Origin of the sequence: Flavitalea plasmicola (genome assembly GCF_030546645.1) — a bacterium.
Lineage (GTDB): Bacteria > Bacteroidota > Bacteroidia > Chitinophagales > Chitinophagaceae > Puia.
The window spans coordinates 576,715-634,385 of the sequence record NZ_JAUOTO010000002.1; the positions used below are offsets into that span (position 1 = coordinate 576,715).

The 57,671-nt window shown below is 53.1% G+C and carries 39 protein-coding genes (2 of these 39 only partly in view); 13 read left to right on the forward strand and 26 right to left on the reverse strand.

The window, feature by feature from the left end:
- The 6 genes from Q4E93_RS07565 to Q4E93_RS07590 all read right to left on the reverse strand — a co-directional run.
- Positions 1-602 carry the start of a RagB/SusD family nutrient uptake outer membrane protein gene (locus Q4E93_RS07565; protein WP_303583956.1) on the reverse strand. Its footprint begins 820 nt before the window's first position, so only the first 602 of its 1,422 coding nucleotides appear in the window; it begins with the start codon at positions 600-602; its stop codon lies beyond the left edge, outside the window.
- 17 nt (positions 603-619) lie between these two features.
- A complete protein-coding gene (locus Q4E93_RS07570; RefSeq protein ID WP_303583958.1) occupies positions 620-4,093 on the reverse strand; it encodes a TonB-dependent receptor in 3,474 nt (1,157 codons plus the stop codon).
- Positions 4,094-4,323: 230 nt separating this feature from the next.
- The gene (locus Q4E93_RS07575; RefSeq protein WP_303583961.1) at positions 4,324-5,496 is read right to left on the reverse strand and encodes a FecR family protein; all 1,173 of its coding nucleotides are present in this window, start codon (positions 5,494-5,496) and stop codon (positions 4,324-4,326) included.
- Positions 5,497-5,561: 65 nt separating this feature from the next.
- Positions 5,562-6,149: an RNA polymerase sigma factor gene (locus Q4E93_RS07580; RefSeq protein WP_303583963.1), complete on the reverse strand. Its 588-nt coding sequence runs from the start codon at positions 6,147-6,149 to the stop codon at positions 5,562-5,564.
- 50 nt (positions 6,150-6,199) lie between these two features.
- On the reverse strand, positions 6,200-6,994 hold the full coding sequence (locus tag Q4E93_RS07585; protein WP_303583965.1) for a DUF4350 domain-containing protein: 795 nt from the start codon (positions 6,992-6,994) through the stop codon (positions 6,200-6,202).
- Positions 6,995-7,148: 154 nt separating this feature from the next.
- Positions 7,149-7,823: a hypothetical protein gene (locus Q4E93_RS07590; protein WP_303583967.1), complete on the reverse strand. Its 675-nt coding sequence runs from the start codon at positions 7,821-7,823 to the stop codon at positions 7,149-7,151.
- Between the two features lie 240 nt (positions 7,824-8,063).
- On the opposite strand from Q4E93_RS07590, the gene uvrA reads away from it, so the two are divergent.
- The gene (gene uvrA, locus Q4E93_RS07595) at positions 8,064-10,559 is read left to right on the forward strand and encodes an excinuclease ABC subunit UvrA (protein WP_303583969.1); all 2,496 of its coding nucleotides are present in this window, start codon (positions 8,064-8,066) and stop codon (positions 10,557-10,559) included.
- Here the strand turns inward: uvrA and Q4E93_RS07600 are convergent.
- Positions 10,539-12,278 (reverse strand): thiamine pyrophosphate-dependent enzyme, encoded by a 1,740-nt coding sequence (locus Q4E93_RS07600; RefSeq protein ID WP_303583971.1) that lies wholly within the window; start codon positions 12,276-12,278, stop codon positions 10,539-10,541. The genes uvrA and Q4E93_RS07600 overlap by 21 nt on opposite strands.
- A 92-nt stretch (positions 12,279-12,370) precedes the next feature.
- Between Q4E93_RS07600 and Q4E93_RS07605 the strand changes: the two genes are divergently transcribed.
- On the forward strand, positions 12,371-12,862 hold the full coding sequence (locus Q4E93_RS07605; RefSeq protein WP_303583972.1) for an RNA polymerase sigma factor: 492 nt from the start codon (positions 12,371-12,373) through the stop codon (positions 12,860-12,862).
- 16 nt (positions 12,863-12,878) lie between these two features.
- Complete coding sequence (locus Q4E93_RS07610) at positions 12,879-13,499, forward strand: hypothetical protein (protein ID WP_303583973.1); 621 nt, start codon at positions 12,879-12,881, stop codon at positions 13,497-13,499.
- Here the strand turns inward: Q4E93_RS07610 and Q4E93_RS07615 are convergent.
- The 4 genes from Q4E93_RS07615 to Q4E93_RS07630 form a co-directional block, all read right to left on the reverse strand.
- The gene (locus Q4E93_RS07615; RefSeq protein WP_303583974.1) at positions 13,462-15,270 is read right to left on the reverse strand and encodes a cytochrome-c peroxidase; all 1,809 of its coding nucleotides are present in this window, start codon (positions 15,268-15,270) and stop codon (positions 13,462-13,464) included. The genes Q4E93_RS07610 and Q4E93_RS07615 overlap by 38 nt on opposite strands.
- Complete coding sequence (locus Q4E93_RS07620) at positions 15,236-16,606, reverse strand: alkaline phosphatase family protein (protein WP_303583975.1); 1,371 nt, start codon at positions 16,604-16,606, stop codon at positions 15,236-15,238. Before Q4E93_RS07620 ends, Q4E93_RS07615 begins: the two co-directional genes overlap by 35 nt.
- A gap of 66 nt (positions 16,607-16,672) precedes the next feature.
- Positions 16,673-17,533 (reverse strand): helix-turn-helix domain-containing protein, encoded by an 861-nt coding sequence (locus tag Q4E93_RS07625; protein ID WP_303583976.1) that lies wholly within the window; start codon positions 17,531-17,533, stop codon positions 16,673-16,675.
- A gap of 13 nt (positions 17,534-17,546) precedes the next feature.
- Positions 17,547-18,569 carry an acetamidase/formamidase family protein gene (locus tag Q4E93_RS07630; protein ID WP_303583977.1) on the reverse strand — a complete coding sequence of 341 codons (1,023 nt, stop codon included), beginning with the start codon at positions 18,567-18,569 and terminating at the stop codon, positions 17,547-17,549.
- 72 nt (positions 18,570-18,641) lie between these two features.
- Here Q4E93_RS07630 and Q4E93_RS07635 point away from each other — a divergent pair, with 72 nt between their 5' ends.
- Positions 18,642-20,375 (forward strand): GMC oxidoreductase, encoded by a 1,734-nt coding sequence (locus tag Q4E93_RS07635; protein WP_303583979.1) that lies wholly within the window; start codon positions 18,642-18,644, stop codon positions 20,373-20,375.
- Positions 20,376-20,402: 27 nt separating this feature from the next.
- Here Q4E93_RS07635 and Q4E93_RS07640 read toward each other — a convergent pair whose 3' ends face one another.
- Complete coding sequence (locus Q4E93_RS07640) at positions 20,403-21,824, reverse strand: hypothetical protein (protein ID WP_303583981.1); 1,422 nt, start codon at positions 21,822-21,824, stop codon at positions 20,403-20,405.
- A 173-nt stretch (positions 21,825-21,997) separates the two neighbouring features.
- Here Q4E93_RS07640 and Q4E93_RS07645 point away from each other — a divergent pair, with 173 nt between their 5' ends.
- From Q4E93_RS07645 to Q4E93_RS07665, 5 genes are all read left to right on the forward strand, one after another.
- The gene (locus Q4E93_RS07645) at positions 21,998-23,338 is read left to right on the forward strand and encodes a PQQ-dependent sugar dehydrogenase (protein ID WP_303583983.1); all 1,341 of its coding nucleotides are present in this window, start codon (positions 21,998-22,000) and stop codon (positions 23,336-23,338) included.
- Between the two features lie 127 nt (positions 23,339-23,465).
- Entirely contained in the window at positions 23,466-26,918 is a 3,453-nt protein-coding gene (locus Q4E93_RS07650; protein WP_303583984.1) for an ATP-binding protein, read from the forward strand.
- Between the two features lie 13 nt (positions 26,919-26,931).
- Complete coding sequence (locus tag Q4E93_RS07655) at positions 26,932-27,378, forward strand: response regulator (protein ID WP_303583985.1); 447 nt, start codon at positions 26,932-26,934, stop codon at positions 27,376-27,378.
- A gap of 18 nt (positions 27,379-27,396) precedes the next feature.
- Positions 27,397-28,305 carry a helix-turn-helix domain-containing protein gene (locus tag Q4E93_RS07660; protein ID WP_303583986.1) on the forward strand — a complete coding sequence of 303 codons (909 nt, stop codon included), beginning with the start codon at positions 27,397-27,399 and terminating at the stop codon, positions 28,303-28,305.
- A 79-nt stretch (positions 28,306-28,384) separates the two neighbouring features.
- Positions 28,385-29,386 carry an aldo/keto reductase gene (locus Q4E93_RS07665; protein ID WP_303583988.1) on the forward strand — a complete coding sequence of 334 codons (1,002 nt, stop codon included), beginning with the start codon at positions 28,385-28,387 and terminating at the stop codon, positions 29,384-29,386.
- A gap of 67 nt (positions 29,387-29,453) precedes the next feature.
- Here the strand turns inward: Q4E93_RS07665 and Q4E93_RS07670 are convergent, their stop codons facing one another.
- The 6 genes from Q4E93_RS07670 to Q4E93_RS07695 all read right to left on the reverse strand — a co-directional run bounded on the left by Q4E93_RS07670 (position 29,454) and on the right by Q4E93_RS07695 (position 45,203).
- Positions 29,454-38,579, reverse strand: a complete 9,126-nt coding sequence (locus Q4E93_RS07670; RefSeq protein ID WP_303583990.1) for a T9SS type A sorting domain-containing protein — start codon at positions 38,577-38,579, stop codon at positions 29,454-29,456.
- 260 nt (positions 38,580-38,839) lie between these two features.
- The gene (locus Q4E93_RS07675) at positions 38,840-40,192 is read right to left on the reverse strand and encodes an alkaline phosphatase family protein (RefSeq protein WP_303583993.1); all 1,353 of its coding nucleotides are present in this window, start codon (positions 40,190-40,192) and stop codon (positions 38,840-38,842) included.
- Positions 40,193-40,248: 56 nt separating this feature from the next.
- Positions 40,249-41,037, reverse strand: a complete 789-nt coding sequence (locus tag Q4E93_RS07680; RefSeq protein ID WP_303583995.1) for a DUF4249 domain-containing protein — start codon at positions 41,035-41,037, stop codon at positions 40,249-40,251.
- Between the two features lie 5 nt (positions 41,038-41,042).
- Entirely contained in the window at positions 41,043-43,625 is a 2,583-nt protein-coding gene (locus Q4E93_RS07685; protein ID WP_303583997.1) for a TonB-dependent receptor, read from the reverse strand.
- A 7-nt stretch (positions 43,626-43,632) separates the two neighbouring features.
- Positions 43,633-44,586, reverse strand: a complete 954-nt coding sequence (locus tag Q4E93_RS07690; protein WP_303583999.1) for a FecR family protein — start codon at positions 44,584-44,586, stop codon at positions 43,633-43,635.
- Between the two features lie 56 nt (positions 44,587-44,642).
- Positions 44,643-45,203, reverse strand: a complete 561-nt coding sequence (locus tag Q4E93_RS07695; protein WP_303584000.1) for an RNA polymerase sigma-70 factor — start codon at positions 45,201-45,203, stop codon at positions 44,643-44,645.
- A gap of 118 nt (positions 45,204-45,321) precedes the next feature.
- On the opposite strand from Q4E93_RS07695, the gene Q4E93_RS07700 reads away from it, so the two are divergent.
- The 3 genes from Q4E93_RS07700 (at position 45,322) to Q4E93_RS07710 (ending at position 47,718) form a co-directional block, all read left to right on the forward strand.
- Complete coding sequence (locus Q4E93_RS07700) at positions 45,322-45,927, forward strand: porin family protein (protein WP_303584001.1); 606 nt, start codon at positions 45,322-45,324, stop codon at positions 45,925-45,927.
- A 97-nt stretch (positions 45,928-46,024) separates the two neighbouring features.
- On the forward strand, positions 46,025-46,597 hold the full coding sequence (locus Q4E93_RS07705) for a hypothetical protein (protein ID WP_303584002.1): 573 nt from the start codon (positions 46,025-46,027) through the stop codon (positions 46,595-46,597).
- A 77-nt stretch (positions 46,598-46,674) separates the two neighbouring features.
- Positions 46,675-47,718: an NAD(P)-dependent alcohol dehydrogenase gene (locus tag Q4E93_RS07710; protein ID WP_303584003.1), complete on the forward strand. Its 1,044-nt coding sequence runs from the start codon at positions 46,675-46,677 to the stop codon at positions 47,716-47,718.
- Positions 47,719-47,722: 4 nt separating this feature from the next.
- Here Q4E93_RS07710 and Q4E93_RS07715 read toward each other — a convergent pair whose 3' ends face one another.
- From Q4E93_RS07715 to Q4E93_RS07745, 7 genes are all read right to left on the reverse strand, one after another.
- Positions 47,723-48,091, reverse strand: a complete 369-nt coding sequence (locus Q4E93_RS07715) for a winged helix-turn-helix domain-containing protein (protein ID WP_303584004.1) — start codon at positions 48,089-48,091, stop codon at positions 47,723-47,725.
- 13 nt (positions 48,092-48,104) lie between these two features.
- Positions 48,105-48,713: a hypothetical protein gene (locus Q4E93_RS07720; RefSeq protein ID WP_303584006.1), complete on the reverse strand. Its 609-nt coding sequence runs from the start codon at positions 48,711-48,713 to the stop codon at positions 48,105-48,107.
- 20 nt (positions 48,714-48,733) lie between these two features.
- The gene (locus tag Q4E93_RS07725) at positions 48,734-49,201 is read right to left on the reverse strand and encodes a (2Fe-2S)-binding protein (protein ID WP_303584008.1); all 468 of its coding nucleotides are present in this window, start codon (positions 49,199-49,201) and stop codon (positions 48,734-48,736) included.
- A 41-nt stretch (positions 49,202-49,242) separates the two neighbouring features.
- Positions 49,243-50,541 carry an amidohydrolase family protein gene (locus Q4E93_RS07730; RefSeq protein WP_303584010.1) on the reverse strand — a complete coding sequence of 433 codons (1,299 nt, stop codon included), beginning with the start codon at positions 50,539-50,541 and terminating at the stop codon, positions 49,243-49,245.
- A gap of 22 nt (positions 50,542-50,563) precedes the next feature.
- The gene (locus Q4E93_RS07735) at positions 50,564-52,735 is read right to left on the reverse strand and encodes a GH92 family glycosyl hydrolase (protein WP_303584011.1); all 2,172 of its coding nucleotides are present in this window, start codon (positions 52,733-52,735) and stop codon (positions 50,564-50,566) included.
- A 53-nt stretch (positions 52,736-52,788) separates the two neighbouring features.
- On the reverse strand, positions 52,789-53,112 hold the full coding sequence (trxA, locus tag Q4E93_RS07740) for a thioredoxin (protein ID WP_303584013.1): 324 nt from the start codon (positions 53,110-53,112) through the stop codon (positions 52,789-52,791).
- A gap of 595 nt (positions 53,113-53,707) precedes the next feature.
- Positions 53,708-55,891, reverse strand: coding sequence for an alpha-galactosidase (locus Q4E93_RS07745; protein WP_303584015.1), 2,184 nt, complete (start codon positions 55,889-55,891; stop codon positions 53,708-53,710).
- 82 nt (positions 55,892-55,973) lie between these two features.
- Here Q4E93_RS07745 and Q4E93_RS07750 point away from each other — a divergent pair, with 82 nt between their 5' ends.
- Positions 55,974-56,450: a DinB family protein gene (locus Q4E93_RS07750; RefSeq protein ID WP_303584016.1), complete on the forward strand. Its 477-nt coding sequence runs from the start codon at positions 55,974-55,976 to the stop codon at positions 56,448-56,450.
- Here the strand turns inward: Q4E93_RS07750 and Q4E93_RS07755 are convergent.
- Positions 56,447-57,671 carry the 3' portion of a beta-N-acetylhexosaminidase gene (locus Q4E93_RS07755; RefSeq protein ID WP_303584017.1) on the reverse strand. Its footprint extends 632 nt past the window's final position, so only the last 1,225 of its 1,857 coding nucleotides appear in the window; its start codon lies beyond the right edge, outside the window; it ends in the stop codon at positions 56,447-56,449. The genes Q4E93_RS07750 and Q4E93_RS07755 overlap by 4 nt on opposite strands.

A 57,671-nucleotide genomic window follows, 5' to 3' on the forward strand; every position in this document is an offset into this window, starting at 1 on the left:
CCGAGGATGGCATCATAGGCGGCGCCGACTGTGGACCTGGGAAGGAAAATATTGTCCGGCTGTATGAATTCGTTGTGCAGGATGATGCCATAGGGACTGGTGGTGTCGTCATACTGTCCATAATAGAGCAGCAGCTCGCTGTTGCCATATGCGCGGAGGAATTTTGCCTCGGCGATCATCCGGGTTTTTGCGGAGCTGGTGATCTTAGTCAGAGGTTCTATATTTTTCAGGAAGCCGTTGGCTGCGTTGACCAATGCATAGCCATAATTCCATTTAAAATCAATACCATAAGTTTTGGCGTCGTAGGTATGCGCGCTGAGGAGGGGGCCGCCGTTGCTGTAATCGAAGAGGCCGCTCAGCTGGGATGGCGTCTCTTCATTCCCGGAGTACCATTGGGTCACCGGCACACCATTATAATCCACACCGGCATCGGCAAATCGATAATAGACTCCATTGAGCGCTGTTGTCGCGCTTTTCTCGTCGGTGATGATATTGCCATCCACCTCTTTTGTGGTGGGGAAGACATTCAGCTGTTTTTTACAGCTGCCGGCGAACGATGCTGCCAGAACTAAAATGAACCATATTTTATGATTGATCTTCATGTTTCGTAGTTTTTAATTTAGAAAGCGATCTTCACGCCCGCGGAAAAGGTCCTGACGGCGGGATAGTTACTCACGTCGAAATAGCCGCCGGACACGCTGTAGCTGTCGTCGGAGGTTTCCGGGTCATTCCCGGGGTATTTGGTGATGGTGAACAGGTTGGTGGCTGAGAGATATATAGAAGCCGCCTGTATACCCGCCTTTGTCATCCAGCTGCTCTTGTCAAAACGGTAGTTGAGCGTAGCCGTTCTCAATTTGAGGTACGAGGAGTTATAGATGCTCAGGTTCGTGTTGTAGATAAGCTGATCGCCCAACAATAGACGTGGTCTGTCGGAACCCGGATTCTGCGGCGTATAGCGTTTCAGCATATTGGCGTTGGCATTGGAAATACCGTTGAAGGTCGTGCTGCTGACATCGTCTCCCCACATCAGCTTGCCGCCTTCCGAATACAGGAAGTAGAGGTTGAGGTCGAAATGCTTATAGCTGAAGGACTCGGTGAAGCCGCCAAAATATTTGGGCGCTCCGCTGCCGATGATCGTATGGAAATCGATGTAAGCGGCTCCCATGGAAGCATAGGTCACCGTGTCCAACTGGTACATCGGATCACCGATATCCAGGTATCTGAAATAGGCAGAGAAAAAGCCCAGCTTGCTTTTGTAATCATCCAGCTGTTTCTGGTCCCTGATGATGCCGGTGACCTTCATCCCTGTGATGAGACCCAGCGGCTGTCCTTCAATAAGGGTGGTGTTCTGGTATTCTATCAACGACGGAGAGGTCAGCTGTGTATTGAGATCGGCCGTTTTGCTCAGCTTTGTGATGATGGAGCGGTTCCAGGTGATATTCGCGGACATGTTCCAGCGGAAGTCCTTTGTTCGGACGATATCACCCTGGAGGGAAAGCTCGACACCCCGGTTGCGTATGCCCACGACATTGGCCAGCAAGGAAGCATAGGAGCTGCTGGGTGGAACGGGGAGGGACAACAGCGCGTCGTCGGTCTGCTTGTTGTAATAATCGAAAGTACCCTGCAGCCTGTTCTTAAAGAATGAGAAGTCCAGCCCCAGGTCCGTTTGTTTGGTCGTCTCCCATTTTACCGTGGGATTGCCCAGCTGATCCGGCACCAGGGCGTTGTTGCCCGCATAGGAATAGGGAGAATACAGTGTCCTGTATTTCTGGTCGCCTATGTTCTGATTGCCTGTCAGACCATAGCTGCCCCGCAGCTTGATGTCCTCGATCCAGGACACTTTGTCCAGGAATTTTTCTTTCGAGAGGCGCCAGGCGATGGCGCCGGAGGGGAAATAGCCGAACTTATTATCAGGTCCGAACTTCGAGCTGCCGTCCGTACGTCCTGTAAAAGTAAAGAGGTACCTGTCCTTAAAAGTATAGTTGGCGCGCAGGTAATAGGACACCAGGTAGCTCTGCGGTTTGGATGGCTCGTCCCCCGTCGTGTACAGCGGGGTGATGGCCGAGCTGAGGCTATTGAGGACATTGTCATTGGGATAACCGGTGGCTGTCGCGCTGAAGAAGCTGGTCCTGATCGTCTCATACGAGGTCCCTGCCAGGATGTTGACGGCATGTTTGTCGTTCCATTCTTTGGTATAGCCAAGTGTGTTCTCTATAAACCAGTCTGTAAAACGGCTGTTGCTGTTGCCTCCGATGCCGCCGTTGCTGGCGACATTTCCATAAAAGCTCCCGATCTGCAGGTAGCTGGGCGTATACAGGCGTTGGTTGTAGACCTGGCTATTCAGCGAGACGGTGCTTTTGAACTGAAGGCCGGGAGTGATGTCATATACGGCACTGAGCGAACCCTGCAGGCTCGTCGTCTTGGAATTATTGGTGGCTGTCAGGAGGGCTATGGGGTTCTGAAAGCCCAGGTAGCTGTAACCGACGGTTGAAAAATTGGCAAAATTACCGGTGGAATCGTAAGGGCTATAGGTGGGTGGTGCTTTCAGCGCCTGGTCGTAGGCCCCGTTGGTGATGTTCTGATTGGTGGCGCCGATATTGAAATTGGTGATGAACCGGAACTTTTTGCTGATGTCGTTCTCCATGTTGATCTTACCCACCACCCTCTTGTAGTCCGAGCCAATGATGATGCCGGGCGTGCTGGTGTAGGCGATGGATGAATAATAGCGGGAGGAGGCTCCCCCACCCTGTATGGACAGTTCCGCGGTGTGCGATACGGCTGAGCGTGTGACCTGGTCGATCCAGTCGGTGCTACCTGTTCCGAAAAAACCCTGCGGGTCGTTGACGATCTGGTCGGCCTGGGGGCGATGGGCCCTGCCCGCCTTGTCACGGGCTGCATTGTCATTCACGGCGGCTTCGGTCAGGAGCGTTTTATATTGATCAGCATTCAGCAGCTTGGGCCTTTTCATAATTTTGGTCAGCGTAGCGTAATAGTTGGCGGTGATCTGCGGCTTTGCATCCTTTTTGCCTTTTTTGGTCGTGATGATCACTACGCCGTTGGCCGCCTTGGAACCATAGATGGCTGATGCGCTGGCATCCTTGAGGACGGAAATGGACTCGATATCATCCGGGTTGAGGCCGCCCAGGCTGTTGAGGCCATTGACGAATGCCGTGGACATACCCTGGCTGGATCCCCCCACACCGGCGATGTCGTTTCCCACGGGGCTGCCCACGTCATAGCCCTGGTTGATATAGTTCGATTGGACCTGTACGGGAACACCGTCGATGACATAGAGGGGATCGTTCCCGCCGATGATGGAGGCAGTACCCCGGACGCGGATGCGTACGGCGCCGCCGGGCGTGCCGTCTGTCTTGGTGACCTGGACACCGGCGGCCTTTCCTGCGATGGCATTATCCACGGTGTTGAAAGGAATGTCCTGCACATCTTTCCCGGATATGGTGGAGACGGAGCCGGTGAGATCCCGGCGTTGGGAAGAGCCATAGCCGATCATCACCACTTCATTGAGGTTGGAGGCCTGCGGTGTGAGCGCAATGGAGATATCAGTCAGCGTGCCTGTGACCTTATAGTTCTGTGTGCCGTAGCCAACGATGGAAAATTCCAATATATCCTTTTCATTGGCGGCAATGTTGAAGGACCCATCGGCTCTCGTCTGCGTACCTTTCTTCTGCGTCTTGTTGACCACGGAGACGCCGGCCAGCGGCTTTCCATCAGGGTCAGCGACCTTCCCTACGATCTCTTTTGGCGGAAGATGCAAGGTTGGGCTGACGGACAAGGGGGCGGCACGCGGGCTGATGATGAGCATGCCTTCCATCAGCCGGAAATCAAAATTAGTGGAAGAAAGGGCCATTGAAAGCGCTTCGTCGACATCCGCATCCCGGACGACGACGGTGACACGACCGGCTTTCCGGATCAGGTCATTGTTGTAGAGGATCTCGATCCTGCCCTGGCGGCTGATCTCCGAGATCACTTTTTCGAGGGGTTCATCATGCATTGTCAGGGTTATTCGCTGTGAGAACCCGGTGGCGGAAACATGAAGCGCTGTAACGAGCAAGATAGCGGCGGTTAATCTCATACACCTGATCATTTGAGCATTGCTGCCTCTTATGAGGCGCAATAAGCAGTGGTCCAAAAAATTCATACCTTTGGTTAGTTTGGTTAAACAATAAGCAATACAATAGCGCTTTACATGTTTTACCGATCTTTCGACCGGGAACGCGGCATCGTTCCCGGTTTTTTACGGCAACACGTAATGGATCATCGATCATCATTGGATAAGATAAAGCAACAATGGCAAGACGGAGGTCAGATGGATCTTGGCAAGACCTTTACTTCTTTGTTCTGCACGGAGAATTCCACTCCTCCTGCAGCCTGGAGCATTTTTAAAACCTGAGATATATTTACCTGACGGCTTATCTTACCGGTGTAGTGGTCACTTACCGCACCATCAAAATGAACATCAATATCGTACCAGCGTGAGAGCTGTCGCATGATCGAGGTGAGCTCATCTCCGCGGAAAAGAAAATTGCCTTCTTTCCAGGCAATGACCTTTTGCAGGTCCACGGCAGGATTGAGCTCCAGCCTGCCGTCGCTTTTTGCGATCAGCTGCTGGCCGGGCGTAAGCAGCTTTGCAGCAGATCCGCTGACCACTTTGACCGATCCTTCCATGAGGGTGGTGCTGACGGCATCCTCATCGCTGTAGGCCGTGATATTAAAGCTGGTCCCCAGCACCTGTATCTCAAGTGGATCAGAATGTAATGTTCTGACGATAAATGGCTGGGATGGATGTTTTGCCACTTCGAACCAGGCTTCTCCGGAGATCTCCACCACCCGGGTGCCTGCAGTAAAAGCTGTAGGGAATTTTATGGAGGATGCCGCATTGAGCCATACGCGCGTACCGTCGGACAATACGACGCTGGTCCTTCTTCCCCGGGGTGTGGAGAGAGTGTTGTACATTACTTCAGCGGCGGCGGTCGTTTCGGCCTGGTAGGTCAGCTCGCCTGCGCCGAGCTTTGTTATGGCCGTATTGCCTTGCTTTGCGAGCGTCCCCTTGCTGCTGCTGTCGAGGACGATCTGCTTGCCATCGGCCAGCGTAAGGATGGCGCCCTCATGTCCCGGCGCAACGTCGTGCGCGGCTTGCTGTGCAACACCCGGCTGCGTACCGGGCCTGCCTGCGCGCCAAAGCCAGAAACCGCCGGCCAGCAAGAGAAGGATGGCCGCTGCCGCGGCATACCGGGGCAAGGATATACGCCTGGGAGGAGCTATCCTCCTGTCGAGATGGGACAAGATAGCTTCTTTTACGCGCGGTTCGCCCAGGCCCGCAAAATCATCGGATGTCATCACCTGCCGGACAAAGTCTTCCAGCGTCCCTTCATTTCCCGGCAGATCGATGAGCTCCGCCAGGCGGATCCTTTCGGAGGGAGAAAGCTCCCCTGTGGTGTACTTATCCAATAAAACTGCGAGCTCCTGGTTGTCCATACAATGCTTTAAGTATATACAGGACGCCTATACAGATGAGCAGGGATTAGTTGCCAGCGGATTTTTTACAAAAAAAAGAAAAAGGCCAGGGTCAGGTAGCCCAGATCGCGGAGCCAGCCCCGCAGGAAGTTCAATGCGATGACCATGTGGACCTTTACGGTATTTTTGGAAAGGCCCAGCTGTTGGGCGATCTCCTCATGGGAAAGTCCTTCCAGCCTGCTGAGCTTAAAAACGAGCTTTTGCTGGGGAGTGAGATGCTCTATGCCTTCCATGAGCATCTTATACGCATCCTTCCCTTCCAACCGGAGGTCCGGGGACAGCATGTCTTCGCGGAGCGCGGCGGCGTCGGCAGCGGCCGTTTCTATTATCTTTTTCCGCAGGGCAGCAATGACCTGGTTGCGCCCCACCACATAAATGTAATTTGAAAAATGCCGGACCTCCCTGAGCTTTTCCCTTTGCAGCCAGATCTTCAAAAAGATGTCCTGTGTGAGTTCCTGCGCGACAGGAGGAGATTTCACCAGGGCCAGCGTATTGAAATATACCCGGCTCCAATATGCTTCCACCAGCGTCCGGAAAGCCTTTTCGTCGCCCGCAGCGGCAGCCTCCAGGATCTGTCGTTCGTCCTCTATGTCGTTTTGGTGTATGTCGATCATTTTCCCAGGTGTGTCCCTTTCCCGGATAAAGATAAGGGAAACATCCCAAGCTATTTCACCTGCGCCTTCAGCCAGCCGACCCAGGCTGTTGCTCCTGCGGTGTTCTGGAAAGGGGCGGGAAGGATGTGGTTGTCGATGTATTCATTATAGATCCAGGGATCGCCTACCGCGAAGACGATGCCCTTCCCCAGCCGGGCAGTGGCCGCGAGCGTAGCGCCGTTGTTTATGATGGCCGGCTTTGCCGGGGCGCTTAGCCGGAGGCTGGCAACATCCTTCATGTAAAGTTGGAGAGGAGCTTTAAAGATCGGATCGTTTGCAGGAGTGTGGATGGTGCCCGGCTCCCTGTCCTGTCCAACCACATGGTTTACGCAATCCTCATTGAAATGGATACCGAATGCTTCAGCCAGCAGGTTGAAATGTTCGAATTCTGCGTTGCCTTTGTCATTGCCCATCAGCACGAGGACGCCCCCTGCCTTCACCCAGGCTACGATGACCTGTACATCCGCCGGAGCCAGGTAATGGGGATGCGGGTTCTCGTTTTCGATGTCGGGGTCTGCAATAATATATACGGACGCCTTGCCGAGGTTGTCCGCGGAGGGCGCGGTCTCCAGGCTTGCCAGGGAAAATCCCTGGCTTTTGAAAATATCACCGAGTTTTGAGAAGCCGCTGTTGGCGGGGTCTTCCCAGGTGTAATGGAATCGCACCGAGTCCCGGCCGGCGGGGTGCTGCCATTCGTTATTGAAGTAATAGTCCAGGAGGACCGTGGGGGCTTTTTTCTGAGAAATGGCGCTGATCGTTATCGTGCACATCGTGAGTGCCAGTGCTAATACCTTATTGGTTCGCATACGTTTGGAATGTATACGACAAATTTAACCCATAGAATGTATGCGCAGGATTTATTTACTACAACGTTTTCGGGCAATCGATGGGAGGCGAGCCCTTCAATTACATTTGTATTGGGTAATACGATCCATACTAATTTGTGCACGTTCAATTATTTCATTTACATTGATATTCGCAGCTATAGATCGTGCCGAGGGTGGGGACCTTGAGCGCTGCGATCTTACCATCGGACGTGAAGTCATAGATAAAGGTGGCGCCTACATAACCTTTGAAAAGATTCTTTGTCCTGTAGACCTCATAACCTGAAAGGAATTGCGACAGGTAGAGATAGTCGCCGTCCTGCCGGGGCTTGTCTGTGTAATATTCGAATCGGGTCGTATCACCGTCCCGTACCTGTCCTACCAAATTATGACCTGACCAGAGATAGGTGACTGTATCAGGGGGATTGGAAGGGAACGTAGTGATCGACCGGATGACCTCATCGCCCTCATATTCATGATAGGTATTGGACCAGTTCGCGCCGTCGGAACCAAATTCCACCCTCACATTCGCCGCAAGGCCCGCCGTGTTGTTCAGTACGATCGTCTTTCGGCTGATCAGCCCCGTATCATAAGTGGTGATGGTGACCGAGGCGCCCTCGTAGGTATAGGTGTTGATGGACCTGCCTGATTCCTCCAGAACGAGCTTTCCTTCGTTGTTGTAGGAGAGAAAGGTGGCGAGCCCTGAAGGGGCGTGCAGCGCTGTGAGCCGGCAGCTGAATTGTTTGTCGTGGTTCTTTTTGCATGCTGCAAGCGCGGCTGCCAGGAGTAAGATCAATAGTATTTTTTGCATAACTGATGAGATCAGGGGCAAAATTGAGCCGTTTTAAATTGCTATGGGGTTGAAACTACTCATGGGTCCTTGGGGAGATCTTGCCGGCGAGGATCGGTTTATTACCGGCATGGCACAATATTTTCTGCCTTTATGAAAATTAACCTCTATATGAAATCTATACTTAAACTGCTCCTTCTGAGTGCTGGCTGTGGTGGCCGTTGTTATTGTCATACTTTTGCTGGTGAACAGAAGTAGAAAATGAAACAACACTTTACCGGATTTGTCAAAGTACATGGCGCCCGCGAGCACAATCTAAAAAATATAGACCTGGAGATACCCCGTGATGCGCTGGTGGTATTTACGGGCATATCGGGCAGCGGGAAGTCTTCACTGGCATTTGGAACCTTGTATGCGGAAGCCCAGCGGCGCTATCTTGAATCGGTGTCGCCCTATGCGAGAAGGTTGTTCAATCAGATGGCGGTGCCGGAAGTAGATGAGATCGAAGGTCTGCCACCGGCTGTCGCGTTACAACAGCAGCGCGGTACTGTCAGTACCCGGAGCTCTGTGGGCAGCGTAACCACTTTATCCAACCTGCTGCGTATGTTATATTCACGCGCCGGAGATTACCCGCCGGGACAATCCATTATTTATGCAGAGGCATTTTCACCCAATACACCGGAAGGCGCCTGTCCGCGATGTCATGGGCTGGGAAAAGTATATGAAGTAACGGAAAGGTCCATGGTCCCTGACGATTCGCTGACCATCCGGGAACGGGCTATCGCCGCGTGGCCTACTGCATGGCAGGGGCAAAACCTGCGGGAGATACTGATGACGTTGGGCTACAATGTAGATATCCCCTGGCGTGATCTTCCCAAAAAGGACCGGGAGTGGATCCTCTTCACGGAGGAGCAGCCTACGGTGCCTGTATATTCCGGGTTTACCGCTGAAGAGATGCAAAAGGCGCTGAAGCGTAAAATGGAGCCTTCCTATATGGGGACTTTCACCGGGGCAAAAAAATATGTACTGCAGACCTTTGCCAATACCCAGAGTGCGCTGATGAAAAAGCGGGTATCCCAATATATGGTGAGTAGCGAATGCCCGCTCTGTCACGGTAAGCGGCTGCGTCAGGAATCGCTGTCGGTGAAATTTGCCGGTTATGATATCGCAGATATCTCCAGGATCAGCCTGGCGCGTCTGAAGGAAATGTTCGCGAAGTATCTGAGAGATCATCGTAAAGATATGGTTGCAAAACGTATCGGCGATGACATCATCTCCCGGATAAATGTCATCCTGGACCTGGGACTGGGCTATCTCACGATAGAAAGAAGCACTCCTACCCTTTCGCCGGGCGAATTACAGCGGCTGCGGCTGGCGACCCAGGTGCGTTCCAACCTATTTGGCGTAGTATATGTGCTGGACGAGCCTTCCGCCGGGTTGCATCCGGCCGATACGGAAGCATTGTTGCGGGCGCTGGACAAGCTGAAGGCTTCGGGAAATTCGCTTTTTGTGGTGGAACATGAGATAGACGTGATCCGGCATGCCGACTGGATCGTAGACGTTGGTCCGGGGGCGGGTGAAGGAGGAGGAAAGATATTGTATAGTGGGCCGCCCGAGGGGCTATCAGGCGTTGCCGCTTCGGTGACCGGGAAATACCTTTTTAGTGACCATAGCGACAGCGACAAGCCGTATAGAAAACCAAGCGGCTGGCTACGACTGGAAGGGGTGACACGAAATAATCTGCATAAGCTGGATGCCGCCTTTCCTTTGGGCGTGTTTACCAGTGTCACGGGCGTATCCGGGTCGGGCAAAAGCAGCCTGGTGAGCCAGGTGCTGATAGAGCTTGTAGCGGCGCAGCTGGGGCAGGAGATAGATATAACCCCGGAGGGAGATGAAGCGGTGAACAAGCTGGAGCAGGCCACTGTCTCTACATTGGGTGGGAAGATCACGGAGGGGATGCATGCGATCAAGCGGCTGGTGGTCGTCGATCAAAAGGCCATTGGCCGGACGCCGCGCTCCAACCTTGCTACCTATACTGGCCTGTTCGATCATGTGCGGAAGATCTTTGCGGCCACCAAAATGGCCAAAGCGCGTAAATATGATGCAGGCAGCTTTTCCTTCAATGTAGCCAAAGGCCGTTGTCCTCACTGTCTGGGAGAAGGTTTTGTAATGGTGGAGCTGTTATTCCTTCCCAGTGTCTACACCCCCTGCCCTACCTGCCAGGGTAGCCGCTATAATAAAAAGATCCTGGAAGTAAAATACCGGGACAAGAATATTGCCGACGTGCTCGGCATGACGGTGGATGCCGCATGGGAATTTTTTGACGATGAGCCACATGTGCACCATGCGCTGGATACGGTGAGGCAGGTGGGGCTGGGCTATCTCCGGCTTGGTCAGCCGGCTACCGAGCTATCAGGCGGCGAGGCCCAACGAATCAAACTGGCGACGGAGCTGCAGCGTACCCAACATGGCAATAGCTTATATGTGCTGGACGAGCCTACCACGGGGCTTCATCCATCCGATGTGGAGAAGCTGCTGGCGGAGCTGGACAGCCTGGTCTCGGCGGGAAATACGGTGATCGTGATCGAACATGATATGCATGTCATTGCTCATAGTGATTGGGTCATCGATATCGGGCCCGGCGCAGGCGAGGAGGGCGGTCGTATTGTGGCTGCCGGCACACCGAAAGACCTCAGCAAGGTGAAGGACAGTCATACAGCCCGGTATCTCCGGCTATTAGTCCAGCAATTCCGCTAGGTGCTTGTAATTCCCTTTGACGGTGGCCAGCACCTCTTCGAACTTACCTCCCAGCATCATCTTTGTCATGGAAAGGGCCATGCCTTTGACCATCTTCAATTCAATATGGGGCGGCATGGAAAGGGCCGCGGGATCCGTAAACACATTGACCAGCACCGGGCCAGCGGTCGAAAAGGCCTCCTGCAGGCCGGGTCCGATCTGTTCAGGCTCATTGATGGTAATCCCTTTAAAACCCATGGCATCCGCCACTTTCACAAAATCAGGGTCAACCATATCCACCTGAAAATCCGGCAGCCCCATTACTTCCATTTCCAGCTTGACCATGCCAAGCGATCTGTTGTTGAAAACGATCAGCTTGATGGGAAGGCTATATTGGCGGATAGTGGCCAGCTCGCCCAGCAGCATGGATATCCCGCCATCTCCGCATAGGGCGACCACCTGCCGGCCGGGGCAAGCCAGGGACGCGCCGATGGCGTGCGGCATCGCATTGGCCATGGACCCATGTACAAACGAGCCGATCATTTTCCTTTTGCCATTGGCCCGGATATACCTTGCGCTCCATACATTGCACATGCCGGTGTCGCAGGTGAATATCGCGTCATCGGCAGCTATAAGGTCAATGGCTGCCGCAACTGCCTCCGGATGCAGGGCATTGGTCTTCCCTTTGTCCTGTACATACGTGGCAAGATGGTCTTTTACTTTTTCATGTATATGAAGCTGGGCATCCAGGAAGCTCCGGTCCGTCTTTTCCTTCAACAAAGGCATCAGCGCTTTCACGGTTGTTTTGACATCGCCGAACAAGCCCATGGTCAGTCGCGTACGCCGGCCGAGGTTCTCAGGTCTTATATCTACCTGGACGATCTTCTTGTCCTGTGGATAGAAAGGCGTATAAGGGAAATCCGTGCCCAATAACAGGACAAGGTCACTTTCATGCATGCTGTGATAGGCAGAGGGCAGTCCAAGCAGTCCTGTCATTCCAACTTCGTAAGGATTATCATATTCTATTGCCATTTTACCCCGAAAGGAAAATCCCACCGGCGCCTTCAGCCAGCCGGCCAGTTGCACGACCTCATCATGTGCTTCCGCCGCACCAATGCCGCAGAAGATGCAGATCCTGGGATTACGATCGATGAGGGCGGCCAAGGCCTGCAGCTCATCAGGTGCGGGACAGATGCTGGCTTTGGAGAAAAAGTTATCCGTTGAAGAATCGATGTCGGCTGCCGGCAGCCCTGCAATGTCACCGGGAAGCCCAAGGACAGCGACGCCCTTTTTTTGAATGGCGGTTTGAAGGGCCGCCTGGGCCATCCTGGGAAATTGCTGTGCATTTGCCGCCACCTGTGTATAATGACTACAATCATCGAATAGCTTGATCACATTCGTTTCCTGGAAATAACCGCTGCCGAATTCCTTAGTGGCGCAGGTGGATGCAATAGCCAGTACCGCCGCACCGGAACGCTGCGCGTCGTACAGACCGTTCACCAGGTGCACATGTCCGGGACCGCTGCTGCCAGCGCAGCAGGCAAGCCCGCTTAGCTGGGCATCGGCAGAGGCGGCGAAGGCTCCGGCCTCTTCGTTCCTGACATGGATCCATTTTAATTCAGGGTGTTTGCGAACAGCGTCATTAAACTCATTGAGGCTGTCGCCTGTGATGGCATAGATGCGTTTAATGCCTGCCTTTAATAACATCGAAACCAGCTGATCCGCTACCCTGATTGCCATAGTCTTTCGTTTTAATTGTCACTAAATTTAACCCATAAATTTCCAATTTCGATGTAGTTTTTCTCCTTTTCGATGTACTAATCAGGTATAGTATGACTGAAGATACATTCATAGACGACATAAACAGGAATATTGGGATTATTCATAAGATATGCAATGTCTATTTTAATGTGCCTGATGACAGGCAGGATGCTTTCCAGGAGGTATTATATCAATTATGGAAGTCGTATCCGGGCTTCAAAGGGGATGCCAAATTCTCCACCTGGATGTACAAGGTTGCCTTGAACACGGCCATCACCTACGCAAAAAAAAGCCGCAAAGAACCGCGAAAAGAAATAATACCCGAGCACTACGAACAGATTGCTGAGATGAACGATCAACATAGCGAGGCTGAAAAGATGGCTTTTCTTTATGGCGCGATCAATAAGCTGAGTGCAATGGATAAGGCCATTACCCTGCTGTACCTTGAGGAAAACAGCTATGAAGAGATCTCTGCCATAACAGGTCTTACTAAAAGCAATGTAAGCGTCCGGCTGGTGAGGATCAAAAAGAACCTGAAGGAGTTACTGAAAAATCTTATATAACGCAAAACTTATTACTATGAACTCTTTTGATGAGATCAAAGGTCTCTGGGCAAAAAATGCGGCTTCCGAAGCCAGCCTATTAGGTAAAGAAAAGGTGGCGGCCGTCGTAAGATCGAGGATCCGAAAGGAAAAGAAAGCCATTGCCGGATATTTCTGGCTGGCCCTATCCTACCATATCCTCATTTATTCTTCTGTTTGCTGGCTGTTCATAAAATTCCGGGGTGATAACCAGGTGATGGCCATGTGCGCCGCAGTTGCCGCTCTGTATATTCCTTTTACGATAGTGCTGATGCGCAAATTCAAAGCAATGTATCGACCAGACGCAACAGCGAAGTTGCTCGATATCCGGTGTAGCGTCAGGCGGCAGTATGAACTGTTAAGCCAATTTTTTATACTGAAGAAAAGGTTTGATCTGGGGGGGATACCCATCACGTGCCTTGTATTGGAAGGGGTCTTATTCAAGCTGTATGTGCCCGGCGGGATCATCGCTCATCTGCCTGCCGCCCTGGCTGTTTATACCGGGATCGTTTTGATATTTGGCACGGCTGCCTGGTTTGAAAACAGAAAGCACTTTATACGACCTCTCCGGAGGCTTGGATTTATTCTGAAGGATATTGACTATCCAGACTTTTCATAAATGCGACTATCTCATTCCGCTGGTGCTCCGTAAGATCCAGTTTATCAAAAGGCAGCGTTTGGTTATCCATCTTTAGCCCCAGACCTGCCCCTCCGCCCTTGTTGTAAAAATCAATCACCTCCTCCAGGGTATTGAACACGCCATTGTGCATATAGGGGGCTGTGCGGGCTATGTTGCGAAGAGCAGGTGTTTTAAATGAATGCATGAATGACGGGACCTTTATGACTTCGTATCTTCCCCTATCCGGATCGATCTTCCTATTAGCCATCGATTGCGGCACACCGATGACCTCCGATTCCATCTTCATAAATCTTGGGGGGAAGACACCGCTGAAGAGCGGCATGTAATGGCAGGTACCGCATTTGGCCTTACCCATGAAAAGGTTGAATCCTTCGATCTCGCTGTCATTGAGGGCGGCTTTATTTCCCCTCATGTATTCGTCAAAGCGGCTGTTGAGGTAGGTCAGGCTACGGACGTAGGAGCCAAGTGCGTTCATTACTTCCAGGGTATCGATGTCAATCCTGTCCTTTTTGGGAAAGGCCGATGCGAACAGCCGGCGGTAGGATGTGTCTTCCCACAGGCGGGTGACTGACAATTTTATAGAGCCATGCATCTCTTTCTCATTCTGGACGACAGCCAGCGCCTGGTCTTCCAGGCTCTTTGCCCGCAGGTCGTAGAACAGGGATGGCTGCAAGGCTGCATTGATCAGGGTCGGCGTATTCCTGGAGAGCAGCTTATGGCCCCCGATGATCGTATTTTTCAACAGGCCATCGGCAAAGGCTTTATCCGGCTGGTGGCAGGACTGGCAGCTTCTTGTACCTGTGCCGGAAAGCAGCGGATCGGCAAACAGGCGCCGGCCCAGCAGAATCTTCTCATCCGTCATGAAGGCAGCGGCATCCGGCATATAAGCGTCGACATTAAAAGCCTTTGGATCGAACAGCGTTTTTGCGTCCTGGTTCAGCAGGCGGTTGTACCGGATGATCTTCATCTTTAACCGTTGTTGCTGGTCTGTTATCGCCGTTGATAAAGGATTGGCGTAGGCAGTAATGAATTCGGCCCTATTAAAGGAATCGAAGCCGGGATGTTTGCCGAGATAGATGGAAGCTTCACGAAGACTGGGGAGCAGGGTTTCGGCGTGTGCATAGAGAGGAAGGATGTTCTCAAGGCTGGAGAGGGCTGCGGCTGACTCTCTTATGCTTTCCAGGGAAAGGGGGTCGTCAAAGCCCGTAATGCCCAGCGTCATTATCCGGAACACTTCGAGCTTCGCGGCATCGAACACCTGCCAGTCCAGGATATCGATGTTGGCAAAGTGACGCTTAAACCTGACGCAGGCGGATGGGAGAAGGTGCAGCTGCCGCAGGAGATCCTCTTTCCGGGTGCTGTCGTATGCAGGATAGAGGTAACTTTCTATGACCTGTAATCCTGCCGGCTCAAGGACCTGACCATCCGCCTCGACCTCCTGCACCGGAGGGCCGTTGACAAACCTTGCGGTTGCAGGCTCGAAGTATTCGGTGGCCCATTCCATTTTTTTATATCCCATCCTTGTTTGAAGGAACAGCTCCCGTAGTTGCTTATCGTTGGAGCTGCCATGCTCTACTGCATGCTGGAGGGTATTGCATAAAGCAGCAAAGCTGTCGACTTGTGCCAACAGCGTTTGCGCTATTATTTTTTCGGGTGGATCTGGTGGCGGTTGGTTACAGGAAACCCAGATGACCGAAGCCGTGAGTAACCATATCTTAGTAACCGTGGCCGCTGTGTCCTTTATCGTCATAATTGGGGTCAAATACATTCTGAAGAGGGTTGGCATCTCTGTCGCGGGATGCCAAGGGTTTCAGGTCCCATCTTTTTTCAATGAAAGAGAGGATGCTGACCGTCTCGTATTGCGTGTGGTCCACGTATCCGCGTTTGGCGAATGGAGATACGATGATGGCCGGAACGCGGGTGCCGGGTCCCCATTTGTCGACGACAGGAGGCGCAACATGGTCCCAGAAGCCGCCGTTCTCGTCATAGGTGACAATGATAACCACGTCCTTGCCGTTGGGGCCGTTCAGCACTTCGTTGATCAGGTCCACCGTGTGGTACTCGCCAGCGGCCAGGTTGGCATAACCGGGATGTTCGTTGTTTGCGCCGACAGGTTTTACGAAAGAGACGCTGGGGAGCGTACCTGCTTTGGCGGCAGCGATGAATTCCGTTTCGTCTTTCAGGTGCTCTTTCTTAGCTGGCGTGCCATCCGCGTAATTGGCAAAATAGGCAAAGGGCTGATGATGGTATTGGAAGGTGCCGGGTGCATGGCCGGCCAGGGCGCTGTCCCAACCGCCGGAATACCAGGCCCAGGTGACTTTCTTCTCGCTCAACCTGTCGCCGATGGTAGGGAGGGTTTGGTTAGGCACCAACGCGGCCGGGTTAGCAGTGGATGGATGAGGGGCATTCACGGTGAAGCTGGTGTTCACCGCAAACCCATCGGGAGTTACGGCGCCGTCAGTGATGAGCTTACCCGTGGAATCCAGCTTAGCAACGATGGAGGCGGGTGCATTGGGGAACACCGGACTGGCGGCGGCTATCAGCCATATATGGTTCAGGAAAGAGCCGCCGAAGGCGCTGTGATAAAAATTATCGCAAAGGGTATATTGCTGCGTGAGGCTTAACATTGGCAACAGGCTTGTCTTATAGTAGCCCTGGGATAGTCCTGCGGTGTTGTTGTATAAAGCATATTTGTCCATCTTGCCGCCGTCGATCTGCAGCTGCTCCTGGTAATAGCGATGCAGCACGTCGGGAGTAGCCGCATCATTGGGCACATACTGATCGATGTTGAAGTACGTGTTAGGGAGGTTGGTGGGAAATGCGGTCGAGCCGGGAATAGCCGGTAGAACACCATAGGGAGTACCGGTGGCGTCCAGCTGGATAGTATTCGCGGCCCTGGCATTTGAGAGCCCGTTGGCGCCGGCGAATTGTCCGTAGAGATTGTCGAAGCTGTGGTTTTCGAGATAGATCACTACCACGTGTTTGATCTTATTGATCTCGGAAGGGAAGGTGGGGGGAAAGTTCTTTTTACAGCTGCCCAGGACCATGGTTGACAGCAAGGCAATGGCGATGTGCGTCTTTCTCATTTGCTTGGTTGTTTGCCGGCAAAGGACCATTTTGAATATGAATCAACCGTTATTGCTGCGTAAAGTTTACGTTAAGCTTTGCCGGAAATCTTCCGGCGGCACGCCTGCATATTTCCTGAAGAATTTGGAGAAGTAAGCGTTATCGGAAAAGCTGAGCTTGTAAGCGATCTCGGAGATGGATAGCTCTTTATTCACCATCAGCCTTTTTGCTTCCAGCACCACGCGATGCCGGATGACATCACCTGCGGAACGTCCGAGGATCTCTTTGCAAACTGCATTCAGGTGGTTGGGTGTGATAAAGAGCAGCTCTGCATATTCTTTCGGCAGCTTCAATGTGCCTACATGCTGTTCCAGCAGCCGCAGGAAGTTCCTTGCCAGGGTGTAATTATGAGATGTCAGCTGTAGCGTGGGGTGTTCGAAACCCAGTCTTCCGATGGTGATGAACAGCTGCATCAGCAGCACCTTTACCATGTCCAGGCTCTGTTTATTCTCCGCCGCCCTCTCTTTAAGAATATTTTCGAGGATAGCGCAAACATTCTCCCGAAGTTCCGGGGGAAGGATGATCACGGAGTTCTCCAATACGCCGCTGAAATACGGCAGCTGCTCGATATAATCAGGATCCAGCAGGAATTCTTTGAATAAGGGCACGGGAAAATTGATGACATACCCATCCACTTCTCCTTCAAAATTCCAGCTATGTACCTGTCCGGGTATCATAAAATACATCTGGTAAGGCTGGACGGGGAATTGCCTGAAGTCGATCATATGGGAGCCCCCGCCCTTTGTGAACAGCAAAAAATGATAAAAATTGTGTTTGTGCGGGAGGCAAAGGTTTGGATGGATCTCCAGGTAAGGCGCAAAGCGGCTGACGACGATGTCGTCCTTCGTCAGGTGGGCAATATCATAAATAGGAATATCCTTTTTCATCCGGCCGGGGAGCTTATTTTACAAAGATAGACTTTGGCAGCATGGCATGAACGCCCACATTGCCATCCACCAGCTGGGTGATGTCCACGTCTACCGCCACGCTGCAAAGCATGTAAGCATCCGCCTGCGACATCTTTTTTTCTTCCACCAGGTAGCTGATCATTTCCCGGACGGCGATGTGTGTGGCGGCATTGAGGTCCCTGTCGCAGCCCATGGTAATAATATGAGTGGAGGTTTCGGCCCTTGGCCAGTGGAGCGTCCTGCCTTTATGTACGGTGAATTGCAGCTTGCCTATGAGGGAAGTCTCGATGGCCGTGATATCCACTTCGCCGTTGCCTTGTGCGGCATGGCCATCGCCGATCTCGAACAGCGCACCCTTTACGTGGACGGGAATAAAAAGGGAGGAGCCTTCCACCAGCTCCTTATTATCGAGATTGCCGGCGTGGATCCATGGCGGTGCACTGTTCCATCGCCCGGCTTCCTTCGGTGGAGCGACCCCTGCGGATCCGAAAAAAGGATGCAGGGGTATGTCTATACCGTCCGAGAAGTGACCGGTCATTTTCTTTGTGTCGAGGGTGATCAGCCGCATTTTCCTATCGAAGATCTCGTCCGAGAGAAATCCGTTTTGACCAATGGCATTGTATCCGTAAGGTATAGCCAGCCTGATGGAATCAAACCGGACTTCCAGCACATCTCCCGGCTCCGCGCCGTCTATGTAAACGGGTCCTGTCAGCACATGACCGCCGGGCCCCTTATCCTTGACGGATTGCACGCCACGGAGCTCTTTCTCCACCTGGTCCGGGGGAAGGCCCGCCGCCTCCAGCCTTTCCGGATTGGAGGTAAGCAGGGTGTGGATCCTTACGAAATCGCCCGACCTGATATGAAGGGCGGGCGGCGTCTCCGACCAGTAGTAGCCCCAGGCTACCGTGGTTGGTGAGGGTTCCAGTATATAGGGATCCGCGGCTGCACCCTTCTGGGCTTGCAGGGACAGAAATAAGAAGCTTAAAACCAGTGACGACAAGATCTTAAATGGCATGTCACTAAAATACGAATTATCGCAGAAAATGACTAGTTTCAATCGTAATGATATAATCCATTATTAATCGCTATGCCAGGAGATTCGTTGAACATCAATAACAGAGCCGTCAACAACAACACCTACGATGCCATTGTCATTGGCTCGGGTATCAGTGGCGGATGGGCAGCCAAAGAGCTGACAGAAAAAGGGCTGAAGGTCCTGATGCTGGAAAGGGGCCCCAATTTCGAGCACATCAAAGACTATAAGACGGCCAACAAAGATCCCTGGGATTTCCCCCACCGGGGAGCTGCGCCACTGCAGTATATAAAGGATAACCCCGTGATCTCGAAGGACTGGGCCATGTATGGCACCGCGGCGCAGGAGCCCATCCTGGATTATTGGGTGAAGGAAAAAGACTGCCCTTATACACAGGTCAAACCTTTTGCATGGTGGAGGAGTTATCAATTGGGTGGCCGGAGCATACTCTGGGGCAGACAGTGTTACCGTTGGAGCGATATAGATTTCGAGGCAAATGCCAGGGACGGCATAGCCGTCGATTGGCCCATCAGGTATAAAGACATGGCGCCCTGGTATGATTACGTGGAAAAATTTGTGGGCATTTCCGGCTCCAGGGAAGGCCTGCCCCAACTGCCGGACGGACATTTTTTGCCGCCGATGGAACTCAACTGCGCCGAAAGGGATGTAGCCTCCCGAATCAAAGCGTTCTATAAAGGCAAGCGCCATATGTTCATTGGCCGTGTGGCCAATCTGACTGAAGCCATACCCGGAAGGACGAAATGCCAGTTCAGGAACCGCTGCTGGGAAGGATGCCCTTTTGGCGGGTATTTCAGCACGCAATCCTCTACTTTGCCTGCTGCGGTACAAACGGGCAACCTGACGGTACGTCCCTGGAGCATCGTTACCAGGCTTCTTTACTCGAAAGATAGCCGCCGGGCGAAAGGCGTTGAAATACTGGATGCCGAGACCAACCAGACGTATGAATTTTATTCGAAGGTGGTCTTCCTCAATGCCTCTGCCCTCAACAGCGCATGGGTGCTGATGAATTCGGCGACGGATATCTGGCCGGGCGGCCTGGGCAGCAGCAGCGACCAGTTGGGGCATAACGTTATGGATCATCATTACATGCTGGGCGCTCAAGGCTCGATAGAAGGCTTCGAAGACAAATATTATTACGGCAGGCGCGCCAATGGGTTCTATATTCCAAGGTTTGCCAACCTCTTCGGCGATAAGAGGGATTTTCTTCGTGGCTATGGCTACCAGGGCAGCGCCAGCCGTGACGGATGGAAAAAAGATGTTGCGGAGCTGGCGATCGGCGCGGATTATAAAACGGCGCTTACCGAACCGGGCGGCTGGCACATCGGAGCTACGGGATTCGGAGAAATATTGCCTTACCACGAAAATAAGATCACCCTGGACAAGGATAAGAAGGACAAATGGGGTCTTCCTATCCTGGCGATGGACGCGGAGTTGAAAGACAATGAATTGAAAATGCGTAAAGATATCATCAAAGAACTGGTAGCCATGTTCGAAGCAGCCGGCGTGAAGCAGATCAGCACCTGGGATAGTAAAGAATATGCCATCGGCCAGGGGATCCATGAAATGGGTACAGCCAGGATGGGCAAAGATCCCAGGACTTCCGTATTGAATGGCCATAACCAGGTGTGGGATGCCCCCAATGTGTTTGTGACAGACGGAGCCTGTATGACCTCTTCCGCCTGCCAGAACCCTTCCCTGACCTATATGGCCTTGACGGCCAGGGCCGCTGACTTTGCCGTCAATGAAATGAAAAGAAGAAATATCTAGCTTCGCAGGATCCGTCTATGGAATCACTTATCCCGGCAGTAAAAACCCGAGGGAGAAGCTGCTTTTCACGCCTACCAGCAAGGCATGCAATAAATAATAGGAGAAATACCTTTCGGGATCATGTTTGTAATCCACCTTACCTGTTCTTTTTGATTCCGGCAGCGTACGATCCTTGTCTTTCGGGATGATGAAATGTTTTAGGAAGAAAGACTTCACCTTGTCTACTTTTTTTTCATCCTTTCCCCGCAGCTTGTCGACCACCAGGCCATGGTATTCCCCAATGATCCTGCCGGTGGCTTTTTCTTCCGTCATCTCGAATTGAAAGGCAAGACTATTCAGCATCCCGGATTCCAGGTGAATACTGCCCAGGTTCTCTGCAGGAGGGTTGAGGGTAGTCACATCCAGCTGATGAAAAGCGCCTTCCACCCTATAAGGGTCCCCTTTGCGCAGCGGCATCTTTGTCGTTGCGGTGACGGACCCAGATCCCATCAACGAGCCTTCGGTGACCAGGGTGACATAGGCAGGGTCGCCGGCTGCAGGATGATTGATGAAGGGGCTCACGGAGATGGTCATATGAAGGATCTTCAGCACCCCTGTCTTGTTGCCTTTGGCGGGAAATTCTTCGTATGAAAAAGTACTTTTTCCCACTTTCACCGACTGCACCCGGATGGACAGCGGAAGGTCTTTCAGGTAATCCATTGGCAGCGGCTTTCTGCCCGGCTGCAAGGGAAGGCGCCGGTCCCGGAAGACATATATATTATTATGCCTGATGGTGATCTTGTCTGCAATCAGGCGGTGATGCAGGAGAGCCATGACGTCCAGCGCTTCTATTTGCACACCTTCGCCGGAGGCTGTGACACAATCCACCTGGTGTCCTTTAATGCCGCCCAGTTCCTTTTTGTCGACGGTGGGAATAAGCTTCAGGCTGTCGATCTGCAGAGAAGATCGCTTACTGTCCAGCAAAAGGTGTGTCACGTGGATGGTTTGGTACGCACCTGGGGGTGTGATCGATAGTTTTTCCGCGTTCAGCCGAATGGCCCCGAAGAGAAAGCTATCAGTGGGGTGGTCGAGATCGGCGATGCGGACCGAGTCCAGCTCGAGGTCGCCGGCCATGAAGAATTTCGCAGGCTGTTCTGCTTTGATGCCGGCAAGCGTTATGCTGGTGAGGGAAATATTTTTTCTGGAAGCCGCCAGGGAAAGATAATTGATGCCATGGATCACCAGCCGCCTCGCCGAGAGGCGGCGTCCCGAATCGGTGGCCTGTATGTCATTCACCACCAGCGAACGGCCTAATATGTCCGGGTTCACGGAGCCATACGTCACTTTCAGGGAGGACGGCAATTTAAGCAGGGCTTCATCCAGCTGCCGCCGGATCACTGCATGGGTGATGAAATAGCCGGCCACCAGCATGAGCATAAGGATCCCCGCGATGTATAGAAGCTTACGCATAACTGCTGGTATGAACGGGCGGAATGGGTGTGGAGGTTGCTCTGTGGAAGATTTTCCCCATGTATCGCAAGCAACGTTGCGCTTCGAAACGTCGTTTGATCTATTTAGGTCCATTCCTGGCAAAAGCATACACCCCTCTCCCGGATCTATCTTTTAATTTTAAAATCATGTGTATGAAATTTCTTGCCTCCCTTACAGGAATGTTGATCCTCTTAGCAGCGATGGGCTGTAAAAAAAATGACAAACCACCCACCACCCATATTACGCCCGACCTGCAAATGGTGGCGGACAATCTGGTTTCACCCGTAGCCCTGGCCTCTCCTCCCGACAATAGTAAAAGGCTTTTCATCGTTGACCAGGTGGGCAAGATCCGGGTCGTCCAGGCGGATGGAACCCTGGCTGCCACCCCTTTCATCGACCTTTCCTCTAAAATGGTGACGCTGAATGGGAGCTATGACGAGCGGGGACTGCTGGGGTTGGCTTTTCATCCGGATTTTAAGAACAACGGTACATTTTACGTTTTCTACACTGCTCCGCCCCATTCCGGCGGACCGCAACCGGGGTCTGGCTGGGACAACCTGACCCGGATCTCTGCGTTCAAGGTCACGGCAGACGGCAACAGCGCTGATATGGGTTCTGAACGGGTCATCCTGGAAGAAGATCACCCGCAGGGCAATCACAATGGCGGGACCGTTGCTTTTGGACCGGATGGTTACCTGTATATTTCCATTGGCGACGGAGGCAACAAGGATGATGTGGGGCCCGGGCATGTCGACGACTGGTATAAAGACAATGCCGGCGGCAATGGGCAGGACATATACAGCAATCTCCTTGGAAATATCCTGCGGATAGATGTCAATAGCGGCAGTCCCTATGGTATTCCTTCGGATAATCCATTTGTGGGAACGGCTGCAAAAGGTGAGATCTATGCTTATGGTTTTAGAAATCCCTATCGTTTTTCCTTCGACATGGGAGGGACGCATCAGCTACTGGCGGGGGATGCGGGACAGTCCTTATATGAGGAGATCGACCTGGTGACCAAGGGCGGCAACTATGGTTGGAATGTCAGGGAAGGCGCCCATTGTTTCAACACGGACAATGACCTGCAGGAACGATCCGGCTGCCCAACGGCGGATACGGCAGGCAAACCGCTGATCGACCCCATCATCGAGCTGGTGAATGCCGCCAATCCCAAAGGCGGTGGAGTAGCTGTGACTATTGTGGGAGGAAATGTTTACCGGGGTGACAGCTTGCCCAACCTGCAGGGTCGATATATCTTCGGTATTTTTTCACAGGATGGACAACCCAATGCCAGGATCTATTCGGCCCAGTCAGCCACCTCGGGTATGTGGCCCTGGTCTGAGCTGAAATTGAAAAGTTTTCCGGACAACCTGGGCATGTTCGTCAAGAGCATCGGGCAGGACCAGGACGGGGAGATATACGTGCTGACTTCCGGTCAAGCCGGTCCCAGCGGGACTACCGGCAAGGTTTTCAAGCTCGTGGGGAGGCGGTAAATCCGGTAAGGGTTAAATTATTTTTTAGGGCCGATTATATGGTTTATTTTTTGCAATAAATGACCAGACAGGCAGTTGAGGAATTTTGGCCACAAACCAGGAATTCCCCGTCGTTCCTAAATCGTTTATGACCCAACAGATGGTAAAAGACAAGCTCGCAGCTACTCCCGAATTCCTGGCAGGCGGAGGAGAAATGGGCCAACGTATCCGTGAATATGACTGGTCCAAAACACCGCTGGGCCCCATCTCCGATTGGCCGCAAAATCTGCGCACCTGTATCCGTATCATGCTGACGTCCCGGCAGCCCATCTGGATGGGCTGGGGAAAAGAGCTGATCAAGCTGTACAATGATCCTTACAAAGCAATAGTCGGCGGCAAGCATCCGTGGGCGCTGGGAGAGCCGGCATCCCTCGTGTGGAAAGACATCTGGCGGGACATCGGTCCGATGCTCAGACAGGTGATGGAAAAGGATGAGGGGACCTATGTGGAATCACAGCTGCTTGTCATGGAGCGCAATGGTTATCCCGAGGAGACATACTATACATTTTCCTATACGCCCATTCCTGGCGATGACGGCGCCACTGCCGGCATGATCTGCTTCAACACCGACGACACGGAAAGGATCATCAGCGAACGGCAACTGAAAACACTTACCCGGCTTGGTAAGAGCCTGACGGATTCAAGATCCAACAAAGACATTATCGAAAGGACGATCACCACCCTGGGGGATAACCCGCATGATTTTCCTTTTATTTTATTTTATACGCTTTCCGGCGATAGAGCGACGCTTTCCGGTACCACTTCATTGGGAGGATCGGCGGCCATTGTGCCCGCCGAAATAGATCTTACCGTTGATGATCCCCAGGCCTTCCCTTTTCAGCAAGCGGCGGCCACGCGAAGATCGCAGCTTTTTGAAGGGATCCATGATAAGATGGGGCTTATGCCGAAGGGCGCCTGGGAAGTGGCGCCGGACAAGGCATTTATTCTACCCATAGCATCGGCGGGAATGAAAGAGCCATTTGGCTTTCTTGTCGTAGGCAATAACCCCTACCGGCTGCCGGATGAAAAATACCGGAGCTTTTTTTCTTTGATCGCGGACCAGATAGCCACCAGCTTTTCCGACATCCATGCGTTGGAAGAAGAGCGGAAGCGGTCGGAGGCGCTGGCTGAAATAGACAGGGCCAAGACTATCTTCTTTTCCAATATCAGTCACGAGTTCCGGACGCCGCTGACGCTGCTGCTGGGACCTATCGAGGAGGTCCTCAACGACCCGCAATCGGTGGCCGTCAATAAATACAGGATGGGGATTGCCCATCGCAATGCCCTGCGTATGCAGAAGCTGGTGAATACGCTGCTGGAATTTTCCAGGATCGAATCAGGAAGACAGGAAGGCAAGTTCAGCCGGGTGGATATTTGCTCCTTTACGAAGGATCTGGCCAGCTCCTTCCGTTCGGCCATCGAAAAAGCGGGCATGCAGCTGCACATTTCCTGCGGTGAGATCGGGGACGAAGTATATGTGGATGTGGACATGTGGGAAATGATCGTGCTAAACCTGATCTCCAATGCATTTAAGTACAGTCACCAGGGTACTATCGACGTGGGTGTCCGGCAACAGGGAAAAGAAGTCCTTGTCACGGTGGCCGATGCGGGAGCCGGGATCCCTGAAGACCAGCTGGAGAAGATCTTCCAGCGTTTCCACCGTATCAGCGATGTCCAGGGCAGAAGCCTGGAGGGAACAGGCATCGGGCTGGCGATGGTGAAAGAGCTGGTGAAGCTGCACAAGGGCAGCATTACGGTGGAAAGCCGGCTGGGCGAAGGGTCAACCTTCACTGTGACCTTGCCCGTGGGCAAGGACCATTTGCCTGAGGACAGGATCGGCAGGGTTCCTTTTGGCGCGGCTATCCCGAAGAACGCCGATGCCTTTGTCATGGAGGCGCTGAAATGGATCCCCGACGAACAAGGTGCGCCGGGTACATGGGGATCGGGAGACGATGCCAGCGAACAAATGGCCGTCCCTGCGACCATCCATCCGCATACCGTGCTGCTGGCGGACGACAATGCCGATATGCGGGATTATGTGGGGAGGCTGCTTTCGAGCTATTACAATGTTGTCACGGCCATGAATGGGGAAGATGCGTTTGAAAAGATGGTGCATTATAAGCCGGACCTGCTGTTGTCGGATGTGATGATGCCCCGCCTGGACGGTTTCGGTCTGCTGAAAAAGATACGGGAGCATCCTGAGATCAAAAACATTCCCGTCATCCTGCTGTCTGCAAGGGCCGGCGAGGAGGCGAAAGTCGAAGGGCTCGATGCCGGCGCGGATGACTACCTGACAAAGCCGTTCTCTGCCAGAGAGCTGCTGGCCCGTGTTGACGCCAGCATTAAGATCGCGAAGAACCGGATCACGGCCGAGGATAATTTGCGGAGCATTATCCTGCAATCACCCGTAGCGACTGCTCTTTTCCGCGGACCTTCTCTCACCATCGAGCTGGCCAATGAAAGGATGCTGGATATCTGGGGCAGGAGCAGTGGAGAAGTGATCAACCAGACCGCTGCCCTGGCGTTGCCTGAGATAATGGCGCAAGGTTTCGACAAGATCCTGTCAACCGTATATGCAACGGGAAAAGCGCACCAAGGAATCGAGGTCCCCATCGATATCCGGCACCCGAATGGGATTCATACCTTTTACTTCGACTTTATTTACGAACCGTTGTGGGATGAGCATCATCATATCAGCGGCATCATTGCGGTAGCTACCGACGTATCCGCCCAGGTCTCCGCAAAAAATGCCATCAGGCGGCAAACGGAGATCCTGGAACAGGAAGTAAAGAGCCGCACCCAGGAGTTAAGCCAGCTCAATATTTCCCTGCGTAGAAGCAATGATGACCTACAGCAATTCGCTCATGTTGCCAGTCACGATCTGAAAGAGCCGGTGAGGAAGATCAGGACCTTTGGCAGCCGGCTGCAGGATGAATATGGCCATCTGCTGCCGGAAAAGGGCAGGCTGTTCCTGGAAAAGATCCACCATGCCACGGAAAGGATGTTCTCTATGATCGATGGCGTGCTGACCTATTCCATGCTCAACGGCCTGCAGCAGTCCATCGAGACCGTCGATCTGAACGAGGTCTTCCGTAATATCGAGTCGGACCTTGAGGTCTTTATCGTTCAGAAGCAGGGAGTGATCAGGAAAGGATCGCTGCCCGCAATTGAAGGCTCGCCCGTGCTTATCTATCAACTCTTCTACAACCTTCTCAACAATGCCCTGAAGTTCTCCAGGTCCGGCGTGCCGCCTGTGGTCCACATCAGCAGCCGCATGAAAGATGATGACGGACGTAAGTGGGTGGAGATCGGTATTGCAGACAATGGCATTGGCTTCGATCAGAAATATGCAGCATCCATCTTTGATACTTTTGCGCGACTGAATTCGAAGGATAAATATGAAGGGACGGGGCTGGGGTTGGCACTGTGTAAAAAGATCGTCGAACGGCATCATGGCACGATTACTGCCTTGGGTACAAAAAACACCGGAGCGGCATTTACGATCAGGCTGCCTGAGCGACAAACAGAAAACAATATTTAATCATTTATAAACAATGGTTACGCGAATTTTGCTAATTGACGATGACAATGATGACAGGGAATTATTCTCGGAAGCCCTGGCCTCCGTAAACCCGGTCATTAAATGCGATCTGGCCGCCGATGCGGAAGAAGCGCTGCATAAATTAGAAACAAAAGAGATCGATTCGCCCGATGTGATCTTTCTCGACATCAACCTGCCTGTTATGACGGGCTGGCAATTCCTCACCAGCTTAAAGAGCAAAGAGGACTATAAGGATATCCCGGTGATCATGTATTCCACGTCTTCCAACCAGCGGGACAGGGATATTGCAAAAGATCTCGGCGCCCTTTGCTTTATTACCAAGCCGAGCGCTTTCAAGAAGCTGCAGCATACATTGGATATCATCGTCAGCTACGGCAACCGGCAGCTCTACCATCTTCTTTGCAATGCGATACACGAAGGGGGAACTAGTTTGGTTTGAATTTCTTAACTTTACTGGATGAAGCAGGCAGAATCACTCCAGGAATTCTACACCCGGGTGCCCCAGGCCAACCCGGACAGGCTCCCGCTGAATAATGCAGGGCCTGGTCATTTCAATATATTCAGCCGGGATTGCTGCTTTCCCAAAACGTCTTATATCCGCCGGGACTTTTATAAGATATCCCTCATCATCGGAACGGGGAAATTATATTATGCCAATAAATGGATCGACATCGACAGGCCGGCCCTGCTGTTCTCCAACCCCATCGTTCCCTATTCATGGGAAGCCATCTCCGAGATCCAGAAAGGCTGGTTTTGCCTGTTCACCGAAGACTTTATCCATCCTGCCGAACGGAGGGAAAGCCTGCAGGAATCCCCTTTGTTCAGGATTGGCGGCTCTCCTGTATTTTTTATCAACCGGCAGCAGCAGGATGAGCTATCGGCCATCTTTGTCAAGATGCAGGAGGAGATGGGTTCTATCTACACCCATAAGTATGATCTTCTCCGGAATTATCTTCATATCATCATCCATGAGGCGATGAAAATGCAGCCTGCGGAGGCTTATAAAAAACATCATAACGCCTCTGCCCGCATCACCTCTCTTTTCCTGGAGCTGCTGGAACGCCAGTTCCCTGTCGACACGCCTGAAACCAGTCTACAGCTGAGGACGGCCAATGATTTCGCCCGCAGCCTTTCCGTCCATGTCAATTCACTGAACCGGAGCGTAAAGGATATCACGGGCAAGACCACCACCGAACATATCTCTACCCGTATCGTAAAGGAGGCGCAGGCGCTGCTGACGCATACGGACTGGAATATTTCCGAAATAGCCTATAGCCTTGGCTTTGAATACCCTGCCTACTTCAATAATTTCTTTAAACGGCAAACCCGGCTCACCCCAGGTGAGGTGAGGAAAAACATTGTTTGATATTTATAAGTATTGGTTTGAATACTTTTACAGCCGCCCTCCTACCCCGCCGTACCTTCACCGGCATAAAATTGATTGTATGCAATACAGAACACTATCAACTACCGACGAAAAATTATCCGCCATCGGGCTGGGATGCATGGGCATGAGCTTCGCTTATGGTCCTGTCGACGACAAGGAAAGCATTGCCACGCTCAACAGGGCGTTGGACCTGGGTGTCAACTTCTGGGATACTGCAGACATGTATGCCAATGGCGTCAATGAAGAGCTGATCTCACAGGTGCTGGTGCCCAACAGGGACAAGGTCTTCATCGCCACCAAGTTCGGCTTCAGGTTCCGGGATGGAAAGGCCTCGCACAGTGGCGCTCCCGGTACCTATGTGGATGGCTCACCCGCATGGATACGTGAGGCCGTGGACAAGAGTCTGCAAAGGCTGAAGATCGACACCATCGACCTGTATTATGCACACCGGATCGATCCGAATGTTCCCGTGGAAGAGACAGTAGGCGCTATGGCCGACCTGGTAAAACAGGGAAAGGTCCGTTACCTGGGCCTTTCAGAAGCTTCGGCCGCCTCTATCCGTAAGGCGCATGCGGTCCATCCTATCGCAGCCCTGCAATCGGAATATTCCGTGCTTACGCGGGACGTGGAAGGAGAGATATTAAAGACCGTCCGGGAGCTGGGAATCACCCTGGTAGCTTACTCGCCTTTGTCCAGGGGATTGGTGACATCTGTGGCGGACCCGTCCCAGCTGGCCGCGGATGATTTCCGCAAGGGTCTGCCCCGTTACTCCGGAGCGCACCTGGCCAACAACCAGTCCATAGCAAAAGGCTTTGCTGAAATTGCCGCCGGCAAAAATATAACTTCCGCGCAGCTGGCGCTGGCATGGGTCCTGGCCCAAGGCCGGGATATCATCCCTATCCCAGGCACCAAAAAAAGGAAATACCTGGAAGAGAATGCTGCTTCGGCGGATGTGACCTTGTCTGCGGGGGAGCTGCGCGCCATCGACGAGTTGCTGGCCCGTTTTCCGGATACGGGCGGCCGCTACAGTGAGGCTTCCATGAACCTGGTGAACCATTAGCCATCAGAACCTGCTGAAAGTGAGGAACGCCCCCTTGCGGGGGCGTTCCTTATCCGGGGATGTTTACTTATCTTTTTATGAGCAGCTTTTGGGTTGTTCTGGTCTTGTCATCCAAGTCGATGACCACCAAATACATTCCTGTCGCCAGCCGTGATACATCCAGCGAAAGGATGGCATCAGCTGGCTGCAACGCCACCATCATCTGCCGGCCTGTGTTATCGAAGACAGATACCTTTTCCACTTTGTTGCCGTTGAGCCCGATGAATACCCTGTCCGTTGTGGGGTTCGGGTACATCGTCAGGCCGGATACAGCGCCGATGCTGACCATGCGCACGTCAGAATAAACTGCCGACCCGTCGAGGTCTGTCATCTTCAGCCGGTAGTAAGACGTCCCTTTCAGCGGATGGCTGTCTTTGGTGGAGTAGCTCAATGGCTGCGCACTGTTGCCGGCTGCAGGCACTGACTGCAGCGGATCGAAATGTTGCCCGTCTGCTGACCGTTCGACCGTAAAGTAGCTGCTGTTCTGTTCCGAGGCGGTGGCCCAGTCAATATCCACCAGTGAAGCGTTGACCTTATTACATTGGAAGTAAGTCAATTGGATCGGAAGAATATTGTTCACCGTAAGGGAAGCCAGCGTAAAGGCGCCGAAGGTAGTTACGGCAGCGCCTGACGTCACGGTTCCTGCGCCGGAATTACCCGTCGTAGCGCTGTTGCCCAGGTCCTTCCACTTGGCTTGTGCGGTGCTCCAGCCTGCCACATGCAGGGCGCCCATGCTCGTGATGGCGCCGCTATGTGAATTCCACGACAGGTTTACCGTAACATTGGAAGCCCCGTTGACCCTGTTCAGCATCCAGTACTCTGCCGCCGAAACGTTGTTCAGGGTGATATCCCTGGAAGTTTGCGGATACGTCGGGGACGGGTTTGCACGGATGTATTGGGCTGTGAAAACATCCGTTGCGGAGGAAGGCGCGGACATGGCTATCGGCCTGTAGTAGTTGGCATCTCCCACGGGGAATGTAAAGGCGCCCGTTCCCACCTTGGTGACGACGCCATTGACATGGCTGTTGTCCGATGCGCCCGAGACGGCCGAGCCATTGAGGAAGGTGAGGGTGGCATTCTGTGTTACGACACCCGAGACAAAGGTCATCAGCTTCGACACCTGCTGTGTGCCGGAGGCGACGGTCACTCCATATGGCGTATTGATCACCAGGTTATAGAATGTCTCCGTGCCTGCGCTGCTGATGACGGCAGGCGAAGAGCAGCTGACGAAGCTCACGGTTCCGGTGCCGGGCGTAAAGGTGCCGTTATTCGTGAAGTTCCTGTAAATATATAGTATGGGTGAGCCGGAGATCGTCAGGGAGGCCCCGCTGTTGATCGTGAGATCGTAGACGTTTGCGTCCGTAGTGATGACCGGGCTGTTCGGCGTTCCGGAAGGAATGACGGCAGATGTGAACCTGTCCGGCAAACCACCCGACCAGTTGGCCGCGGTGAACCAGCTGGTGCTGGCAGCACCGGTCCAGGTCGTCGTATTCCCTGACTTCACATAGGTGACAGTATTGGATGAATAGGTTGCTGCCGCACAGCCCGGCAGGTTGGGCGTGAGTACACAGGTCACCACGTCACTGTTGGACAGGGAGGGGTTGTTATAGGAGGCGCTGGTGCCCGTCTGAACCACCGAGCCATTCACCTTCCATTGGAAGTTGGGTGAGGAGCCCGCGTTAACCGCATTGGCTACAAAGCTGCCGCTATTGAGGTTGGAAACGACGGCGCCGGAGATCGTCGCACCGGTATTGTATAGACTGACATCCACCAGCATGGGAAGCGTGGGTGTCGAGCCGCTGCTCCGCAGCAGCGTGCCATTCCTGTAGTATCTCACTACATTGTTTTCCACCGCGATCTTCAGGATGTCGCCGGTGGTATAGGTGCCGAAGGCGCCTTTGTCTACGCTGGATTCATAGATATGCAGGCTGCCACCGGCCAGCAGGTAGAAGGCGTATTGTATGGTCGTATAGCTGGGGCTGCTGTAGCTGGAGCTAAGACCTGCCATCCTGTTGGTAGTGGTCTCGGTGGCCGTGAACTGGAAATACCCATTGTTGCTCACCGTATTCCAGCTGCCTACACCGCCGTCCCAGGCGTTGTTCGACAGGTATTTGGACAAACCATTCACACCCACCACATTCGTATTGGGGGACAGGGTCGACAATTTCCATTCCACCTGCTCAACGACAGCCGCACAGCTGGAAGGATCGACCACACCCTGTATGGAAAAGTCCAGGTTCAGGGGTGGTGTTATCGTGTTTTTGATCGTGTCGGCGTTGTACGTAGAGACGGTGCAGCCGGGAAGATCGGGTGTAAGGACGCAGGTGACCACGTCATTGTTGGCAAGACCGGCATTCGTATACGTAGTTCCGGCGCCTGTCTGTACGGTAACCCCATTCACCTGCCACACGAAAGTGGGATTTGTCCCGGCATTCACCGTGCTGGCCGTGAAGACACCGGTGCTGTAATTAGACACCAGGGCATTGCCGATGGTACCATTCACATCGCGGATGGATGCATCCACCAGCAAGGGCAGCACCGGGGTCACACTGCTGATATACAGGGAAGTCCCGTTCTTATAGTATTTCACCACATTGTTCTCTACAGCGATCTTAAACACATCGCCCGGTGTATAGGTACCAAAAGTCCCTCTGTTGGAGCCGGATTCGTAGATCTGCACGGAGCCGCCGGATACCAGGTAGAATGCATATTGTATGGTCGTATAGCTGGCGCTGGTATAATTCGTACTGAGGCCCGCCATCCTGCTGGTAGAAGTTTCGGTGGCCGTGAACTGGAAATAGCCGTTGTTGCTTACTGTGTTCCAGCTGGCAACGCCGCCATCCCATGCGCCATTGGACTGGAACTTGGACAGACTGTTGACGGACACGATGTTCATATTGGACGACAGGGTAGACAGCTTCCATTTCACCTGTTCGATGACGGTGGCGCAATTGGAGCTGGCCGCTGTTGCCGTTATAGCGAAGTCCACATTCAGGGGCGGCACGCTGGAATTGGTGATCGTATTGGAAGTATAGGTCGCGGCCACGTTGCAGCCCGCCAGATCCGGCGTGAGCACGCAGGTCACTACGTCATTGTTGTTCAATGACGTGTTCGTATAGGTGGCGCTGGTCCCTGTCTGCATCACGGCGCCATTCACTTTCCATTGGAAGGTGGGGTTAGCGCCGGCGTTGGCCGTGGTGGCTGTAAAAGTGCCGCTGTTGTAGTTAGACACCAGCGCGTTGCCGATGCTACCGCCTTTGTCATTGATGGAGACATCCACCAGAAGGGGCAATACGGGCGTGATGGTGCTGACATACAGCTGAACGCCATTCTTATAGTATCTCACCACATTATTCTCCACCGTTATCTTCAACACATCCCCTGTGGCATAGGTACCGAACGTACCACGGCTGTTGCCTGACTCATAGATGCCCAGGCTGCCATTGGACACCAGGTAGAAAGCGTACTGGATGTTGGTGTAACTGGTTCCGGTGAAGCTGGCGCTGAGGCCGGCCATCCTGCTGGTGGTGGTTTCGGTCGCCGTGAACTGGAAATAACCATTATTGCTCACCGTATTCCAGGAAGAGGCCGCCGCGTTCCAACCATAGTTCTGGAACCTGGAGACACTGTTGGTGCCAGCAACGACCAGGTTGTTACTGAGATCGGATAGTTTCCATTTCACCTGCTCGATGACAGACTTACAATTCGCGGTGGAAGCGGTGCCCGTGATGGCGAAATCCATGTTGAGGGGAGCCGCCACGCTGTCGGTGATCGTATTGGACAAATAAGTGGTAGTTGCATTGCAGCCTGTAAGATCCGGCGTCAGCTCGCAGGTGACCACGTCGGCATTGTTCAGCGACGTGTTGGTATAAGTGGCATTGGTGCCCGTTTGCACGGTGGCGCCATTGACCATCCAACGGAAGACCGGGTTGGCGCCGGCATTCGCCGTATTGGCAGTAAAGACACCGGCATTGTAGTTGGACACGATGGCCCCGCCGATGGTGCCGCCCTGGTCGCTGATGCTGGCATCCACCAGCATGGGCAGCGTAGGCGCGACACCGCTGATGTACAGCAGCGTACCATTTTTGTAGTATTTCACCGTACCTGCCTCGACGGCGATCTTCAAGATGTCACCGGTGGCATAGGTTCCGAATGATCCACGACCGCTGCCGGACTCGTAGATCTGCAGGGCGCCGCCTGATACCAAAAAGAAAGCATATTGAATATTCGTATAGCTGGTGCCGGTGTAGGTGGTGCTGAGCCCCGCCATCCGGGACTTGTTGGTCTCGGTGGCCGTGAACTGGAAATAGCCGTTGTTGCTCACGGTATTCCAGGAAGATACGCCGGCATTCCAGCCGCTGCTCTGGAACCTGGAAAGACCATTGGTCCCCACGATCAGCAGGTTGGTGGAAAGGTCGGACAGTTTCCATTTCACCTGCTCAACGGCCGAGTTGCAATTGCTCGTTGCCGGGGTACCTGCAATAGCGAAGTCCAGGTTGGCCGGGGTGATCACGGTATCCTTTATCGTGTTGGAAGCAACCGGTATGGCGTTGCAGTCGGACAGGCCCGGGGTCATCAGACAGGTCACCACGTCATTGTTGCTTAATGATGGATTGGTATAGGTGGCACTCGTTCCTGTTTGCACTACCGTACCATTCACTTTCCACTGGAAGGTGGGATTGACGCCCGCGTTCGCAGTGCTGGCCGTAAAGGAACCCCCATTATAATTTGACACCATGGCGCCCGTAATCGTGCCATTGACCGAATAGATGCTGGCGTCCACCAGCAATGGCAATGTGGGGGCAGTATTACTTTGATAGAGCAGGGCGCCATTCTTATAATATTTCACCACATTGTTCTCCACGGCGATCCGCAGGATGTCGCCGGGAACATAGCTGCCATAGGTTCCGCGCCCGCTGCCGGACTCATAGATCTGCAGGCTGCCGCCGGAATTGAGATAAAAGCAATATTGAATAGTGGTGAAATTATTACCTGTGAAGGTATTGCTGAGGCCGATCGCACGATAGGTATTGGTCTCGGATGCCGTGAACTGGAAATAGCCATTGTTGCTCACGGTGTTCCAGGAAGATACGCCTGCATTCCAGTTGCTGTTCTGCAACCTGGAGAGGCCGTTGGTGGAAAGGATGGTCAGATTGTTGTTGAGGTCCGACAGCTTCCATTTCACCTGTTCCAGGACGGAATTGCAGTTGGTGGTAACGGGCACGCCCTGTATGGCAAAATCCATATTAAGGGGAGCGACCACCGTATCCTTTATGGCATTGGAGCTGATGGGTGCAGCGATACACCCGGCCAGGTCCGGGGTCATTTCGCAGGTGACCACATCTCCGTTGGCGAGGCCTGAATTGGCATAGGTGGCATTGGCGCCCGTCTGCATCGTAGCGCCATTGACCATCCAACGGAACGTGGGGTTAGGGCCTGCATTGACTGTATTGGCAGTAAAGGACCCTGCATTATAATTAAAGACCTGCGCATTGGTGATCGTGCCGCCTACATGATACAGGGAAGCATCTACCAGGAGCGGCAGGGTTGGCGCCACGGCACTGATGTACAAAAGAGCGCCATTCCTGTAATATTTCACCGTCCCTGCTTCCACCGCGATCTTCAGGACATCGCCCGTACTATACGTTCCGAAGCTTGCCTTACCTGTGCCGGACTCATAGATCTGGAGGCTACCACCACTGGTAAGATAGAAAGCATATTGAATATTGGAATAGTTGACCCCGGTGTAGCTGGTGCTGAGACCCACCATCCTTGCCGTGTTGGTCTCGGAGGCGGTGAACTGGAAGTAACCGTTGTCGCTGACCGTATTCCAGCTGGCGGCCGCGCCATCCCAATTGTAGGACTGGAATTTGGAGAGATTGTTCGTGGATCCCACCGTCACGTTGTTGGTCGTGTTACCCAGGTTCCATTTCACCTGCTCTATGACGCCGCTGCAGCTGGTAGAAGCCGCTGTACCCACAATGGAGAAATCCACATTGATGGGGGCGATCACCGTATCCTTGATGGGGTTGGAAGCCACTGGCACGGCGCTGCAGCCGGAAAGGTTGGGCGTGACGAGACATGTCACCACGTCACCGCTGGCCAGGCCGGCGTTGGTATAAGTGGCGCTGGGGCCAGACTGAACGATGGCGCCATTGACCTTCCACTGGAAAGTGGGGGCCGCACCTGCGTTGACGGCGCTGGCGATGAAAGAACCGGCATTATAATTCGACACCAGCGCATTAGCAATGCTGGAGCCCGTATGGTACAACGCCACGTCTACCGCCAAAGGCAGGGTGGGAGTGGTATTACTGATGTATAAAAGGTTGCCATTCTGGTAATATTTCACCACATTGGATTCTACCGCGATCTTCAGGATATCCCCTGTCGCATAGGTTCCGAAGGTCCCGCGGCCAATGCCGGATTCGGTGATCGACAGGGAGCCGTTGCTGTTGAGATAAAATCCGAATTGAACGGCGGTATTGTCATAAGAGGTATAGTTTGTGCTAAGACCAGCCACCCTCGTCTTGTTGGTTTCCGTTGCCGTAAACTGGAAATATCCATTGTTGCTGACCGTGTTCCAGGAATAGGTGCCGCAATCCCAGCCGCCGAGGGTGCTCTGGAATTTACTTACAGTATTGTCAGCGGCAATGGTCAAATTGTTGGTCGTATTGGCAAGCTTCCATTTCACCTGTTCGATCACCGAGTTACAGTTGCTGGCAGCCGCGACGCCCTGGATGGCAAAATCCAAGTTGATGGGAGACACGACGGTCTGGGTGATGGTATTGGAGGTGACCGGCGCCAGGTTACAGCCGGGCAGGTTGGGAGTCAATACGCAGCTGACCACATCATTGTTGTTCAGGGAAGTATTGGTATACGTGCTGCTATTCGTTCCCACGGGGCTGCCATTCAGCAGCCATTGGTAGGTGGGGCTTGCGCCAGCATTCACTGCATTAGCGGTGAAAACGCCGGCATTATAGTTAGACACCGTCGCGTTGCTAATGGTGCCGCCCTGGTCATTGATGCTAACATCCACCAGCATCGGCAGGGTGGGCACCACCTGGCTGATGTACAGCAAAGCGCCATTCTTATAATATTTCACTACGCCGTACTCTACTGCCATCTTCAGGACATCACCAGTGGTATAAGTGCCGAACGATCCCCTGGAGCTGCCGGACTCATAGATCACGAGGTTACCGCCGTTGACGAGGTAAAATGCATACTGAATCGTGCTATAGCTGCTGCTGGTGTGGTTTGTACTGAGGCCGGCCATACGGGATTTATTGGTCTCGCTGGCTGTGAACTGAAAATACCCATTGTCACTGACCGTATTCCAGCTGGCGGCCCCGCCATTCCAGCCGTTGAACTGGAACTTCGAAAGGCTGTTGGTGGAAACAACGGACATGCCGGTGGACAAGGAGCTCAAGTTCCATTCCACCTGCTCTGTGACGGCGCTGCAATTGGTGGCGGCCGCCGTACCCTGGATGGAAAAATCCACATTGGGGGCTGCGCCTACCGTATCGGTGATCTTATTGGACGACATGGTCAGGGTGCCGCAACCCGTTATATTCGGGGTAAGCACACAGCTTACCACATCATTCACATTGAGTGAAGTATTCGTATAAGTAGTACTGTTGGTACCAACGGGGCTACCATTCAACAACCATTGATAGCCGGGGCTCGATCCGGCATTCAGGGCCGTCGCGGTGAAAGTTCCCGAAGTGGGATTCGACACAACGGCGTTCGTGAGGGTGCCGCCTTTATCGGCCAGGGACGCATCCACCACCATTGGCAGCGTGGGAGCCGTCGAGCTGATGTATTGCAGCGTCCCGTTCTTATAATATTTGACGATGTTATTCTCCACGGCGATCTTCATGATGTCGCCTGTAGCGTAGGTCCCGAAACTTCCCCGGTAAGAGCCATTCTCATAGATCTGCAGGTTGCCCCCGCTGGTCAGGAACCAGGCATATTGAATAGTGAGATAGCTGTTGCTGGTATGCGAGGTGCTGATGCCTCCCATCCGGGATTTATTCGTTTCGCTGGCTGTGAACTGGAAATAACCGTTGTTGCCGATGGTGTTCCAGCTGGCGGCCCCTCCATCCCATGAGCCGGACTGGTACTTGGACAGACTATTACCCGTGGCCTGCACGTTGTTGAGGCTGGATGACTGCCAGGCTACTTCCTCCTTCACCTGTGCGCAGGCGCTGGCGGCAATGCCGCTGGTGACATAGAACTCGAGTCCCGCGGGGATGATCTGGATAGCATAATAGGTGCTTTGGCTGCATTCCAGCATCTGTCGATCCGCGTCGCTCAGCTTGCTGGCAAAGACGATCACCTCGGAAAGCTGCCCGGCGGGCAGCTCATCAGCCGCAGCGGAAGTACCCCTGAACAGGCGAATCCCATTCAGGTTGGGCGTAGACGCAGGAAAATCGTGCGATTGCACGCCACCGTTGAGATATTGTACGCCGTTGGTCCCGTCGGTCAGGGCCGAGTACAAGAATAAGGTATTGCTGTTCAGCTGGGGCACAGGCTGCAAAGTCGTCCCATTGTTCCAATCCTGGGGAGAGACACCCATACTGGTGGGGTTGGAGGTATTGGGGTAAGCAATCTTAAAAGTATTGTTGGAAGTTCCATCGAACATCGTGACATATCCTGTGGTAGAGGTGCCAATGCCTGTACGCCTGTTGACCAGGAAAACGGACAAGGGTCCTGAAAGCCCAAAATTGGCCGTAGCCATCGTTTGGGTGGTACCGTTGAAATCACAGATGGCGCGTCCATTCTGTATGTCTACCACGCCGGCATTGACAATGCGCGGTTGTTTGGCGGCCGTAGCCTGCACAGCGTCGTGACCGCTGCCGCTTTGGTCATACCAGATGGATATATAACCATTGTTGCCGCCAACGAAGGACAGCAGGGTTGTTTGATCAAGATCTCCACCAGCGGTGAAACCAATATCCATTGTCGTGTTGTCGCTGCTGCGACGCACCTGGATAGCTTTCGTGGCGGTACTTTTTAATTGGCGAAGGGAATAGGCTGCGGTAGGCGAAGTAGATAACAGATCCAGTATCTGCTGGGATTGTCCCTGGAATGTAAAGAGAATCAATAAAGCGACCCCTAAAGCACTTCTCACGGCCTTGTGTAATGGTCTTTTCATAGAAGGGATATTGGTATTGGTTGTTTAAGGACTACTTTGGATTTTGGTTGACAGACCATTGGGTATTCCTAAAACATGCCATAAATCTATTAGATTTATTATCAGGCAGTTAGCTTCTTGGGATGCTCGTTAGCTGTCCCCTTTTGGGAAGAATTAAGTAGAATTGGGAAGGTTCTCATAAGGGGTTTGGCGTATAAAACCGGGAATAATGGGATGCACTTAGGTTTTTTACTTACAGCTCCCTGTTACCGTTGTATAACTCATTCGTCCCTCAAAACTCCCTGCGGCAATTGCCCGTCTGGTGCGCTGAAAGAGAGATGCAGCAGCCTGGCCAGGAGCGGCGCAATATCGGTGACGCAAAGATCGGGGATCTCCTTTCCTTTGTTGACGTGCGCTCCCGCGGCAATAAATCCTGTATACATCTCCGGTATACGTGGGTCATATCCGTGGTGACCGCCTTTTACGGCGCCGAATATGCCATCAATGCCGCCTTGCCGCAAAGTAGTGCCGGGGCCCGTGCTGGCAGGGTTTGACGTTACCGCGCCGCTGAACACCAGGCCGGGAAATGCGGCCAGCGCCAACACAGCATTGCTGTCTGCGCCCAATATGTCCAGCTCTTTTCTATCAATTATCCTGAACATGCTTCTGTAGGCGATGGGCAGGGAATCCAGCCGGGCTTTCACGTTTTGTATGACAGCCTGGCGTTGGGCGCCTTGCTTTTTAACATAGAGGAATGCAGATCCCCCGGCTGCAACGAAGGATGCCTCTATTCCTTTGATCAGGATGTTGGGGCGCATGACGAAACGAAGGTCGCTGAAACCATGATCGCCCACGATCAGCACCGTACAGCTGTCTTTCATGCCACTGCGTTCAATCGCTTCCAGCACCTCACCGACGGCCCTGTCGGCCGCGGCCACTGCCAGCCGTACGCTGTCTCCTTCCCTACCCATATTATGTTCCTGTCCGTCAACGCCTGCAAAATGCACTGCCAGTAAATGGGGCTTATAGGTACGAAAAATATAAGCGGCCATCATTCCTGCGTGCGCATCCATGCTAAAAAAGGCCTCGTTCATGCTGTAGCCATCCAGCTTGCCCGTGGCTTTCGACTCTATCTCTTCTATCAGCCCGGGGGTGGCGTACTTGCGGACTTCGGTGATCCTGTCCTCCGGATCTTTGGGATCCCATATTTCAGGAATGTTGTAAGTGATATTGGGGTCCACGCTGACCGGCCATTCTATGGCGGCAGTCGTCATGCCTGCTGCTTTGATGGTCCGCCAGAGGGTAGGCACTTTGATGTCGCGGGTAAACCAGTTCCACTCACCCTTGCTGCCAACGGGCACATTGTAGTAAATGCCGCTCCTGGCAGGAAGCGCTCCCGTCAGCATGGCGGTATGTGATGGATACGTATAGCTGGGAAAAACGGATCGCATATGCCGGGCATAGGTTCCCTGTTTCATCAGTTGCCGCAGATTGGGGGCCGGCCAGCTATCATCAAGATAAAAGTCCGGTCGTAGTCCGTCGATGCTGATCAGGACTACGTGCTGGGCTTGGAGCTTTACGACAGAAAAAGGGACTACTATAAGCAGTATGAACGAATAGATATTTTTTCGCATAGGAGGTATTTAAACGCCCGGCCGCAAATTAGCGTAATCCCGATGAATGCCGGCGATTAATTGACCAACAAGGTTTTTCGCTGGATAGTCTGGGCGCTGAAATATCCCACTGCTCCGCCGGAAATATTGCTGACCGGGTTGGCCGGCGAAGCGCTTTCGTTGGCGCCTGTGGCTCCGCTGCTCAGGCTGTACCAAAACTGATAAACGGCGGCGTCATTACAGATCATATCGATACTAACACTGTCTCCCTTTTTGATATCCCGGGCGGGGTTATCCGTGTCGTTGTTGTATTGCAGCTGCGATTTAACCTTTTGACCGTCCGTAAACTCATCGTCGCTGACAAAGATGGTCGGCTCTTTCAACCCGTTGATATATTGTATAAAGTGATAATAGTTGGGAAAGTTCAAGGGGTCCTTGTAGGTCACGGTAATATACCTGGTTTTGCTAAGCGGTGCCGTGCTGACATACATGCTATCGAGGTTAACAGGCTGGGGCATCGTGGAAGCCGACGAGAAAGTCTCTCCTCCCAGGCGTATGGTGAGCAGGTAGGTATGGCCGGGACGGCCAGTGAGGGTATCGCAGATGTACAGGCCCGACCCGGACTCCTGGAGAGTGGTGATGACGCCCTGGTCCTCCACGGTCACGGCGGCTCCGCTGACGCCGGGGAATTGGTTGTTCTCGCTGAAGTCTTTTGTCCGGGTGATCGATACCTGGCATTCTCCGGGTTGATCCGTGATCCTGCCGGAGACAATATATTTTTTTTCAGTGCTGTTGAGATTGATGCTGATGACCTTCTGGCAACCGGCCAGGACTATGGGTATCAGGAGCAGAAATGCAGATCGCATATAATTTAGAATTTAAAGTTATAGGAAATGGATGGAACAAAAGTGAACAGGCTGGTACGCACTGCTTCTGTCTTATTGGGATCATTCTTACCCTGCCGGAAGGTGATCTGGTAAGCATTTTGCCGGCCGTACGCATTATACAGGCTGAAGTTCAGCTCGGAAGAGAATCGCCTGTGTTTTTTCAGCTGGAGGGTTGCGCCCAGGTCCAGGCGATGGTAGCTCGGCATACGATACGCATTCCGTTTGGTATACAGGAAGTAAACATTTCCGTCTACCGTGTATTTGCCGCTGGGAAAAGTCACCGCATCGCCTGTGTAAAAGATCCAGTCGGCCGAGATGGTCCACTTTTTACTAACCTGGTAAGTGCCTACGATGGCGATGTCATGGGTCCTGTCCTGGCGGGCATTGTACCATTGGTTATTATTGATGCCGTCGATCTTACGCTCTGTTTTGGACAGGGTATAGCTGACCCATCCCGTGAACCGACCCATTCTTTTTTTCAGGAGCCATTCAATGCCGTATGCACGGCCTTTTCCAAAAAGCAATTGTGTTTCGATGGGTTCGTTGGTATAGATATTGGCCCCATCGCGATAATCTATCTGGTGCTGCATGGTCTTGTAGTACGTTTCCACCGTCAGCTCCCACCGGCCGGCCGCAAGGTCTTTATAATAGCCCAGCGAGACCTGGTCGGAGATCTCCGGACGGATGATATCCGTATTGGCTACCCAGCGATCGGTGGGGGAAGAGGTGGTGGAATTGGATACGAGATGAAGGTTCTGCGTATTCCTGACATACGAGGCTTTAAGCGAAGTGATCTCGTTCAGCTGCCAGGCGGCAGCCACCCTGGGTTCTGCATTGAAATAAGTCTTTGTTATTTTGCTATGTTGCAGGGTGTCCAGTACATTGAATGCGGAGAGCCGTATCCCGTACGTAAAGGTCAGCCTGCCCGATGCTTTCCAGGTGTCTGTGACATATAAGGCGTTCTCCAGGGAATAACGCCGGGGAAAGATCATGGAATTAATGCCGGCATCCTTGTTGGCAGTGATCTCGCCCGGGCGGATGGCATGGTGTACAGCATTTATCCCCATATTCACCGTATGTGCGCTGCCGGCATACCACTGGATATCTTCCTTCAGGTTCCAATCCTTTATCTGGGAGATGATATTGAATTCGTTGCCGGCTTCTTTGTTGGTGATCTTAAAATCGTAGTTGCTGTAGATAAGGGAGGTGTTGGAGAACAGCTGGCTGTTGAATACGTGGTTCCATCGCGCTGTAGCCGTCGTATTGCCCCAGTTGATGCCGGCGAGGTTGTCCTGGCTCAGCACATCCCGCCCGAAATAACCGGAGAAGTAAAGGCGATCCTTCTCCCCCAGCTTGTAATTCATCTTTGCATTGAGGTCATAGAAGTACAGCCGGCTCTTGTTGACAGTGGAGTCATTGGACAGGCGAAGGAACATATCGGCATAGGTCCTGCGGCCGGAGACCAGGAATGACGACCGGTCCTTTTGGATCGGGCCTTCTATGTTCAGGCGGCTTGCAATAAGGCCGATGCCACCGCTGGCCCCGAGGTCCCTGTTATTCCCTTCATTCATTTTCACGTCGACCACGGAAGAGAGCCTGCCTCCATATTGAGCGGGCATTCCTCCTTTGTAGACGACAATATTTTTTATAGCATCCGAATTAAAGGTGGAAAAAAAGCCCAGCAGGTGAGATGGGTTGTATACAGTGGCTTCGTCCAGGAGGATCAGGTTCTGATCGGCGCCGCCGCCCCGGACATAGAACCCGCTGTTGCCGTCCCCGGCCGATTTGATGCCCGGCAGCATCTGTATCGTTTTCAGTACGTCCTTTTCCCCGAAGATGACGGGCAAGTCCTTTATTTCGGACATGCTCATACGCTCCATGCCCATCTGGGGCGTTCTCAGGCTCCTGCCGGGGGTGGTCGCACGTACGGTCACTTCCTGCAGATCTCTTGCCGCCTCCGCCAGGGGGATGTTGAGCGTCGTATCGCCGTTCAGCCGGATATCCAGTGCGACGGTGGCCATACCGACCGTGCTGATCTCCAGGTGATAGGATCCTGCCGGCAGTGTGAGGGAATAAAAACCATATTCATTGCTGACCGTTGCGGTAAAGAAGCTGGAAGTGGCGCTGCCGGCCCGGATGGTGGCGCCGATGACCGACTCGCCCGTTTTCTGCGCGCGGACGGCGCCGCTGATGGTATATTTTTCGGGTGCGGAGTAAGCCACCGGGGAATTGTAGGAGACGGGGTGCTTTGACGGGATATAGCGTAAGACAATGTTGGTCCCCACCTGGCGGAATTGGATATCATGTCCTTTCAGCAGCTGGCGCAGCACCTTGTCCAGCGGTTGTGACGTTGCTTCCAAAGAGAGATCCTGTACTGCATCCACGTCTTCCGAGCGGGCCAGGAACTTAAATGGCGTTATTTGCTCGATGGCGTGCATGGCCTCTTTCAGCGAATTGTGTTGGAGACGCAGGGTTACTTTCACCTGGGAGATGTCCTGCGCGGCGGCAGCGGTGAAAGCCGTGGCGGCCAGAGCCAGTAAGACTGTGGTTATCGTTCTTATGTTCATAATTATTTTATTGGTGAGCTCTGCCGGATAAAGTGACGGTGCGATCTTTTTCAGAAAAGGTCCAGTGAAGGTCGACGAGACTGCTCATCGCCGTCAGCACCTGAGAAAGGGGTTCCGTGTTATTAAAGCTTCCGATCATCCTGTAGCTGCGCGAGGACTGATCTTTGAAGATGAATTTTACATTGTACCACCGGCTTAGCGTACCGGCGATCTCTTCCAGCGTTTCATCATCGAACTGCAGTTGTCCGTGCTGCCATGCCAGGGTATGCGCCGTGTCGACGGATACTGTTCTGGATTGCCGGCTTTTCTCATTCCACTGCAGCTGTCTGGCGGGTGTCAGCCGATCAAGCAGGCTATGCTGGTTTTCCACCTGCACTTTTCCTCGTATGACTGTCACCGTGGTATGGGTCTCCGTTGCAAAGCTCCTTACGTCGAAGCTGGTGCCCAGGACGGTGGTGGTCAGCTGTCCTGCATGCACGACAAAAGGATGTGCCGCGTCTTCAGCAACGTCAAAATATCCTTCTCCATCCAGGAAGACCTCACGATGACTGCTGAAAGCTTTTGCATACCGCAGGGTGCTGGCCGCATTCAGCCAGACGTGGCTGCTGTCCGGCAGGCTGATGGCTGTCACCTTACCGGAGGGATTTTGGATGGAGATGAGATCAGGGCCTTTATTACCCATATACCGCCAGGCCATCCAGGCGCCGGCCAGTACCAGCAGGCAGGCGGCGGCCCGCGTTGCCATCCGGATGACGCGCAGACGCGATGCGTGCTGAGGTTTGAGATGTTGCCAGAGTCTTTCCTGCAATAGCTGCTTTTCCCCGGGATCGACGGCGGGCCATTCCACGGGCGCGGATGTGTTGACCGTTTGGTACCATTCGTGCAGTTCCTGCACTTCTTCCGGAGTGGCCATATCATCGGCATATTTCCGGATCAGGTCGTAAAGGCGATTTTGTTCCATGCTACTAATAAGTACCCATGAAAGCCCTGCAACCCTAAAGCGTAGGAAAATATTTTTTAGAAAGGAAGGATATTATTGAACTTTTGGATGTACTCCCGTAGTGTTTTTATCGCCTTTGTGATGTGGTACTCAACGGATTTGGGAGAAAGTTCCATCTTTCCCGCAATCTCGGATACGGAGAGCTGGTCCTCCCGGCTATACCTGAAGACCAGCCTGGTCTTTTCAGGCAGGGTCTCCACGACGCCATCCAGGAATTCCCTTAAGAACCGGGCGTCCAGCTTTTTTTCCGTCGCATCGTCGGTGTCCGGGCCGGCTTGCTGAAGTAAAATGTCCTGCCGGCGCTGATGGCGCACCAGCACTTTGAACACTGCATATTTGACGGCTGTACCCAGATATGCGGACAGGGAATGGATCTGCATGTCCTGTTTTCTATTCCAGAGACCGATCAGCACGTCCCCTACGACCTCTTCCGCCCATTGTTTGTTGCGGGTGTGGTAATAGCCGATGGCTACCAGCTTCTCCCAATAACGCTGGTAAATTTCGTTGAATGCCTTTTCATCGCCCTTTTGCAATGCAAGGAGCAGGTGTTGATCTTCCAATGTTGCATAGTTCGTCATACAGGTTCAGCAGCGGGTAAAAATACTACAATTCATGCTAGCTTTTTGCGGCTTCGTGCAGGGAGGCCCTCCGACAGCGGCTTTCACGCGCTTTATTTGTGAAAAAAATAAAATTGTTATGAAAAAGGTTTTACTAATTGTAGTGTGTGCAGGTGTTAGTTATTTCTCGCAGGCCCAGGTGAAATTCGGGTTCAAAGCCGGGGCCAACCTTTCCAACGTAGGAGGCAAGGATGCTGTGGGGACCAGCTCGTTGATCGGCTTTCATGGCGGCGTTCAGGCGGGCATTCCGTTGGTGAGCTCGCTCAGCCTGCAGCCTGAGCTGTTGTATTCCGCCCAGGGTTCCAAGGCGGAGGTAGAGACGTCCGGCGATGGCGACGAGATCATCACCACAAAGGCGAGCCTGCACCTGGGTTACCTGGCGCTGCCCGTCTTATTACAGTATCGCCATGCCAGCGGCCTGTTTGTACAGACGGGCCCTCAGCTGAGCTATCTCTTGTCCGCGAAAGCAAAGGCCAACGGGCAATCCGAGGACCTGAAGGATGATTTTAAGAAGACGGACCTTTCCTGGGCGTTGGGCGTAGGCTATACCATCGCCGATGGGAAAATAGGCTTCAATGTCCGGTACAATTTCGGGCTTACCAAGCTGGGAAAAGCCGCCGATGGGGAAGCAGCGGCGAAGGTATATGGGCGTGTCCTGCAGGCAGGGCTGTTCTATACCCTTTAATAATCAATTGGTTATACAAAAACCCCTACTTTGTGGGGGTTTTTGTATGTGAGGAATTCTTTGTATTTTGGCAGAATCGTCACACGTACCTCGTTCTATGAATAGAAGCATTGATTTCGCAAAAAGTATACGTAGAAAACGGCTGATCTACCAAGGTACCCGCAAACAACGGTTGTTCCTGTCGGTGAGACATTTTATGTCCGGCGCTATTACCCTGTTGATCTGCCTGGCATTGATCGCTTTTGCATACTATGGCGGGGCTGCTCTATTGATCGTTGTGCTGGTGTCGGTGCCTGCGTTGCTGGTGATCATCAGCATGTTCCTTCAGAACAGGCTGGCAACCGCCAAAAGTACCCGGACCGAGGAAGACCAGACCGCCATCATCCGCTTCCTGCTGCGGAAATACCCGGGGATCATCCGGCATAACTGCGGCGAGCAGATCATCATTATCACCAGTCCCCGCACATCCACCTTTAATAAGGAGTATCTCATCTTGCAGGATGGAGAACATATCTATATGAATATTTCCCTCTACGGCCGGGGCAACCTGAAATTTGTATTCCTGTCCATTCCTCAATACCTTACTTCGAAGGCCGTACTGAAAAATTTCCGGCAGACCATCCTCCGGAGCGCCAGGGCTACTCAGCAAAAAACTAGTGCCGTCGTTTGATCTTTACAAGTTTTTGATTGATTTTTTAAAGTTTTTATTGGTACAAAGCGGCGACATTTGTACGATAAATCTTTATTATGACGCCGACAAAAGGATATGCAGCTCAAAGCGCTACCACGGATCTCGCCCCCTGGACCTTCGAACGCCGGGACGTAGGCCCTCATGACGTTCAATTTGATATTTCGTATTGCGGAGTTTGCCATTCAGACCTGCACCAGATCCGGGATGAATGGGGAGGATCCATCTTTCCGATGGTGCCGGGGCATGAGATCGTAGGTACGGTGAAAAAGGTCGGCGCCCATGTAAAAAAATTCAAAGCAGGCGATCTGGCCGCCGTAGGCTGCATGGTCGATTCCTGCCGGGTCTGCGAAGAATGCAAGAATGGCCTGGAGCAGTATTGCACCGGCACGGGCATGGTCGGCACTTACAATGGCAGGGAGAAAGACGGGACGCCTACCTATGGCGGTTATTCCAATACGATCGTGGTGCATGAGGACTTCGTGCTTCATGTATCGGAGAAGCTGTCGCTGCCGGCTGTGGCGCCCTTGCTTTGTGCGGGCATCACTACGTACTCTCCTCTTCGTCACTGGAAAGTGGGTAAGGGACATAAGCTGGCAGTATTGGGCTTAGGAGGTTTGGGCCATATGGCTGTAAAATTCGGTGTCGCTTTTGGAGCAGAGGTCACCGTGCTAAGCACTTCTCCCTCCAAGGAAGAGGCTGCGCGTAAGCTGGGGGCCCATAAGTTCGTTGTTACGTCGGATGCTGCGCAGTTGAAAGCAGTAAAGGGGTATTTCGATTTTATCCTCGACACGGTGTCGGCCCCGCATGATTTCGGGCTTTATCTTTCTTTGCTGAAGACGGATGGGACGCATATCTGTGTGGGCGTTCCGCCGGAGCCCGCGCAGATCCATGCGTTCAGCCTGCTCATTGGCAGGAAAAGCCTGGCCGGATCATGTATCGGAGGTATTCCCGAGACGCAGGAAATGCTGGATTATTGTGCTGAGCATAATATCGTTTCGGATATAGAGATGATCGATATAAAGGATATTCATAAGGCGTATGACCGGATGGTGAAAGGCGATGTGCGGTATCGGTTTGTCATCGATATGGCGACTTTGTAAGGGGTTACCCGGTTAATTGACGGGTCTCCTCTTCCAGGAATTTTTTAAATCTTTCTCTCAGCCGGCGGTGGTAGTCTATTAATTGCATGGCTTCATCCGATATGGAAGACCCGCCGCCTTTTTCTCCGCCCGTGGCGGTGATGACCATGGGTTGGGCGGCCATGGCATTGAGGTTGTTCACCAGCTGCCAGGCTTTTTTGTAGGACATCTGCATTTTCTTTGCAGCAGCGTTGATGGAGCCTGTTTCCTGGATCAGCTGCAGCAGCTCTACAGGGCCCGGGCCAAAAAAACGCAGGCCATCGCCTTCCAGCCACAGGCTGCCGTTGACGGAGAACTGGCCTTGTTTCAGCAGACGGGAGATCTTCTTTGTCATGGAGGATAGCGCATTATTTATCCGGAAGATAGGCGCCTTTGTCGATCCAACGTTTGAATTGCCTTGCAAATTCCGCATGGTTCAAAGGCGGAGTGGTGCGGCCATCGCCAGGATGCCAGCCCCACAGCACCAGGGTATCGGATGTAACGTGGTCGATCAGCTGCTGTTTTGTTCTTCCGCCATTGAGCTTCGGATCCAGCAATTGAGCGGCCAGCTGACGGGGCGTACGTCCCTGGAAGACCATTTTCATGTCTGCGGGAGGAAGCGACCATTTAGGATTGCCCGGAGGCATATTTTCGCCGGGCGTATTTTGCGGCTGATGGCAATTGGTACATTTTAATGCGTAAACTCCCTTGCCTTCGGCGCCTCTCTGAACATTTTGTGCATGCGGGTGGCTGTCGTCGCCCTGCAGGGGTGCATCGCCCGAAGGGTGACAGTTCATGCACCTCGGGCTCATAAGTACTTTGTACACGGCCAGGAATGCTTTTTGAGAAGCGGCTTTGTCGGCGCCGGGTGCGGGCAGGCCGGGCGATGTAGTGGCGGGTTTGGTTGAGACCGCCGATGCGCTGGCGGGCTCTTTATGGAATGACATGAAGACCATGCCCAGAAAGATTGTCGTCATTAACGTGTAGATCACTTTTTTCATTGCGCACCTCCCTCCTGTAATTGTGCCGCCAGGTGAATGGCTTTGCGGATTCGTGGATAGGTACCGCAGCGGCAGATGTTACCCGTCATGGCGTCATCGATGTCTTTATCGGTGGGATGCGGATTTTCTCTCAGCAAGACAGCTGCCGACATGATCTGGCCGGACTGGCAATAGCCGCATTGAGGGACGTCTGCCTGTATCCAGGCTTTTTGCAATGGATGGCTGTTGTCGGCCGAGAGTCCTTCGATGGTGGTGATCTGCTGGCCTGCCGCCCTTTCCAACAAGGTCACGCAGGAGCGGACGGCCTCTCCATTAAGATGCACGGTGCATGCGCCACAGAGGGCCATCCCGCATCCGAATTTTGTACCGGTGAGCCCCAATACATCCCGGAGCACCCATAACAGCGGCATGTCCGGACTGGCGTCCACCTGGTATTCCTTTTGATTGACTGTCAGTTTCACCATATACAGGGCTTTATGATCACCCTTATAAATTTACGGAAAAATTATTGCTTTTCGGGACCGCTGCTGATCTTCCTGCCTTTGACCCAAATACCGTTGATCCGCCTCGTATTCCGGATGTCCACGGAAGGGTCTTTATCCAGTACGATAAAGCTGGCCGCTTTTCCAGGTTCCAGGGAACCCGTATGCTTATCCGCCTGTAGTGCGGCAGCGGCGTTGAGGGTTGCCACGCGGATGGCTTCCAATGGCGACAGTCCCGCCTGCACCATCAGCTCCATTTCCAGGTGTTCTGCAAAACCCTGCACGCGGATGGGCATTGCCCCGGAATCCGTGCCCAACGCAATGGTCACGCCTGCCCGGAAGAGCGTAAGCAGGTTCTTCATGGCGATGCGCAGGGCTTCTTTTTCCCTTTGTGCGGCAGGGTTATTTTTTATTTTTTCCTTATAAGCGGGACTGGTGATCATCTCATACACACCGGGGTCCAGGGCCTCGCGGAAAAAAGGATCGTTCAGCCATTCCGGGTTCTCTGCGTAGATGAAGGCAAATTCATCCAGGGTGAGTGTGGGGATATAAATGATATTTTTCTTCTTTATCTCCGCTGCAAAAGCTTCGTCGATCTCTTCATCCCTTATGCTGTGCGCGATGATGTCCACGCCGGCGGCTACCAGCTTCCTCGCATCCGACAGCCTGTAGAGATGGGATGCTACGCGGATGCCGTGCTGGTGGGCTTCGTCGATGATGGCTGTGTATATCTCTTCCTTCATGGCGGGGTTGCCATCCACCCATATTTTAATAGCGTCCGGCTTTAAAGGCGCCAGCTCATCGACGTCCTTTATGGCCTCTTCCTTTGTTTCAGGCCGGTAGACATGGGAGAAGCCCATGGATTCCGGGGGCAGGCTGCTCTTAACCCCGAAACCGAAGATCGCGGAATACATAGTGGCGCCCGGGATGAGGCCGGCCCTGGAAGAGTCGCGGATCTTCACGCCGACGGGCTGTTCCGTGCCCATGGAGAGGATGGCCCCTACCCCATAGTCCAGGTAGCGCTGCAATTGATGGCGGACATTGGCTGGTGTATAGTTGGCGGCGGACATGGTGGTGTCCTTTACATTGCCCAGGTGGCCGTGCACATTGCTGATGAGGGGCATGATGAATTTGCCGGTCATGTCGATGGATGCGCCTCCTGCCGGAATGGATTGGCTGATGTTTTGGATAATGCCGTCCCTGATGATGAGGTTGGTGTTTTTCCGGGCAGGTGAGCCCGTGCCGTCGATGATGGAGACGTTTTTGAGGACGATGCCGGGCTGGTAACACAGCAGGGTCAATATAAGAGATAGGTTTATCATCGGTTTTTCTGAATTTTTCCTATCATTTAAGTGAGTAGTCGGACTTTGGGCGTGCGGCGGGCGCTTGTCCGAATACAAAGTTGGGTTTGTTACCCATCGTGATCTTCAAGCTTCCGCCTTTGATGATATCCTGGTGGAGGATGTAGGTTTTGCCGTATTTCTTTCCGTTGAGCTCCACGTGCCGGATATAGATATTCTCAGGGCTGTTGTTCACTGCCTCCACGACAAAGCTTTTTCCCCCTGGCAGGCTGATAGTGGCTTTGTCCAGCAGCGGGCTACCCAGGACGTAGGCGCCGCTGGCGGGAAATACAGGATAAAAACCCATGGCGGAAAAGACGTACCATGCCGACATTTGTCCACAATCTTCATTGCCACTGACCCCGTCCGGGGCAGCCTGGTACATATTCTTTTCAATATAGCGAACCTTTTCCGCAGTTTTCCACTGGGCCCCGCCATAAGCATATAAGTAGGTGGTATGATGTCCCGGCTCGTTGCCATGGGCATACTGACCGATGAGTCCCGCGATGTCCGGCGGCGCATTTGAATCGGGTAGCGATTGCGTGGTGAAGAGCCTGTCCAGCTTGTTTACGAAGGCTTTATCTCCGCCCAGCAGCTTTATCAGTCCTTCCACGTCCTGCGGCACGAGCCAGAGGTATTGCCAGGCGTTGCCTTCAGCATAATCGTCGATCCAGGGATGCGAGGTACGGGCTGGGTCGAATACAGGGTTCCAGCTGCCATCCGCCCTCTTACCCCGGAAGAAACGGGTAGCCGTGTCGAAATAATTGCGGTAGTTCAACGCTCTTTTAGCAAACCAGGCATAGTCTTCCATCCTGCCCATCTTCCTGGCCATGAGGGCTGCGCTGCCGTCGCTGATGGAATATTCCATCGCTTTCGCCACCGATTCCTCCATCTTGTCGCAGGGAATATACCCCTGGGACCGGACATAGTCAAGGCCGGCTTCGTTGCGCAGATCCGATCCTTTTATCGCCTCGAGCGCCAGGGCCGTATCGAACCCACGGAACCCTTTCAGATAGGCTTCCGCCACCACCTGGACACCGCTGGTGCCGGGCATCGTGTTGGTCTCGCATCCCATCAGGTGCCAGATGGGGAGCTTGCCCTGCTGCTGATAGATCGCCAGCATGGTCTGCACCAGGTCGTTCACCCTATCGGGTGCAATAAGGGTGTACAAGGGATGATTGGCGCGATAGGTATCCCAGAGGGAAAAAACGGAATAATTGGTGAAGGACGCGCCCTGGTACACTTTCTTATCTGGTCCCCTGTAATCCCCATTGTGATCGTTGAAGATAGCCGGGTCGATCATGGTATGGTACAGGGAGGTATAGAAGATCTTTTTGTCTGTAGCGTCGCGTGTGTCGACGCGGATACGGGATAGCTTGTCTTCCCATTTTTTCTCCGCCTCCTGCCGAACCCTTGTGAAATCCCAATGAGGGACCTCTGCGGATATATTCGCCAGCGCACCTTCTGTACTTACGGGAGAAATACCCACTTTCAGCCGGATCACCTGTGCGGGATTCCCGAAGGTGATGAGGCCTTTTCCGCCATCGACGGTGAAGCGCTTTACGGGCAGCTGGCTTTTGATGGCGAAATACAGCCGCTGGTCATCGGCCCATCCTTTTGAATTGCGATATCCTACTATCGTATAGTCATCTGTCTGGTGAATATTCATGCCGGTGGTCTCATCGCCGATGCCTTTAGTCAGATCGATCATGATATGGAGATCCCGGCCAGGGGGGATGTGGTATTGATGAAAGCCTACTCTTTCAGTGGCAGTCAGCTCCGCATCGATGCCGGAGCTAAGGAGCCTGACGGAGTAAAAGCCGGGTTTTGCGGTCTCTTCTTTGTGGGAGTACCGGGATGAATAGGTCGTATCAAAGGAAGGCATGATCAGGACATCGCCCAGGTCGGGGATGCCTGTGCCGCTGAGATGCGTATGGGAAAAGCCGATGAGGATGCTGTCGGAGTAATGATAGCCCGAGCACCAGTCCCATCCGGAAAAATTGTTTTCCGGGCCTAACTGAACGGCGCCGAAGGGAACACTGGCGCCAACGAAGACGTGGCCGTGGCCGCCGGAGCCGATGAAGGGATCTACCAAAGAAGTGAGCCGTTGGGCATGGAGGTTGCTGCCCAAGACCAGGCAGGCTGTCATCCAGGGGACAATACGCGTAGTAATCATGCGGAAAATTATGCGATTTTGCCGACGAGAGCCAAGCTAAAAAAAAATTCTTATTAGCGCTGGCCGGCAATGACGCCTTCCAGTACGGATGCGATCTGCGCCGCGGGCAGCACACCGCTTTGCCTCCATTTGATCTGCCCGTTCCGGAACACCATCAGGGTAGGCACACTTTGGATCTGGTAAGCCGATGCAATCGCAGGATTTCTGTCAATATCCATTTTCAGGATCGTGACGGCGTCTCCCAATCTGGTTTTCAGCTCTTTTAATATCGGGGGCATCATTTTGCAAGGGCCGCACCACTCCGCAGAAAAATCCACGAGAACAGGCTTGTCGCCATTGATGAGGTCGCCGAAGCTCTTATTTTTTGTCTGTTCCATGTCCATGAGATTTAGCCAAAGTTACGCTGAAAACCCGTGGAATAAGTCCAAGTTTACCCTTAGCGTGTCTGTATTACACAATGACGAGGCTACACAAACAAGTATGCCAGCTACACCAACAAGATGTAGCTATGGACAAAAAAAGGCCTGTATTTTTAGAAAAAATTTAAGGATCACTGCTTGACTTATTGGAGTATTTCATTCTATCTTTGCCGAGTGTTCCACCAACCAAAGACTGATGGCTTGACGGACCAGCATAGTCTAACCTCATCCTTGCCGGCACACTGAGATCATACAAAACTATTCCGTCGACTACTACACATTACGCTCAGAAGCATTTTCCTTTAATTGGGTACGATTGATTATTGCGGTTAATTCCGTTCATATAGTTTTCTCATGTGACTGTCTAAAAAACAGTGCGGGGTTTGTTTCTACAGACCCCTCTTCTTTATATTATTGGAGAGGTTCTTACAAGACCTCTAAAGAGCCTCGGGCCAATCGGACAAGGCCCGCTGGAGTCGTTCGTTTTTATTATAAAAGTCAACAGGGATTGTGTCTACAATCCCTGTAATTTTTTATGGCCCACTGATATGACCTATTTGTCCTCGTTCAGCGCCAGCACGACACTGGCCCTTCCGGTATGGACATCGGGGTTGATGCCCACTTTCATCAGGAAATCCCCGGAATATACTTTCCCTTTCTCCAGGGAGGAGGCCACGCCGGGGTAAAGATCGATCTCCCTTATATGATATTTTTTAGCGGGATCTAATCCTTTCAGGCGGATGGGCAGCGGGCTGCCGGCGCCATAGCGGGCGTTGACGAGGTAGCTGAAGACAACTCCCCTGGACTTTCCTTCGTCCATATAGAGGATGGAGGCAACGCTGTTATCGGAGGGGTTAGAGAGGCGGTACTGGTCGCCTTGCCAAACCAGGTCCTTAATTGTATTATAGGTGTTGACGGCAGACGTGACATATTGCAGGTCGTTCGGGCTCAGCTTGCTGACGACGATGTCGAAGCCCAGCTTGCCCATCATGGCCACGTCGGTACGGAACTTCAGGGGTTGTTTACCCCAGTCGGTGACGTGATTGGAGGAGGCAATTGCGGGGTAGAAATAAGAGTATTCCCATTGGATGAAAATGCGTTCCAGCGGATCCGTATTGTCGCTGGGCCAGTACTCGGAAAAATATTGCAGGGCCCCATAGTCCACCCGTCCGCCGCCGCCGGAGCAAAGCATCATGGGTACTTTGGGATATTTGGCCCTAAGCCTTTCCAGCACTTTATACAGACCGTGGACATAGTCCACGTAAAAATGGGATTGGTCTTTTAGTGTGGCCGAGGCAGCGTTGTACATCACGGCATTGCAGTCCCATTTGATATAGGCAAGCGCGGGGTTTTGTGTGAAGAGGTTGTCCACGACGCCATACACAAAGTCCTGCACTTTTGGGTTGGTCAGATCCAGCACCAGCTGGTTGCGGAAATAATGTTCTTCTCTTTTTGCCTGTTTGACCACCCAGTCCGGGTGTTGTTCATACAGTTCGCTTTTGGGATTGACCATTTCGGGTTCGACCCAGATGCCGAATTTCACGCCATCAGTCTGTGCTTCCTTTACGAGGGAAGTGATGCCATTGGGCAGCTTGGACCGGTTGGGCTGCCAGTCGCCTAAGCCGGCGTGGTCGTCATTGCGGGGATATTTATTGGCAAACCAGCCGTCGTCCAGCAGGAAGAGGTCGACGCCCAGCTTTTTGGTATCCTTCAGCAGCTCCGCCAGGCGGGCCTCGTTGAAGTCAAAATAGGTGGACTCCCAGTTGTTGAGGAGGGTAAGGCGGGCCCCTTTTCCATCCAGCAGCTTGTGATCTCTTGCCCAGCGCTGGACTTTACGGCTGGCGTCCCCTTTCCCTTTATCAGAGAGACTGTACCAGCAAGGCGGCGTCGCAAACACTTCATTTGGCGCCAGGGTGTAAGGGGATGCATAATTATTGATCCCTGCGAGGATACGGAGGTTGTCCTGGGGGTCTACTTCCAGGTCGATCCTGAAATTGCCGCTCCATTCCACGCCTCCATACAGTACCGTCCCTTCATCCTCCGTAGCTGGCTTGTTCAGGGAAACCATGAATACGGGAGGCTGGTACAGGTCAGCCCTTGCGCCCAGCTTTGAGTCCAGGGTCTTGATACCATGGGTGAGGCGGGCTTCTTCCGGCTGCATCTCTTTTGCCCAATCGCCATGGTATTGACGCAGCCAATAGCTTTCCGCCTGAAGGTGGAGGTTGGCCGATGCATATTTATGAAGGATGACATTCCCCTTTTCATGGTGACGGATGGCGCTCCATTGCTCGATGACGTCTTCCTTGTAATAGGACTTATAGTAGAGTGTCACCTCAAAGTCATATACGGGATCTTTGAGGAGAATGGCCACCTGGGATACGTCGTCACTTATTCTGGTGACTTGCTGACTGACGAACCGAAGGTCAAGGGAATAATTTCCGTCCGCATGGGTCACCGATATGGCGGGCTCTATGAGGTTGCGTGAGCCGGACGGCGTATAGGCGGAATTGAAAAGGCCGGAGGGATCACCGGGCTGGCGGTAGGCAGCCGGCACCAGGGTATATTCGGTGGTATCGGACAGGCGCCGGCCATAGTAGATCGTTTGGAGATCTTTACTGGAAGTTATGTGCAGGACCAGGGCATTATTAGCGGTTTCGATGGGGATGAGAGCAGACTGGGCGGTTAATGTGAATGAAAGGATGGAAAACAGGCTCGTTAGATAGAAAGTGCGCTTCATTGAAAATGATTGAGGGCTAAAATTAGCGAAAACGCGGCCTTTAAGAATGGAGAATCCGCCAAAAAAAATGGATTTTTGTATTATGTCACACACATCTTTTGTCATCGACGAACTGGAGAGCTTGCTGGAAGCCGGAAATGCGCATGCCACATTTGAATCAGCGTTAAAGGGTTTACCCGCTTCCCTGCTGGGGAAGGTGCCCGATGGATCTGCCTACAGCATCTGGCAGCTGGTGGAGCATATCCGGATCGCACAGTGGGACATACTGGAGTTTTCAAAGGGCCCGGGGCATAAAAGTCCTCAATGGCCTGATGAATACTGGCCGAAGGATCCCGCTCCGCCGAATGCCCATGCATTGAAGAAGTCCCTGGAGCAGATAGCTGCGGACCGAAAGGCCTTTGTCGGGCTGCTGCGCAAGGCGGGCGAAGACATTTACAAGCCGTTCCCATACGGAGACGGGCAGAGTCTGTTGCGGGAAGCGCTGGTCATTGCGGATCATACCAGTTACCATACGGGCGAGATCATTCTGCTACGCCGGGCGATGGGCGCCTGGCATTAGTATACGTGTCTGCCCTGGTCCAGCCTTTTGGCCAGCTCGTCCTTCTTAATATTCACCTGCGCCCCGATGGGGTGGCCATTCCGGTAGGTGATCACATTCAGTTGTGTGGCGCCCAGGGGGAATTTCAGGGGCGTGCCGTCGTATTTCGGATAGTAGGGATCGGGGTTCGTGTTGTCGAACGTATAATAGATATCCAGCCCGCTGACCTCCGTGGACATGCTGACCGTGAAGTCACGATCTGCCTTTTTCGGCGTGAAGATGACATTGTAGGCGCTTCTTGCGTATTTGATGTTGGAGGCATCCAGGCGCTGGAACTCATGCTCCATCCTGCTGGTGAATCCGTCCCAGCTGCGGGCGGACCTGGGGCTCCAATATACTTCCGCCAGGGCCAGGGCGCGAGGCCAGGTCATGTATTCCACCTGCCGGAAGGTAGGCACGGATTCAGTCCACAGATTGCCTTGTCCACCCAATATGTATTTTTCCTCTACGCTGTCCGGAACGGGATCGTAGGTGTAGCAGTCTTTCAGCCGGCATATCCCATAAGTGGGCGGTTCGGCCGCCGACTCACCCTGGTAAAGGTCCAGGTAGCAGAAATCCCAGGGGGTCATCACCACCTGGTGGTTCATGCGCGCGGCGGTAATGCCGCCCTTCATGCCTCTCCAGCTCATCACCGTGGCTTCCGGCGCCAGCCCTCCTTCCAGGATCTCGTCCCAGCCGATGAGCTTTTTGCCTTTGCTCTTCAACATCTTCTCCATTCTTTTTACAAAATAGCTTTGCAGCTCGTCCACATTATTCAGATGCTCTTCTGTCATGCGTCGTTTGCATTTCGGGCAGCTGGCCCAGAAACCTTTATAGGCCTCATCCCCTCCTATGTGAATGTATTCGCTGGGGAAAAGGGCCGCCAGCTCGGTGAACACCTTGTCCAGCACTTCGAAGACCGTATCATTACCAATGCACAGCGCATTATCGTCCCGGGTCGGGTTCCGGAAGCCTGCATTCACGGGGTAAGGCAGCTGTGTGCAGGATAGGTTGGGATAGGATGCGATCATCGCCAGACTATGGGCGGGTATATCGATCTCGGGCAGTATGGTGACAAACCGTTGTTTGGCATATTGGATGATCTCGCGCATATCGTCCTGGGTATAGAAGCCGCCTTCCGTAGCGGGCTCACCAGCCAGCGCGGGCAATGCCTCTCCCCATCGCGCCCCGGTGCGGGCCACT

Excerpts from the sequence above, each read along its gene's own strand:
- Q4E93_RS07655 (WP_303583985.1), top strand. The coding sequence starts at position 26,932 with ATGGTTACGCGAATTTTGCTAATTGACGATGACAATGATGACAGGGAA.
- Q4E93_RS07635 (WP_303583979.1), top strand. The coding sequence starts at position 18,642 with ATGCCAGGAGATTCGTTGAACATCAATAACAGAGCCGTCAACAACAAC.
- Q4E93_RS07715 (WP_303584004.1), bottom strand. The coding sequence starts at position 48,091 with ATGACAAAGAAGATCTCCCGTCTGCTGAAACAAGGCCAGTTCTCCGTC.
- Q4E93_RS07705 (WP_303584002.1), top strand. The coding sequence starts at position 46,025 with ATGAATAGAAGCATTGATTTCGCAAAAAGTATACGTAGAAAACGGCTG.
- Q4E93_RS07570 (WP_303583958.1), bottom strand. The coding sequence starts at position 4,093 with ATGAGATTAACCGCCGCTATCTTGCTCGTTACAGCGCTTCATGTTTCC.
- Q4E93_RS07660 (WP_303583986.1), top strand. The coding sequence starts at position 27,397 with ATGAAGCAGGCAGAATCACTCCAGGAATTCTACACCCGGGTGCCCCAG.
- Q4E93_RS07630 (WP_303583977.1), bottom strand. The coding sequence starts at position 18,569 with ATGCCATTTAAGATCTTGTCGTCACTGGTTTTAAGCTTCTTATTTCTG.
- Q4E93_RS07685 (WP_303583997.1), bottom strand. The coding sequence starts at position 43,625 with ATGAACATAAGAACGATAACCACAGTCTTACTGGCTCTGGCCGCCACG.
- Q4E93_RS07700 (WP_303584001.1), top strand. The coding sequence starts at position 45,322 with ATGAAAAAGGTTTTACTAATTGTAGTGTGTGCAGGTGTTAGTTATTTC.
- Q4E93_RS07710 (WP_303584003.1), top strand. The coding sequence starts at position 46,675 with ATGACGCCGACAAAAGGATATGCAGCTCAAAGCGCTACCACGGATCTC.
- Q4E93_RS07670 (WP_303583990.1), bottom strand. The coding sequence starts at position 38,579 with ATGAAAAGACCATTACACAAGGCCGTGAGAAGTGCTTTAGGGGTCGCT.
- Q4E93_RS07675 (WP_303583993.1), bottom strand. The coding sequence starts at position 40,192 with ATGCGAAAAAATATCTATTCGTTCATACTGCTTATAGTAGTCCCTTTT.
- Q4E93_RS07665 (WP_303583988.1), top strand. The coding sequence starts at position 28,385 with ATGCAATACAGAACACTATCAACTACCGACGAAAAATTATCCGCCATC.
- Q4E93_RS07690 (WP_303583999.1), bottom strand. The coding sequence starts at position 44,586 with ATGGAACAAAATCGCCTTTACGACCTGATCCGGAAATATGCCGATGAT.
- Q4E93_RS07620 (WP_303583975.1), bottom strand. The coding sequence starts at position 16,606 with ATGAGAAAGACGCACATCGCCATTGCCTTGCTGTCAACCATGGTCCTG.
- Q4E93_RS07615 (WP_303583974.1), bottom strand. The coding sequence starts at position 15,270 with ATGACGATAAAGGACACAGCGGCCACGGTTACTAAGATATGGTTACTC.
- Q4E93_RS07730 (WP_303584010.1), bottom strand. The coding sequence starts at position 50,541 with ATGATAAACCTATCTCTTATATTGACCCTGCTGTGTTACCAGCCCGGC.
- Q4E93_RS07580 (WP_303583963.1), bottom strand. The coding sequence starts at position 6,149 with ATGATCGACATACACCAAAACGACATAGAGGACGAACGACAGATCCTG.
- Q4E93_RS07585 (WP_303583965.1), bottom strand. The coding sequence starts at position 6,994 with ATGCGAACCAATAAGGTATTAGCACTGGCACTCACGATGTGCACGATA.
- Q4E93_RS07600 (WP_303583971.1), bottom strand. The coding sequence starts at position 12,278 with ATGGCAATCAGGGTAGCGGATCAGCTGGTTTCGATGTTATTAAAGGCA.
- Q4E93_RS07605 (WP_303583972.1), top strand. The coding sequence starts at position 12,371 with ATGACTGAAGATACATTCATAGACGACATAAACAGGAATATTGGGATT.
- Q4E93_RS07750 (WP_303584016.1), top strand. The coding sequence starts at position 55,974 with ATGTCACACACATCTTTTGTCATCGACGAACTGGAGAGCTTGCTGGAA.
- Q4E93_RS07640 (WP_303583981.1), bottom strand. The coding sequence starts at position 21,824 with ATGCGTAAGCTTCTATACATCGCGGGGATCCTTATGCTCATGCTGGTG.
- Q4E93_RS07625 (WP_303583976.1), bottom strand. The coding sequence starts at position 17,533 with ATGAAAAAGGATATTCCTATTTATGATATTGCCCACCTGACGAAGGAC.
- Q4E93_RS07735 (WP_303584011.1), bottom strand. The coding sequence starts at position 52,735 with ATGATTACTACGCGTATTGTCCCCTGGATGACAGCCTGCCTGGTCTTG.
- Q4E93_RS07720 (WP_303584006.1), bottom strand. The coding sequence starts at position 48,713 with ATGACGACAATCTTTCTGGGCATGGTCTTCATGTCATTCCATAAAGAG.
- Q4E93_RS07650 (WP_303583984.1), top strand. The coding sequence starts at position 23,466 with ATGACCCAACAGATGGTAAAAGACAAGCTCGCAGCTACTCCCGAATTC.
- Q4E93_RS07680 (WP_303583995.1), bottom strand. The coding sequence starts at position 41,037 with ATGCGATCTGCATTTCTGCTCCTGATACCCATAGTCCTGGCCGGTTGC.
- Q4E93_RS07645 (WP_303583983.1), top strand. The coding sequence starts at position 21,998 with ATGAAATTTCTTGCCTCCCTTACAGGAATGTTGATCCTCTTAGCAGCG.
- Q4E93_RS07610 (WP_303583973.1), top strand. The coding sequence starts at position 12,879 with ATGAACTCTTTTGATGAGATCAAAGGTCTCTGGGCAAAAAATGCGGCT.
- Q4E93_RS07695 (WP_303584000.1), bottom strand. The coding sequence starts at position 45,203 with ATGACGAACTATGCAACATTGGAAGATCAACACCTGCTCCTTGCATTG.
- Q4E93_RS07745 (WP_303584015.1), bottom strand. The coding sequence starts at position 55,891 with ATGAAGCGCACTTTCTATCTAACGAGCCTGTTTTCCATCCTTTCATTC.
- Q4E93_RS07575 (WP_303583961.1), bottom strand. The coding sequence starts at position 5,496 with ATGGACAACCAGGAGCTCGCAGTTTTATTGGATAAGTACACCACAGGG.
- uvrA (WP_303583969.1), top strand. The coding sequence starts at position 8,064 with ATGAAACAACACTTTACCGGATTTGTCAAAGTACATGGCGCCCGCGAG.
- Q4E93_RS07725 (WP_303584008.1), bottom strand. The coding sequence starts at position 49,201 with ATGGTGAAACTGACAGTCAATCAAAAGGAATACCAGGTGGACGCCAGT.
- Q4E93_RS07590 (WP_303583967.1), bottom strand. The coding sequence starts at position 7,823 with ATGCAAAAAATACTATTGATCTTACTCCTGGCAGCCGCGCTTGCAGCA.
- trxA (WP_303584013.1), bottom strand. The coding sequence starts at position 53,112 with ATGGAACAGACAAAAAATAAGAGCTTCGGCGACCTCATCAATGGCGAC.